Raw genomic sequence first — 57,671 nt, 5'->3', positions numbered from 1 at the left:
TTGATCAGAAGCTTTTATTAAATCATCGAGTTGGCAAAAAATGAACTATTTATCGACATGGTTCGGGCTGGCTACCAGTTTGTCCGGCTCACGTGCAGGGTTATACAGTATCGTTCGATTTATGCGCTTAATGGCAGAATTACACATAACTATGTGATAGTTGGGTGGGGTGTAGGATTCTTTTGTAAGAAATGTAGGTAGTTATTGTGGGAAAGTTCTTTTTTTTCGTTTCTGGGGTTTTCGAATGTTGAGTGATAATGGAAATGCTATTTCTCTCCCGATCTTTAAAGGGTAATCGAACAGCAATCACCACGCTCTAAAAAAAACAGTGGGAGCAGGCTTGCTCGCGATCGCGGTCTGCCAGGCACCTTACTGCCGGGGCCACTTAGCACTGTGGGAGCAAAGCTTGCTCGCGATAGCACTTATGAAAACGCCATCGCGGGCAAGCCTTGCTCACACAAGCCGGCTGCCGGATTTGTGCTCCTGCCCCCCCGTAGGAGCTGCCGAAGGCTCGGACCGCGATCGGACGATCTTTTGATCTGATCTGATCTGATCTGATGTTGATCTGACCCTCAACCCTACCGATTAAACCGCTCAACCAACGAATACTGCGTACTCGCAGTCTTTGTCAGCTCTTCACTCAACAACGCCGAATGCTGCGCCTGCTCCGACGTCTGATCCGCCAGCTGCGAAATATTGCTGATATTGCGACTGATCTCCTCAGCCACAGCGCTCTGCTCCTCAGTCGCCGCCGCAATCTGCGTCGTCATGTCAGTAATATTGGCCACCGCCTCACTGATCCCCACCAACGCCTGATCCGCCTCCAGCACCCGCGCCACACCTTCCTCAGCCTGACGATGCCCGGCTTCCATGGTCTGCACGGCAGTGCTGGCCGTCTGCTGCAGCTTGGCGATCAGCGCATGAATCTGCCCGGTGGACTCGCTGGTCCGCTGCGCCAGTTGCCGCACCTCATCCGCCACCACCGCAAACCCACGACCCATCTCACCGGCACGGGCCGCTTCGATGGCCGCGTTCAACGCCAGCAGGTTGGTCTGGTCGGCGATGCCCTTGATCACGTCCACCACACCACCAATCTCGTCACTGTCCTTGGCCAGTTGGGTCACGGTCATCCCGGTTTCCCCAACCACCACCGACAGGCGCTGAATGGCATCACGGGTTTCCCCGGCAATGGTACGACCACGCCCCGTCAGACGATTGGCTTCCTGGGTGGCATCCGCCGTGCGCTGCACATGGCTGGCCACTTCCTGGGTTGTCGCCGCCATCTGGTTCACCGCAGTCGCCACCTGCTCGGTCTCAACCCGCTGACGCTCAAGGCCAGTCGAACTGTTGTGCGCCAGGGTGTCGGACTGCCTGGCCTGATCGGTCAGATGCTCGGCCGTGTCCTGCAAACGGGTCAGGCAGGTCTTCAGGCGCGCTTCCTGACTCAAAATCGACATCTCCAACCGCGCCTGTGCGCCACGGCTGTCGGTGTACATCTGCGCAATCAACGGATCGGAGGTGGTCTGTTCAGCCAAGCGCAGCAAACGCTTCAACCCACGCTGCTGCCAGCTCAAGCCCATCAGGCCCAACGGCACCGAAAGCCCGGCGGCAAGGGCAAAGCCCCAGTGCGAAGTCAGCGTGGCGCCAATCATGAAACTCAACTGGCTCACCAGAATAAACGGCAACCAATCCTGCACAACCGGCAGCCACTTATCACTGGCAGGAACCGCCGACTTGCCCTGGTTAAGCCGCTGATACAACGCCTCGGCACGACGGATCTGCTCAGCAGTCGGCTTGACCCGCACCGACTCGTAACCGATCACCTGATTGCCTTCGAAGATCGGCGTCACATAGGCGTTAACCCAATAGTGATCACCGCTCTTGCAGCGATTCTTGACGATACCCATCCAGGGCTGACCCTGCTTGAGCGTGCCCCACATATGCGCGAACACCGCCGATGGCACGTCAGGATGACGAACCAGATTGTGCGGCGCACGGATCAGTTCCTCACGCGAAAACCCGCTGATCTCGACAAAGTCGTCGTTACAGTAGGTAATCACGCCCTTGGCATCGGTCGTGGAAATCAACCGCTGCTGAGCCGGGAAGGTCCGCTCGCGTTGAGTGATGGGCTGGTTATTACGCATGGCATATTCAATCCGTGAGGCTTTCACAGGGTTTCGGCGGCGCCAGCAATTTGTTGAATTTTTTTATTGCCCATGGCCCGCAAAGACGGCCTGACAGCCAACCAGATCCGGCCGAATGAAACAGAGCCCCCGTAGGAGCTGCCGAAGGCTGCGATCTTTTGATCTTGATTTTCAAGGGCGAAGATCAAAAGATCGTCCGATCGCGGCCCGAGCCTGCGGCAGCTCCTACATTGACTTCATGATCAATAAGAAAGTTGAGAGTGAAGACCAAGTTTAATCATTGGCTGAATATTTTAGCCTCACGCTTAGCTTGAGCATTTAATACAGCCCGCAAAGCACTGCCTGTGCGAGGAAACTGCAAAAGAAAAAAGTATCAGAAAGTTCTGTAGGAAAACTTAACCGCTGTATGTAGGGATGTTCCTGTTGTCTCCAGCGGCATTGTTTCAAGGGGTGGCGAGTGCCAATCACAGTGTTACTTTAGTCCCCCTCGTTTATTACCCGGTTCTCCAAGTTGCCCTCATTACTGTCGAGGGCGCAATTCCTTACGTGCGTTTCGTTTATTTATATAAGCGTTATCAGCAGCACTATGGCCGCGCCCGTCACCAATCCCGGCGATCAGGACATTATCCGTGATCGCCAGAATCGCTTATTGCAAGAGCAGCGCCAGCGGCTGGAAGAGCTCAAGGCGTTGCCCGGCAGCCCGAGCATGCCAGACGCACCGGCCATGCCCGCTGATTCCCGTTGCTTTGCCATCGACACGATCAACATCGAGGGCGCCCAGCACCTGCCCGCCAGTGCGCGTTCGCGCCTGCTCAAACCCTACCTCGGCCAATGCCTGGACGTGGCCCGGCTCAATGAGCTGCTCAAGGTCATCACCGAGTATTACCTGTCCAGCGGGCTGGTCACCAGTCGCGCCTATTTGCCACAACAGGACCTGTCCAGCGGCCACCTGAGAGTGCTGGTGGTCGAAGGCACGCTTGAAGGCCTGGACCGCGCAGAGGACAGCGGGCTGTCGGCGCGTGAATTGGCCATGGCGTTTCCCGGCGCCGATGGCGAGCTGTTGAACCTGCGTCAGATCGAGCAACTGGTCGACCAGCTCAACCGGTTGCCATCGAACCAGGCCCGCATGGAACTGGCGCCGGGCGCGCAGGTCGGCGGCACCCGGGTCAGGGTGGAGAACACTGCGCAAAAACCCTGGCGCGCCAGCGTGTCGCGCAACAACGACGGGCAAAAATCCACCGGTGAACAGCAATGGGGCACCGCCCTGGAATGGGACAGCCCCCTGGGCCTGGCCGATCAACTGGTGCTGCGCGGTGGCCACGATGCCGTCAGCGATCGGCGCAAGACCTCGCAAAACGCCATGCTCTATTACAGCCTGCCCTGGGGTTGGTGGAACTTCAGCTACAGCTACAGCCAGAGCGATTACCGCTCGCAGGTCCAGGGCAATGGTTTCAACTTCAAGCAGTCCGGCGACAGCCAGCACCACCTGCTGCGCGCAGAACGGGTGATCCATCGCGACGCTTTAAGCAAAACCTCGATGAGCCTCGGTGTCGCGCACCTGCGCACCAACGCCTACATCGAGGACAGCCGCCTGGACCTGAGCAGCAATCGGCTGAGCGAGCTGCAGTGGGGCATCAACCACGGTCGCCGGGTCGCCAGCGCCTTCATCAACTTCGACCTGGGCCTGCAACACGGCATCGGCGCCTTCGATGCGCAAAGCGCAGGTCATCCCGGCCCCGGTGAACCCGAGGCGCGTTTTCGCAAGTACACCGCCACCGCCAGTTACCTGCAGCCTTTCACCCTGGCGGGGGAGTCCCTGAGTTTCACCAGCCTGGTCACCGGCCAGCACACCGACGATGTGTTGTTCAGCGCGCAACGCATCAGCCTCGGCGGCGCGTCCTCGCTGCGCGGTTTCAAGGACCAGCAGCTGAGCGGTGACAGCGGTGCCTACTGGCGCAACGACCTGCGCTGGGCGCGCCCGCTGACCATTGCCTGGTTGCGCCCGGCCTTGGCCGAATACGGCGCCAGCCTGGGCTACGACCAAGGCGTTATTACCCACGAGCGCTACAACGGTGATCAGCACGGGCGGCTCTCCAGCCATTCGCTGGAGCTGTTTGCCCGCGGCCAGCACCTGTCTGCCGGCGTGACCTTCGCCCATTCCCTGAAACGCCCGGCCGCGATGACGGAGCGTGAAGCGCCGATCTACTTTCGCCTGGACTTCTTCCTGTAACCCTATTGCCGACAACGCCCTGTTGCATCGAGATTGATATGCCGACCCGCCCCTTTGCCCACCGTGACCACCAGCCATCTGCCGCCCCAGCAAGCCCTGAACGCTTCTGCGGCCTGCCCAAGCGCGGCCTGGCGCTGATCCTGGCCAATGCGCTGTTCTGGCAGCCGCTGCTGGTGCAGGCCGATGGCATTGTGGTCAGCGGCCCCGGCACCTCACTGGGCCAGGCCGGCAACGGCGTGCCCATCGTCAACATCGCCGCGCCCAATGCCAGTGGCCTGTCGCACAATCAGTTCAACGACTACAACGTCGGCGCCAACGGGGTGATCCTCAACAACGCCACGACGCGCACCCAGGCCACGCAACTGGGCGGGATCATTCTCGGCAACCCGAACCTGCAGGGCTCGGCGGCCAGCACCATTCTCAATGAAGTCAACGGCGGTAACCCGAGCCACCTGCGCGGGTACACCGAAGTCGCGGGGCCATCGGCGCGCGTCATCGTCGCCAACCCCTATGGCATCAGTTGTAACGGCTGCGGCTTCATCAACACCCCACGTGCCACCCTCACCACCGGCACCCCGATCCTGAACAACGGCCGCCTCGATCACTTTCAGGTCGATGGCGGCAGCGTGAGCATCGAGGGGGCGGGGCTGAATGCCGGCAACGTCGACAGCTTTGAGATCATCACCCGCACGGCCAGGCTCAATGCGCAGATCAACGCCCGCAACCTGACCCTGATCGCGGGCCGCAACGACGTTGACGCACAGACCCTCAATGCCACGGCGCGTGCCGACGACGGCAGCGTCAAGCCACAGCTGGCCATTGACTCCACCGCGCTGGGTGGCATGTACGCCGGCGCCATCAAACTGGTGGGCACCGAAGCCGGTGTCGGGGTGCGGTTGGCCGGCAACCTGGCCGCCAGCGGTGGCGATATCCAGATCGATGCCAATGGTCATTTGACCCTGGCCCAGGCGGCGTCCAGCCAAGGCATCAGCGTCAAGGCGGCGAGCCTGGAGGCGCAAGGTCCGGTCTACGCCGGCACCTCCCTGGAAGTTAAAACCAGCGGCGCCTCAAACAACCGGCAAAGCCTGGCTGCCCGTGATCGCATCAGCCTGAGCGCCGGTGGCCAACTGACCAACAGCGGCATCATCGAGGCCGGCGTCAATGCCGACAACAGCCGCAACAGCGTCGGCGATATCAGCCTCAGTGCGCAGAACCTGCGCAACAGCGGTAGCGTGACGGCCAGTCGCAACCTCGACGCGGGCGTCAGCCAAACCCTGGATAACCGTGGCGGCACGCTGAGTGCGCAAAACGGCGTGCAGGTCAGTGCCGCGACGCTGGACAACCGTGAGCAGGGGCGTGTGCTCAGCCACAACAGCCTCGCCCTGCACGCGGACCAAGTGCTCAACCAACAGAGCCTGATCAACAGTCGCGGCCTGCTCCAGGCGCAGGTGGGTCACCTGGATAACAGCGCGGGTGAGTTCTCCAGCGCTGCAGCGGCCGTCCTTAATTTGGCATCCCTCGACAACGTCGCCGGCCTGATCATGGCCGGGCAGGACCTTCGCCTCAGCGCCAGCGGCGCAATCAATAACCGTAACGGTCAATTGGGTGCAAACCAGGCGTTGAGCCTCTCCGGTAGCACCCTGGATAACCGCCAGAATGGACGGGTCAGCGCTACCGGCGATCTTGATCTCAGCGTTACGCACCTGGACAACCAGGGCGGTGAATTGATCGCCCAGGGCAACCTGAACCTGAGCGGCACCACCCTCGATAACCGCCAGAATGGCTTGCTCGGCGCAGCCAACGTGCTGACCGTCCAGGTCGACACTGTGGACAACCGAGGCGGTGAGCTTTCCAGCTCGGCGGCGCTGAACCTGAGCGGCCAGCAACTGGACAACAGTGACGGCGGCAAGGTGCTGGCCGGCACCGACCTGAGCCTTGGCGTCGCGCAATTGCTCAACCAGAACCAGGGCTTGCTGCAGGCCAAGGGCCGTGTCTCATTGGCCGGCCAGACCCTGGACAACGGCGGCGGGGCGGTCAGTGCCTTGTCGGCAGTGGATATCCGCCTCGACGGTGCCCTGACCAACCTCGGCGGTTCGATCAACAGCGAAGGCGCACTGACGGTGAGCGCCGCCAGCCTGAACAATCGCCAGGGCAGCCTGTCCAGTGCAGGTCCACTCAGCCTGACCAGCCTAGGTGTGGTCGACAACCAGGGTGGTCAACTGGTCGCCGATGCCAGCCTCAGCGTGCACAGCGCCAGCCTGGATAATCGCCAGCGCGGCAACATCAGTGGCAAGGGCCCTGTGCGCCTCGACACGGGCGCGTTCGATAACAGCCAGGGCGGGCACCTGACCAGCAGCGATACCCTCGAACTGACGGCCACCCAGGTGACCAACCAGGACACCGGCCGCATCGCCAGCGACCAGGCGTTGAGCGCCAACGTCACCGGCCTGGACCAACAAGGCGGCCTGTTGTTCAGTAACAGCGCGCTGAACCTGAGCCTCAATCGCGGCCAGTTGAACAACCAGAACGGCCTGATCAGCGCACCGCTGCTGATGCTCGGCCACCTCAACGAAGTGAACAACCAGGGCGGGGAAATCTCCAGTGCCCAAGCCTTTACCTTCGCCGCCAACAGCCTGGACAACACAGACGGCAAACTGCTGAGCAACCAGGCACTGACCGTGCGCGTGGAGCAGGCGCTGGGCAACCTCAAAGGCCTGATCGCCGCGTCGGCCCTCGACGTGCGCGCCGCCAGCGTCAACAACCAGGGCGGCACCCTGACCAGCCGTGACACCCTCGACCTGAGCGTCGACGGCCTGCTGGACAACCAGGCTCACGGCCTGATCAACGCCACCCGGCGCCTCAATATCCAGACCGCCGCGCTGAACAACCAGAACGGCGGATCGCTGCTGGGCAGCGCCATCGCCCTGGATTTCGGCGCGGCGGGCGGCGACCTGAACAACGCCGGTGGCCTGATCACCACCGCTGGTGCGCTGGGCATCCACCACCTGCGCGACCTGAACAACCAAGGCGGCGAGATCTCCAGCGAGCAAAGCTTTGCACTCGTCGGCCGCCACCTCGATAACCACGACGGCAAGCTGATCAGCAGCCAGTACCTGACGCTCGACGGCCTTGGCGTGACCAACCAGAACGGCCTTATTTCCGGCTGGGAAGGGCTGGCCGTCAACGCCAGCAGCCTGGACAACCGCAACCACGGCACACTCTCCAGCCGCAACGGTAACCTCGACGTAGCCGTCAAAAACGCCTTGCGCAACAGCGATGCCGGCGCCTTGGTCAGTCAGCACAACCTGACGGTCAACGCCGGCAGCCTCGACAACCGCAACGGCGGAATACTCTCCAGCGCCGCCGCTCAGGCGCTGACCGTCGAAGCTGAGCTGAACAACAGCCAGGGCGGCCAGATCGACAGCGGTGCTGCCCTGACCGTAAAGGCTTCGACCCTCAACAACCGCAGTGGCGCGATCAGTGCCGCGCAGGCCCTGGGCATCACCGCCGACGCGCTGGATAACAGCAGCGGCAGCCTGATCGGCAACAACGCCGTCACCCTCAACCTGCTCGGCGCCCTGACCAATACCCAGGGCAAACTCGCCAGCGCCGGGCTGTTGCGCCTGAGCGCCAGCCAGGTCGATAACCAGGGCGGCCAACTCGCCAGCCAAGGGCTGTTCAGCCTGCTGACGGGTGGCCTGGACAACCGCCAGCGAGGCACAGTCGCCGCCAACGACCTGCTGACGCTGACCGCCACGGGCGTGGTGCAAAACGACGCCGACGGCCTGATCTACAGCCAGCACGGCGATGTGCAGCTGCAAGCCGCACGCCTGAGCAACGGCCAAGGCACCCTGCAAAGCCAGGGCGTGCTGACCCTGGACGTTGCCGGTGATGTCGACAACCAGCAAGGTCGTATCCTCGCCCAGGACGGTGACCTCAACCTCAACGCCGGCAACCTCGATAACCGCGGCGGCGTCCTGGCCAGCCTGCACGCCACACTGACCGCCACCCTCAGCGGTTGGCTGCAAAACGGCATCCACCTGATCAGCCGCCAGGGCGGCACCACCCAGGCCGAGCGCCTGAACCTGACGACGGCCAGTATCGACAACCAGGGCGGGCGCCTTGCCGCTCAATCGGGCGATGTGCTCCTCAACACGGGCCACTTCGATAACCGCAGTGGCGGCCTTTACGCCGCACACCGCATCAGCGTCAACGGCGCCGACCTGGACAACCGCGCAGGGCAGATCGCCGCTCAACAGATCGACTTCAGCCTGGCCGGTGCCCTGAGTAATGCCCAAGGCATCCTCGAGAGCGACAGCACCCTCAACATCGCCGCCGCCCACCTGGACAACCAGGGCGGTCAACTGCGCGCCCTCGGCACCCAAGGCGCCAGCCGTTTCCAAATCGCGGGCCTGCTGGACAACCGCCACGGCACCCTGGAAAGCGCCAACACCGACCTGAGCCTGGGCCTGGGCGGTTTCCTCAACACCGGCGGCACCGTGCTGCACGTCGGCAACGGCACCTTCGACATCGCCACCGCCAACGTCATCAATGCCGGCGGCGACCTCATCACCCGGGGCGGCCTGACCCTCACGGCCGACCAGTGGACCAACAGCAGCGTCATCCAGGCCGGGCGCCTGAGCGTCAACGTCAACGACTTCACCCAGAGCGCCAGCGGCCAATTGCTGGCCGCCAGCAGCCTGATCGGCACCGGCGTGAACTGGCGCAACGACGGCCTGATCGCCAGCGACGGCAGCCTGGACCTGGGCCTGAGCGGCCTCTACACCGGCAAGGGTCGCCTGAGCAGCCGAGGTGACTTAATCCTGAGCACCGGGCAATTGAACCTGCCTGAAGTGGCGAGCATCGCCAGCGGCGGCGACAGCCTGATCACCGTCGCCGGCGTGCTGAACAACTACGGTCGCCTGACCTCCAGCGCCGACCTGATGCTGCACGCAGGCGCCGTGAACAACTACGGCACCCTGGGCAGCGGCCAAGACCTCACCCTCACCACGGCAGCGTTGCTCAATGATCACGGCCTGATCTTCAGTGGCTGGGACATGGGCCTGCGCGTCGCATCGCTCACCAACAGCTACGCCAGCCTCTACAGCCTGGGCGACCTGGACATCGACCGTGACGGCGCCGGTGGTTGGGCCTCCAGCATCATCAACAGCTCCGGCCTGATGCAGAGCGACGGCCGCATGAGCCTGGCCGCCAGCACCATCAAAAACATCCGTGCGCTGCTGACGGTCTCTGACGAGGGCATCTACACCGCCAAAATCGAACAAATCCCCTGCATCGAAGGCGTCAACGCCGGCGACTGCGGCGGCAAGCAAAACCGCGTCTGGGAAATCGTGCAGCGCGAAAAACTGCAAGTCACCGCCGCCAGTGCCGCGTCGAGCATCACCGCCGGTGGCGACCTGATTCTTAACGGCGGCGACCTGCTCAACCACAGCAGCACCCTGGCCACCAGCGGCAACCTGACCGCCACGCTGAACAACCTGACCAACACCGGCGTGCAGACCTCCGATACCGAAACCGTGCGCGTGTTTCGTACCCAACGCGCCAGCAATGGCAGCGGCTGGGTCAACATGGCCCAGGCATTCACCGACCGTTACTGGCTGCACGGCAACGGCTACGACGCCGGCAACCTCGGCGGCCTGGCGGCGGCCATGAGCCAGTTCATCGGCACCACCGAAGCCGAATTGCCGCAGTTTGGTCGCGTGACCCAACTGAGCACCGGTGACCAACGTTACGCCGCGATCATCCAGGCCGGCGGCAACGTCAACATCACCACCCAGAATGACTTCGACAACAGCGTGGTGCGGGCCGGCTTCGAGTACGTCGGCAGTGGCCCGAGCACCAACACCAGCGCCCCGGGCAACGCATTTTCCACCCGAGTGACCCTCAATCAGCAACTGCCCCCGGACCTGGCACAACAGCAAATCAATCCACTGGCGCTGCCAGGGTTTGAATTGCCCGCCGGGCAGAACGGCCTGTTCCGCCTCAGTGGCCAGGGCAATACCCAGGGCCACACCGGCCCGCACAGCTGGAACCTCGGCGAGGCCAGCGTCGGCGCGGCCGAGCGGCAACAAGCCATACCCGGCACCCAAGGGCGCGACTTCAGCGCCGACCCGTCCGGCAACATGGCTGGCGCGGTCAGTGTGGCCAAGGTCCAGGGCCTGCCCGGCAACACCGGGCAATCCCAGCCCCATAAGTACCTGATCGAAACCAACCCGGCACTCACCGACCTCAAGCAATTCATGAGCTCGGACTACCTGCTCAGCCAACTCGGCTACAACCCCGACGACAGCGCCAAGCGCCTGGGCGACGGCTTCTACGAGCAGCAGCTGATCCAGCAAGCCGTGGTCGCCCACACCGGCCAGCGCTATCTCGACGGCTTGACCTCCGACGAAGACATGTTCCGCTACCTGATGGACAACGCCATCGCCAGCAAGGACTCGCTGATGCTGTCGCTGGGCGTCAGCCTCACCGCCGAGCAAGTAGCGGCCCTGACCCACGACATCGTCTGGCTGGAAAACGCGATCGTCGACGGCCAGCAAGTCATGGTTCCGGTGCTGTACCTGGCCCAGTCCAACGACCGCCTGGCTGCCAACGGCGCGCTGATCCAGGGCCAGGACGTCAACCTGATCGCCGGGCACAACCTCGGCAACGCCGGCACCCTCAAGGCCACCGGCAACCTCGCTGGCATGGCCGGCAACCACCTGGTCAACAGTGGCCTGGTGCAGGCCGGCAATCGCCTCGACCTGCTCGCCGGCAACGACCTCACCAACCAGGCCGGCGGCATCATCAAGGGCCGCGACGTCAGCCTGACCAGCCTCACTGGCGACATCAGCAACGAACGCACCGTCACCAGCCACGACAGCAGCAACGGCTTTAACACCCAGCACCGCGACTTCGTCGACAACGCCGCACGCATCGAAGCCGCCAACGACCTGACCATCACCGCAGGCCGCGACTTCAACAACCTCGGCGGCGTCCTGCAAAGCGGCCGCGACACCAGCATCAGCGCCGGCCGCGACGTCACCTTCGGCTCGGCCGCACAACTCGACAGCAACGAACACGGCAGCAAAAACCGCGACCTCGCCATCACCCAACACAGCGCCAGCCTCGAAGCAGGCCGCGACCTGTCCATCAACGCCGGCCACGACCTCGCCATCGTCGCCAGCCAACTGGACACCCAACGCGACCTCGCCCTCAACGCCGGCAATAACCTCACCCTGGCTTCGGCCGCCAACGAAGACCACAGCTACAGCAAAACCCACAAAGTCGAAGCCCAGGAAGACCACGTCAGCCAGGTCGGTACCAGCCTCAACGCCGGCGGCAACGTCACCCTCGGCGCCGGCCAGGACCTCACGCTCATCGCCAGCACCGTCACCGCGGGCCAGGAAGCCTACCTGGTCGCCGGCGGCAACCTGCAACTGCTGGCCGCCCAAGACAGCGACTATTCGCTGTACGACAAGGAAAAGAAGGGCGGTTGGGGCAGCAAGGAAACCCAGCGTGACGAAGTCACCGACATCAAGAACATCGGCAGCCAAATCAACACCGGTGGCGACCTCACGCTGGTCAGCGGCGGGGATCAGTTGTACCAGGGCGCCAAGCTCGATAGCGGAAACGACCTGACCCTGCAAAGTGGCGGCAACATCACCTTCGAAGCCGTCAAGGACATGCACCAGGAGAGCCACGAAAAGAGCAAAGGCGACCTGGCCTGGAACTCCGCCTCAGGCAAAGGCAACACCGATGAAACCCTGCGCCAGAGCCAATTGGTCGCACAAGGGCAGATGGCGATCAATGCCGCGAACGGGTTGAACATCGACCTCAAGGCCATCGACCAGAAGTCGGTAGGCGAGACCATTGATGCCATGGTGCAGGCCGATCCGAACCTGGCCTGGCTCAAGGATGCGGAGCAGCGTGGGGATGTGGATTGGCGTTTGGTCCAGGAAATCCACGACGCCTATCAGTACAGCAACTCGGGACTGGGCGTTGGCGCACAACTGGCGATCGCCATCCTGATGGCTGCCTTTGTCGGCCCTGCTGCCATGTCGGCATTGGGCGGTACCGGCGCAGTGGCCGCAGGTGGGGCAGCCATCGCCACAAGCGCAGCAACCAACGCCACCGTCAGCTTCATCAACAATGGCGGCAACCTGGGCGCCGTGTTCAAAGACGTCACCTCCAGCGATGCCCTCAAGGGCTACGCCATTTCCGGCCTCACGGCCGGCATGACCGCGGGCTACTTCAACGAATGGACCGGTACCACCACGAATCCGGTCACCGGCAAGATCACAACCGATCTCGGGACATGGGGAAACGTCGGCCGATTCGCCGCCAATCAGGGCCTGCAAAACGGCACCTCGCTGGCGCTGAACAAGATCATGGGGCAGGGCGGAGATCTGGGCAGCGCTTTGCAGAGCACGCTGTTCAACACCTTGGCGGCGGCCAGTTTTAATGCGGTAGGGGATTACACCCCGTCGGCCGATGGCAGTCCGTCCAAGGTGATGATTCACGCCATGGTCGGTGGCCTGTTGGCGCAAGTCAGCGGCGGCGACTTCAAGACCGGCGCACTCGCGGCAGGCGCCAACGAAGCCTTGGTCGTCCAGCTCGATAGCTTGGTAGGTGGAAACGAAAACCTGCTGAGCATGACCTCGCAACTGGTGGGTGTGCTGGCGGCGGCCACGCAGCGTGATGCGGATGGCAACAGCCTGCAAACCGGGGCGTGGGTGGCGCAGAACGCTACGCAGTACAACTATCTCAATCATCAAGAAGCTGATGATTTAGTTAAGGACCTGAAGGGCTGTCGAGCGGCGGGGGACCCGGGGGCTTGCCGATCGGATGTCACTTCGAAATACGAGAGCCTCAGCGATAAAAAAACCGGCATCACTCTGTTGCAGTGTGAGGACTTCTCAACGTGCAACGCACTGCGAACAGAAGTCGAGGGCGGGTTAAACGTACTTGATCAGTTCGACCGCAATGGTGGGTTGAGCCTTGAGGAGCAGTCGATTGTTCGGGGTTTTCAAGACAGCAACCAGGACGATTTACGCCTGACCGCGCAAAAAACCACCCAAGCTACGAACGGTGAGATTGCTGGTATCGTTCTTACGGGTGGGTTGGGAGCTGGCGCTAAGGTTGTTGGTGAAGTTGGGGCTGGTGCAAAAGGAGTGTCGGGGTCCGCTCTGACTAGGGACGAACTGATTTCGGGATTGCCTGTAGGCACTAAGATCACCCCAGGAAGTGTGGTTGATATCCGTAGGTTGCCAGATGGCCGAACAGTCTGGCTGGAAAAGGGTACTGATGCTGCCGGATTGCAACACATCTACAAACGACACGAAGCCGACTTTGTCAAAAAAGGCATCTCACGTGATGACATTTCAAATGTTGTAATGAGTGCTCTTGAACGTGGGAAAGTTGTCGGGACCAATGGTTCAGCTAATGTTTATCGCATCACGCACAATGGTGTTGAGCAAAACATCGCAGTTGGGGTTGGCTCAAACGGCTTTGTGGTTCGAGCTAATCCAGTCACTTCTTGGAAACCATTGCCATGATCAGGTTAAGACTAACGAGTGAGTATTTGGCTGGGCCGATATTCTGCCCAGATCCGGATAGAATGGGGCACGTTGATATTGAAGATTTGCCCTGTTCTCCAGAGCTGAGGGTCAAAATCAGCGAGTGGGACGGTGAGTATCAGTCGACGTTCAACAGCGACTACCCGCCCGATTCATGTTTTGCCACGCCTGAGGCAGAGCTTCGGCACAAAGCAGAGGGGGAGGAACTGGCCAAATCGATGCAGCAAGAACTAGGGAACAGTTATATGGTTGAGTATTGCCCATAGTCGATAATTAGTCGGTGCAAAAGGCGTTGAAATACCAGCTTTAGTAAACAAACCGTTGGGCTAGGGTTCGACGGGTAAATCGACGCCTGCTAACTTGCGTGAAAAGGTTGCAATGGAGCAGGCTCTTTCAAATCCTGCTGCTGGTCGCCCAGTGAAGGTTCCGATGACTGATTCCCTATGGCCGGCAACTGATGGCTGGGTGAAATCGGCGCAAAATATCAATTGAATCGAAATTCACTATGTAAGAAACTCCATTACTGGAGCAACTGACGACTTCAAATTAAAGTGAGTGAAAATATGCTAGCCTTATGCCAGGCTAATCTCGGTAGCGCTATCCCAACAAAGGAGCGCTATTTGGGTGAGGTTGATCGAACTAGCTATTCTCCTTTGAATGTCGGAGATTGTTACGTGGTGTATGCCATGATGTTTATTTCTGATCGGGTAGATTATTTAGTGCGAACTCCTGAGCAGCCACCTTTCTGGGTTCCTAGCAGTCTTTTTCGCTTAGTTGATGCTAGAATTCCAGCCGGCTGGGAGTTTTCTATTACGCAGATGCGCCCTGACTATAAGTGTCTTTTTGATGCGTTTAAAATTAGTTGTTTGGTGGGTTATCCGCTGCTAGTTAATGAGTATTTACACTATGTAGGGGTTGTTGAGGGTGACCCAGTAGAAGTGCTTCGATTTATGGAGGAGGAACAGCATCACATATGAGACTAACTTTAAGATGAGGTCAAGTGACTGGCATGTCCAACCGAATTCCTAAGAGACGTACCATTTGTATTTATAAAAGATGGCAGGCACCGTTCGGCTAGTAACAGGGGTTCCAGCAAAAAGATGAATGTATTTTTTGAAAATGATGTGGTGCGCCTCCAGAAAAGCGTTAAAGCGGATGTTATCGGTGGGGATGAGGTTTTTATATCTGAAGGAACAGTTGGGATCGTAGTGGTGGTTTATGGTGGATATGATTACCCTAAGGCCTATGAGGTAGAGTTTTTCATCCTAGAGCATAATAAATTCGCTCTGGCTACGGTTGATGCTGGGGCCGTAATTAAAGCCTGATAGCTTTGTTCAATGAAAAAAATGCTGTTCGCTTTGCTTGTAGTGGATATTGATTTTCGTAAGAAAATACCTTGTGAAGCTCGTGAATAACATGTACAGAGCTGCGCAATCGATGGCTGGTAGGTTAAAGTCGCTAGCGATGGAAACACCTTAGTTAGTCAGGGTGGTTTAAGGCAATATAGGCCGCCTACTTACTTACAAGCCATATCAATAGCTGACTCAAGCTAATTTTGAGTATAGATTTCCTGTGCAAGAAACGAAGCAGTGGCAATCCAATAGTCATTTGGATATCACGTACTAAATTATGAACGCGAAATTAAAACGGCTGCATAGCCCTGACATTGACAATCTTGAATATTACCAGCCGGAATGCGCTAGCAGCTTTTGCTTTCTTTTTCGGGCTATGATCGGCCCCGAAGGTGAAGAAGGCGAAGAATCATATGATATAGAGGTTTGTACTCCGGCATGGATTGAAGAAAATCTCGGGTTGGACCAAGCTCTTGTTGGGCAACATTACCTTATTGTTCGTGACTACAATTATCAAAAAATTATTCTTTTCATCGAAAATTTTCTACAAGGTTGTTCGGGTGAAAATTGGAATGAAATTTCAAGAAAGGTATCAACGTTAGGTTTGTGGGAGTTCGAGGGGTACAAAGATGGTGTTTGAGATTGCGCCATGGGACTGATTACACTTGAAGTATCCGTACATGGTTTACCTATTACTCCTACAATGCTATGGAGTGGCACTCCTTTGTTTAATGTTGACGATGGGCTTAGGTTGGTCGATTACTGCAAAAATAACGATATAGCAGTTCTTGGTATCGATGGTTTTAAAATCAAGGGGGGCAAAAGGATCCCAGACATAGATTGTATCGTTGACTTTTCCGCGTCATTAAATGAAACAAATTTTGCTGTAAAGTCGATAGAAGCGAGTAAAACAATTATTGAAGGTATGAGTGGTGATGATGTTTTTATGGAGTTTGTGCTCGTTAGAGTTTAGATGGTGCAAAAGGCAACAGGTAGGCAGGGAAATGCCTTGTTGATTTGTCGTATACGGGAATTGTCAGATCCTTAGGATAAGTCAGTGCAGCTTTCACTCGCTGACCGAGCACCCAAGAAACATGAAAACCCTGAAGGTATTGCGTTCGCTAGCGTCAAAGGCGATCCTTCCGAAATGAACGCTCAAGGTCAAAAATTGCTGATGAAATTCAGAGCAATAATTCCCGGTAACTCAGCAATTTTAAGCTTTATTGAAAGTGGAGATCTGCTATGAGTCTTACTATCTTGGAGTTTGCAAGATCGTATGTAGCGGGAAGGCTGACAGGCAAGATTTTTTCCGAGGCGTACATTGAACTTTGGAAAATTGAGAGAGATAGGAATGTCCTTCAGCTCGATGAACCTTCGTTGAGCGAGTGTTTGTCCAGTATTTGTTGTGCTGCGGATATGTACGAGCCAGATGAATCAAGGGAGGAGTATGAACTTGACGATGAAATGCTAAAATCTAAAGTCGCGAGCCTGGTGCAACAAATAGTCACTGATTAGTTGGCACAACAAGATTAGAGATTGCGTCGGGCAAATCCGCTAATCTGCTCGGCTGTGCCGTTAGTAACTCCCAACCTGCCTATAAAAAGGTGGTCTTGACTTGAGAGTAAATGACGTGGGTGTAAGGAAAAAAATAGTTGAGTCTCAAGCTCAGAGTATTCTGCGCGGAGATATTATTAGGGTGAGCGGCAAATACCCATATGAACATAACGTAGACTTTATGATGTTTGAAACTAATTCTGAGGACAGCCCTTATGGCCTTATCGTTACATCTGGATACAAGGCGGGTTTAATTTTGGTCTATTTGCCTAAAGAAAGTAATTCTGACGAAGGTGGGCTGAGTAAAGCTTGGTTAGTGTCTAACTGGAAAAAGTGGGTTTATCCAGACTGCGATATTTCGGATGGGTATTTGATTGGCGGGTACGAGGCCGCGTGAGAGCGTTACAGTTAATGGGGGAGTATCGTGCGGCTGTACACCTGCGACCTTTAGTGAAAAGCTTGCAATGGAACAGGCTGTTGAAATAATGTTGCTGACCGCCCACTGGCGGTTCTGATGACTGATCACCGATGGCCGGCAACTAATGGCTGGTTGAAATCGGCGCACAAAATAATGGTGGGCGATGAATAATAAAATGCGTAAAGAACTTGAGCGGACAAATTTGGATGGAAAAGAAACACCACCTGAACTGCTCGTTCTTCTTGATGCTGGTTTTGTTGCGCAGGATGGATGTTTTTTCATAAGGTCTCTCAAGGAATTATGCTTGAGTGTATCTGTTGATGATTTTTCGGATAAAACTGGCTTTGAGTGTTTTGTGAATTCAGTTCATATTGACGATTATGTTGATTCTGATTATCTGGCGAGTGCTTTATTGTTTGCGCAGGCGTGCTTTGATGTGTGGAGAAATAATAATAAAAGCTATAAGTTGGCGGGGGTCATTTTGAGTGATGAATTTGGGGTGGTTGTTAAATTTCATTGTTTGAGAGAGTCGGAGTCTTGGCTTGGTGAGTGTCTCGAAAAGTATGAAGAGGCAGTTTTGTTTACTGATTCATCTGTGTTTAGCCTGAGTGTTAAGTGAAAAATTTAAAATTGATGGCGGATTATCATTGTCATCCGCTTTGGGACATGTCTCTTGGTGGATATGGGGACATAGATCCTTGCGAGCTTCCGATCTCTAAAAAGCTGCAAATACGTTTGGCAAAATGGGCTGCTACGTACGATGAAACACTGGATGCTGAATACCCACCAAATTCTGGTTTTAAAAGCGATGAATTAGAGCGCGAATTTAAGCTGGAGGGAGAGCGATTAGCTGCAAGTCTAATGAGTGAACTAGGCCCTAGTATTTCTGTTCTATTTAAATTTTAGTAAAAGGAAGTGGTAAGATACACGATTGCACCTGAAGGTCGAGGTCTACGTTGTAGCGCCGAGGGAAGATTTATTGGCCTATTGGAGCCACCAAACTATGACTCGTTTGTTTTCTATGATAACTAGCCCGTCAGATCGAGAGAATTTAGTATTCGAGATATGGTCGGGGTCTAACCAGCTAGCCGAAGTATCGCATGAGCCTGGTAAACCTGTTGAAATTGAAATATATCCGCCTGTTGACGGGGGGAAGTGGAATTTTGAAATCGAAGAGTTAATGTCTCTTTTGCAACAAGCAGTTAAAAATTTAGACAATAAGAATTAAATTGGGAGAAAGCAATTTAAGCCAAGGCGTTATTTTTCGCTGAGCTATCTGCCAATGGTGTGAAGTTTTCTCGGGGGGGAAATGTTGGTTGTTGCCAAACCTATTGCCGCTCGTTTAGCTCTCTGTCTGCAGTTGTAATTGTGATTTGCATGGTTTGAATACTGACGGTATCCCGGCACGTGGGGGCGTATCCTCCGTTGGTCGAAATGAAGTTGTTTGTAAAAAATACCTGAATTGCTCAGATGAGCCTTTCATTTAATGTTTAACTAAAAAGGACGATTCACATGATCAAGTTAATCTCAAAAACTACAGCTGTTGTATCGATCGCACTGCTCTACGGCTGTGCTTCTGCCCCATCAATGGAGGCGATGCAAGCGGAAGTAGCCCAGTACTCTTTACCTAAAGCACCTGTTGCGGACAAGGGCTTGGTCTATGTAGTCCGGCCGAGCAATGCCGGGATGATGGTACGCTTCAATGTCTTCCTTGACGACCAGGAAGCAGATTCGGAAATGGGTTACAACCGAGGCAACCAGTACATTTACTTTTATGTAACCCCCGGAACGCACGTGATCAGCTCCAAAGCTGAAAATTGAGCGGAAGTTACGGTAACTGCCAAGGCTGGTGAAGTCATTTATCTGAAGCAGGAAGTGGAGGTGGGTGTGGTGATGGCACGGAACAGCCTGAAAGTATTGAACGACGTTGAAGGTCGTTATCTGGTGAAGGCTGCTGCGCTTGGTACTATAGCAAAAGAGAGTAAATAACCGTTTGAAACGGTGAAAAAGGTGCAGCAATACTCCTGAAGTGATGGGCTTTAATCCAGGTGTCAAAAAACACCTGAATGGTCTGAAGGCTTGACCCAACTAGAATTCGGCGGCGCTGCCCAGTTCCCCAAACTCATATCTCTTGAAGTCGCTGTAGTTACGGCTGCGTCCGTAATCCATCGATAATTATCTTCGGCTTCTTTTAATTAAGAATAAAATCGTTTAACGAAAATTTCGTAAAGTTTTAGGATTGCCCATGTTTAAAAGTTTCTCAAAACTCACAGCCATAATCGCCATCCTAACAATGAGCGGCTGTGTTTCTTTCAATGTTACCGGCCCAATCGGGGTTCCCACAAATCCCGCCCCGATTACCAGCCCGCGTACCGCACAACTCGCCGACGTGAAGGTCTCGGTCCCGGACATGGACGCTGCTACACGTAACTCCATCAGTCGTTCGCTAACGACGCAGATCAAGCAGTACGTGGATAAAGGGGGCTACTTCAAGCAAATCACCGAATACCCCACCCGTTTAGGTGAAAACGATGTGGTGCTCAACTTCAATATGACTTCGCTCAAAGGTCGTCGAGCTCCGCATCCCGCCTATTTCCCCGGTGCCTTGCTCACACTGACGCTGTGGATCTGGGTGAATGGGCCCATCGACGTAGACAGCTTCGACTTGGCGGGTGATCTGCAGATCGTAGACCGAGACGGAGAAACGCTGGCGACTTCCACGGAACAGGTCAAGTTCGAGCGCAATGTCGGCATTTACGGACGCGAACACTGGGCACCTACCATGGGTGCCAAACAATTGAGCGAACTGGTTTCAAAGCTGCTTGATACCGCGACTGCGCGCTTGGCAAAACAGTAACTAAAAGGAGAACCACATGGTTGGATACATCAAACACGCCTTCATCCTGTCAGTCATTCTGATGTCAGGTTGCGCATCGTACTCGATGCATGAACTGCCGCCCTTACAGGCCTGGCCACTCACAGCAGATGCTGCACAGCAAAAGCCGACGACGTTCGTGCGCACCACCGCGTTTTATCAGGCCAACGGCGGGGAGGGGCGGACGGTTGCCGGCGCGCCAGCTGCCCTGTGGGAATCGGCAATTGTGGATGCGTTCCGAGAGTCGGGGCGCTTTTCGCGGGTGACTACCGACAAGGTTGACTCTGACATCTACGCCGAAGCCACTCTGTACAACAATGAACAGTTCAGCGTTGCCTCCGCCGTTGTGACCGGTTTGACCATGTTCATCATTCCCAGTACGGCGAAGAACACGTTTACCCTGGAAACGGTGTTCAAGGACAAGGACGGTAAAGAACTTGGGCGCATTCGCAAAAGCGAGTCGGTGCGTACCTGGATGCAGTTGGTGTTGATCGTTGCCCTGCCTTTCCAGCAAGACACTCGCGAAGTGGTGCAAACGCTTGCCCGCAGCACGCTGGAAGAAGCGGTGCAACGTCAGTTGCTGTAGAGCAAGCCGCTTGGGAAGCGGTCCTGGCTAAGCATCTTGAACTTGCTCTGGTATCAGGATTGGCTGAAAGGCTGTCTGAATGCCTGGCAACGGTTCAGGACGCGACCCCCGACGAGAGTTCGCGGACAAGTCCATGCATCCCGAGCCCACAGGGGGCTGCTGGAATTAGGCTTGCCCGCGAAGGCGTCAGTCGAGACGCCTCAACTACCCGGGTTAATCACGCCACCAAAACAGCCTGAGGTTGCGGTCGCAATCGACGCTCAACCACCTCCAGCACATCACAGCCATCGCGCAACGAAATGGCGCAGAGCAGGGCGAAGTCACTGAGGATGAACGACTCACACTCGATCGTGCCGCGCATGGCCAGGTTTTCTAGCACCTGGGTGACGGCCTCGATTCGGTACTTGGCCGCGCCGATCAATACATCGAGTGGAGCTTGGGTGTCGACGAACAATGTAGGCATGTCGTCGCAGTTGCTGGTGAGCGGCTTGAAGCGGTTTTCGGGGTAGGGGGGTGGTTTTTTGTAGGGTGGATCCGGAGTCAGTTTTTTCATTTGTTCAATCTCATGAGCATGAATATGAACTGCCAACAGCCTTCCTACGGGCTAGGGTGGCAGCCGTGCGCAGGATGTAGGAAACCGAGTGCTCATGAAACCTCGGTCACGCCGAAGCGTGTCCCACGCACAGCCGCCGCGAACGATCTTACGGACACTATTTAAGTGCCGCAATCAAACGACAGCGCTGATGCGTCATGAGCATGTAAGGGTTCCTACGCCCTACCACTGCATCCACAGTGGCAGCGAAAGGATATCCAATCAGCCCAATTCGCACCAGTTCATGCCGGTCGACACAGCTTGAAGGAAATTTCCGGAATTTTTGTACGAAATTTCCGAATCACCGCTCGAAGGCGTTGGCGACTGTGAGAGAGGCGAGTCAGGAAAAACATCAGAAAAGGACGAGTTACCGATTCGAGGGGGCGCTGAACAGCGACGGTATAGCAGGCAATGACTCGCGATAATTCCATGGACACAGAACCAAAGCGGGAGCTAGCCTGCTTACGAACGCAACGCCCCGGTCAAAAACAACCGACTGACACATCGCAATTCGCCGCAACCCAGCTCCCACTCAAAGGGCACTCAATATGCCCAGTCAACCAGCGTCCTACGACTCAACCACCAGCGCTTTCTTCAGCCTGGCATTTTGATAACCTCGCAGAACCAGAACAACCACCATCCCGCACAGAACCCCTGTGGCATTAGCCACCATATCTCCCCAGGAAGCCGTACGCAGCGGCATCAAGCTCTGCTCCAGCTCGATCAGCATCGATCCCAGCAACGGCCAAAATAGCAGCCAGCCCAGCCGCGTGCCGGGGAACGCCAGGTAGGCGCTCACCGTCAAGCAGGCGAAGCCGGCCCAGTGATGCAGCTTGTCCTGATTCTCGAATACCTGCGGCACCGGCTCGCCGCGCATGCCGGCGAAACACAGCACCAGCAGGATCACGAAAAACGCCAGTTTGGGCAGGACACGCAGAATCCGCTGCTTCATTCGGTAACCTTGTAGAAGTTGTTGTGGAACAGGTCGATGTTGCGACGCTCGGTCAGGGAATACAGCGAGTAGCTGCGTGCCAGGGCAGCGCCACCGTCTCGAGTCAATGGTGTCCACGCAAGGTTAGCCCGGCGAGTGGTCGAACTGGCCATCAATTCGTCGAACGGTATCGAGAAATAGATACCCTTGCCGAAACTACCCTCACCGTACTCCTCTTTCGTTGCGTTGGTGATCGTTACCCAACCACCGAACCGCACTCCGTTGGAGAACTCGCGGGACAAGTCCAAAGTAGCGCCGTAGTCTTTGGCCAAATAACGCCCGACGCTGAGTGCCCCCAGAATGTCCTGGAACGAACTCCGATAGTAAAGCGTAGCGTTGCCGGTGATGGTGCTGTAGTCACGCAGACCCAAGCCCTGATCGAAATCACGCTGCTTGACCCAGTTCATGTCCCCACCAACCGCCCAGCGCTCGCCCATGGGACGGTACAGTGCTTCACCGCCGACGCCGGCGAACATCGATTCCAGATAGCCGCCGTACACCATGCCGTAGAGGTCTTCGTCCAGCTGCTTGACTTTATTCAACTGGAAGGTGGGCATCGTCACTTCCGACGTGGTCATGTACTGCCGCAGGTCGGTACGCACCCGTGGCAAGCCGCTGGGTGCGTCGTACTTGAACTTGTCGAAATTGTTGATCAGGTTCGCGCTCAACAGGCCGCTCCACTACAGATCAGGCTGGAACCGGTACTCGGCACTCAAATCGGCACTGAATTGGTACAACAGGAAGCCGTCAGGACCGCCGACGTTCTGTTTGTACCCGAGGCCCAGGCCGTAGGTGAACTTGTCCGGCGTTTTCGCGTACAGGGTTTTTTCATGATGCGGTACCGGAACATTCTGCTCGGTTACCCGGCGCAGGTCTTCCAGCGGACGATCTTCCTGCACCACTTCGCGGAAAGTATCCCGGGGCAGGCTGACTTCCTGGACTGGCAAGCTGTAACGGGTGTCGACCATGGTGAACCAGTCGATCTGATCGTTAACGCTGTTGTCGAGGATGCGCGAGCGCGGCCGACGGCTTTCGGGGTGTGGAAGTAGCGCTCAAAGGATCAGATGCTCACAAAACTTGGGCCTGCACCGACGCAGGGCCGCGTTATGCCCACTATCACCGGGCCACCAAGTCTGCGATCGTTGCCCCGAACATTCTTGATCTTCGCTTTAATCCAAGCCGGCCAGATACGCTTTGGGCAGATTCACTATCGGGGGGGACACCTATTCAACACAAAAAAACAGCTATCCTCACAAATGTCGGTCTGTTCTAGACCAGTAGCGTACTGATGGAGTTCTTATGAAAAGAGCCAATCTTACCGCTGTTGTCTCCACCCTGTTTGCGGCAACCTTCCCAACAGTTTCTAGCGCTATATCTCCTTCAGATCCAGTTTTTGCCGTAGGCTTTCTGGGAAGCTATAGCGTTCTCGAATTCACAGGGCACAGAAGCACGAACACCGAACACATTCCGGAAGGAGGGTTATTTCTAAACTTTGGTAACGAAATGACGGCTCAAACCGGTTTTATCTATCATGCGGAGATAACGGGTCAGTACTCCGAAGAAAAGAATCAGGCAGTAACGGATGGCCAGGTCGACGTGGATCTTGGCTGGCGGACTGATTTGAACGCGCGTAACTTTTTAGATCTGTCGCTGGGCGGAGGATACAAATGGAATCGATTTCAACCAGAGTCTAGCAAGTACGACATCGATCTCACCAGCCGCACTTCTTTCGCTAAAGTTGCTGCTGGCTACAATCATCGGTTCAACACAACAACCTTGCGTTTTGAAGCGGGAATTCGAAGAGTAATAAATGGTGATTCACAGCTAAAACTCCATGGAATAAACAGCGAGAGTCTGGATTTAAAAGCTACCAACAATCCTTTCGCCGAGCTGAGTATTCTATTGAATCGAGGATCGATTCCGATCTTAGCGTCCCTATACTACAACCGCTTCAATTATGACCTCGATGGTCAATTTGCAGTGACTGACGTCGACAAACAATCCCGGGAGGAATATGGCGTGAAATTGGGCTTGGTTTTTTAACCCAACGGTGGATCTTTTCTATGGTTAACGACCCTACCTGACCAAAAAAGATCCTTTTTTATACGCGTTGGCACCTCGAAGCTCTTCTGTCATCTTGCCCACGCCATTCGGCTCGAATAGACCCATTTAACCTAAAGCCGAACTACGCTCACTTAGATCCCCTGCTACTTTTGGCTATCTCGTTATCAGCTTCCCAAGCTGATATTAGGGATCGACTCCCTTCATTCGCTCCACTATGTTCAAGGCCTATAGCCGTGTCGATTTTTTTCGCATCCGGCGGGGGGCCGTATTGGGGGCGACAGAAATCGGGACGGATTTAGCTTTGTCCTCAACTCCTGCGCACGAACCGCCGATGCTAAGCTGTCTCCATAAACACTGAGGTAAGCAGTATGTGCACGGCGGCCAATACACCGCTGATCGATTTGTCCGTTGCCACTCCGCCTCGAACCACTTGCCGCCTGCGCTGTTCGAGCAACAGGGCGGGTTAATACTCCTACGGAATAGATTAAAAAAAACTGAACCACTACGGCTCGCTCGCGATGGACGTACACGATCGCTGCCGACCTGACGCCCTGCGAAACATGTAAGAACCCGCCTAACTATCAAGTCCATGAAAGCCGGTCAGCTTCAAACACCAGGCAACGGAAAGTCCACGATACGATCACCGCAAAACCGTTAAGACTCATCCTGAGCCCGAACAACAACCAAAAAACCGGTAAAGTTCGTGGGCAACCCCGCGCATTCCAAGCCCACACAGGTGGTGGCAGGAGCGAGGCTTGCCCGCGAAGGCGCCTGTTGAGACGCCTCAACTACCAGGGTTAATCACGCCACCAAAACAGCCTGAGGTTGTGGTCGCAATCGTCGCTCAACCACCTCCAGCACATCACAGCCATCGCGCAACGAAATGGCGCAGAGCAGGGCGAAGTCACTGAGGATGAACGACTCGCACTCGATCGTGCCCCGCATGGCCAGGTTTTCGAGCACCTGGGTGACGGCCTCGATTCGGTACTTGGCAGCGCCGATCAATACATCGAGTGGGGCTTGGGTGTCGACGAACAATGTAGGCATGTCGTCGCAGTTGCTGGTAAGCGGTTTGAAGCGGTTTTCAGGGTAGGGGGGTGGTTTTTTGTAGGGTGGGTCGGGGTGAAGTGCTCTCATTTTTTGCCCTTGGTGAATTCATTTGAACTACCACCGGCCTTTCCTACGGGCTTGGGTGGCAGCCGTACGCGGGAGTAGGAAACTGAGGATTCACCAAACTCAGCCACGCCGAGGCGTGTCCCGCGCACAGCCGCCGCGAACGATTTTACGGACACAGGTTATGTGCCGCAATCAAACGACTGACGCGCGGTGAATCTCCAAGGGTTCCTACGCCCTACCACTGCATCCACAGTGGCCGCGAAATATTATTCCATTAGCCCACTTCGCACCAGTTCATGAACGCCTACACGACTCGAAGGAATCTTCCGAAGACCTTGTAGGAATATTCCATATTTGCGCTCAACAGCGCGGGCGACTTTGAGAGAGACGAGTCAGGAAAGACATCAGAAAAGGACGAGTTACCGATTGGAGGGGCGCTCACTAGCGACGGTATAGCGATGAGCAGGCAATAACTCACGATGATTCCATGCACGCAGACAACGCCTCCGCAAGACGAAGCTGCTCAGCAGTCGGCTCGATTCTTGACGATGCCCATCCAGGGCTAGCCCTGCTTTAGCGTGCCCAACATCTGCGCAAACACCGCCAATGGCATGTTGTAGCGACGAACCAGATTGTGCGGCGCATGGATAAATTCCTCGCGAGAAAGCCCGCTGATCTCGACAAAGTCGTCGTTACAGTAGGGAATCACGCCCTTGGCATCGATCGTGGAAATCAACCGCTGCTGAGCCGGGAAGGTCCGTTCGCGTTGAGTGATGGGCTGGCTATTACGCATGGCATATTCAATCCGTGAGGTTTTCACAGGGTTTAGGTCATGAAGAGGTTTGATTGAATATATTGTTCGCCGGGCGTCAGGCGTGGATCGAGGCGGGAATGCGACGATGGGTCGTAATGTAAAGGTTTGTAAGGGTTCCCCTCGTGAGGCGCTCAGCGTATGATTTCGCGCCCCCTGGCGCTGGTGCCTTTAGTGGCTCACCGCTTGGAGCGGCACTGGTGTCAAAGCCGGGTAGAAAGTACTCCTAATAATAAATACAAAGTCGCTGCCCAACTGAATTTAGCGAGTTTCTCAACGTTATGTCGGACCCACGAGGGCGTTCGACGCACCCATCGCACGAAGCGATGGCGGTACGGTTGAGAATATAAAATGGTGGATAAGAATCATGCGTAAAAAAGTTGCAATTATTGGGGCTTCGTTCCGTTTTCCCGGCTCCACTTCCGCAACTTTTTGGCAGAACCTGCTGGAGGGGCACGACTTCATCACTCAGGTCGACCCGTCCCGCTGGTCCCGCGATGCGTTTTTCCACCCCGACAAGGCCAATCCTGGCACCACCTACACTTTGGCGGCTGGTACGCTGGGTGATATCTCCACTTTCGATGCCGGATTCTTCAGCATTTCTCCCCGCGAAGCGGCGATCATGGATCCCCAGCAGCGCCTGTTGCTTGAGCTGGGATGGGAAGTATTCGAAAATGCCGGGGTAAAACCGTCGAGCGTGCGCGGAAGCAATTGCGGTGTCTATCTGGGCATTGCCAGCACCGACTATGCCTATCGCCTGTCCCATGACCTGTCGCTGGTGGATGCCTCGACGGCCACGGGCAACACCTTCAGCATTGCGGCCAATCGCCTGTCTTACTTTTATGACCTGCACGGTCCGAGCATGGCGGTCGATACCGCGTGTTCCTCGTCGCTGGTGGCGTTTCACCAGGCCTGCCAGGCCATTCAAAGCGGCGATATCGACCAGGCACTGGCCGGCGGTATCAGCCTGCACCTGCACCCGTTCGGCTTTTTGATCTTCTCCAAGGCATCGATGTTGTCGCGCAAAGGGCGCTGCAACGTCTTCGACGAAGCTGGTGACGGTTATGTGCGTTCCGAAGGGGCAGGGCTGTTCTACCTCAAGGATTACGACAAGGCACTGGCCGACGGTAACCAGATCCTCGCTGTCGTCGCCGGCAGCGCGGTCAATACCGACGGGCGCAAGTCCGGCCTGACAGTGCCCAGTGCCGATGCGCAGGCGGCGTTGATGACCCAGGCCTACGCCAGCGCCGGGATCTCGCCGACCGACATCGATTACCTGGAAGCCCACGGTACGGGTACACCCGTTGGCGATCCCATCGAAAGCCGGGCCATCGGTCTGGCATTGGGCCAGGCACGCGGGGCGGACAGACCGTTGTTGATTGGCTCGGTCAAGAGCAACATCGGTCACCTGGAGGCCGCTTCGGGCGTGGCCGGGTTGATGAAGGCGCTGTACTGCGTCACTGAGCGCCAGGTGCCGGCCACCATCGGCATCAAGAACCTAAACCCGCGTATTCCGTTCGCCGACCTCAACCTCAACGTCGCTACCCGCAACCACGCCCTCAAACCGAGCGGCACGCTGGTAGTGGGTGTCAACTCGTTCGGTTTCGGCGGCGCCAACGCTCACGTCATCCTGCAAAGTCACACGCCGCAGGCCGTATTGCTGGTCGACCAGGCAGGGGTAGTGCCGTTGATGGTCACGGCAAAGGACAGCGTCGGGTTGGCGGCAATGGCCGAAAGCATTGCCGAGTACCTGGGCGATCACCCGAAAGCCGGCCTGTATGACGTGGCGTACCAAGCAATGATGCGTCGCGATCTGCATCCGCAGCGTTTGGTGGTGTTCGAGGCCGATCAACAGCAAAGCGCCCAGGCGCTGCTGGATTTCGCCCTTGACCCGGCTGTCTCGGCCTTGAGCTCGGTGGTCGAAAGCGGTCGCGCATTGGATCAGGCCAAGGGGCCGGTGTTCGTGTACTCCGGCAATGGCTCGCAGTGGCAGGGCATGGGAAAGGCGTTGCTCGCGGATGCGGTGTTTCATGCTGCGGTGACCGAACTCGACGCACTGTTCCAGCCACTGGCGGGCTATTCGCTGATTGCCGAACTGGCGGGCGAGTACGGCCAGGAGCGTTATCACCTGACCGAACTCGCCCAGCCGGCGCTGTTCGCGCTGCAAGTGGGCGTGACGCGCATGCTGGCCAGCCAAGGTGTGGTGCCGCAGGTGGTGATGGGCCACAGTGTTGGCGAAGTGGCAGCCGCCTGGGCCTGTGGCTCGCTGACACTGGCCGACGCGACGCGTGTGATTTACCACCGCAGTCGCCTGCAGGGGCTGACTGCAGGCTCCGGGCAGATGTCCGCCGTGGGACTGTCGGGCAGTGATATCGCGAACCTGTTGCTGGAGTTGGGCTTGGACGACGTGGTCGTCGCCGGCGAAAACAGCTTCAAGGGTGCCACCGTGGCCGGTTCCGTGGCAGGACTTGAGCGCCTGGAACAAGCGCTGACCGAGCGCCAGGTGTTCGTCCGTCGCCTTGGCCTGGATTACGCCTTCCACTCGCCGGCAATGAATGTGATCGCCGAACAGGTGGTTGAGGCGCTTCGCGACATCGCGCCGCTTGCCAGCAACATCCCGATGTATTCCACGGTCACCGGTGGCTTGCTTGATGGCGAACGCCTGGACGCTGAGTACTGGTGGCAGAACATCCGTTTCCCGGTGCTGTTCCAGTCCGCCAGCGAGACGCTGTGCGAGCATGGCTATAACGTCTTCGTCGAAGTCGGCCCGCATCCGATCCTGCGCAGCTACGTCACCGATGCCCTGGCGGCACGCGAGCAACAGGGCGTGGTGATCGCCACTCTCAAGCGCCATGAGGATGCAGCGTCAATGGTCACCCGAGCGGTCGCCAAGGTGTTGATCAGTGGTGTAGACACCGACCTGGCGTGCCTGTTTCCGAGCACCGGCCGCTTCGTGCGCTTGCCCAACTATGCCTGGCAGCGAGAGCGGCACTGGCATGCCGATACGCCGGAGTCGGCGCGCACGCTGTACCTCGCCCGCCTGCATCCGCTGCTGGGCCATGCAGTACCCGGTCACGAGCTGACCTGGGACAATCGCCTGGACACGCAACTGTTTCCGTCCCTGGAAGACCACAAGGTCGGCGACGCCGTGCTATTCCCCGGCGCCGGTTTCACCGAATTGGTGCTGGCGGCAGCGCAGTGCTACCAGCCGGGTGAGTTCGTCGATATCGAAGAGCTGGAAATTCACAGCCCGCTAGTGCTGCACGCCGAGTCGAGCAAGCGCGTGCGTGTGCAGATCGACAGTAGCGATGGCACCGTATCGATCGTTTCGCGCAGCACTTCCCAGGAAGAACCCTGGGCCCGCCACGTAGTTGCCCGCCTGCCCGGCGAGGCCCGTGGTGTCCTGTTAAACGAAACGGCGCCAGCGTTGCCAACCCGCGCTGCGGATTTCACTCGTGCCGAACATTTGCAACTGACCTCTGCGGTCGGACTGAACTACGGCCCGGCATACCAGGCCATCGAAGCCGGCTGGATCGATGGTGACCAAGTGCTGGCACAGCTGAGCCCGCCGAGCGTTATCGTTTCCGAACTGGCGGCCTTGCACCTGCACCCGGCGTTGCTGGACAGCGCATTCCAGTTGATAACCCAGTTGCTCAGTCGCGATCCGAAAGCGCGTAACGGGTTGGCGTTCATCCCGGTGAAACTGGGGCGTATCAACTTCGCCGTGGGCAGTCTGCCGCCAACCCTGGCCAAGGTTTGCCTGATGCGTCGTTCGGAGCACTCGCTGCTGGCTGATTTCACCTTGTACGACGCCCAAGGGCGCGCTGTGGTGTGCATCAAGGGCGCGCGTTTCCGTGCCGTCAAGTTGCACAAGGACCGCAGTGGCGATCTGAAACTGGCGGATTTCGCTGGCATTGCCAAACCTTGGCCGCTGGCCGCGCGTGTGTTGCCGCAACCGGCCTCGCCATTGCGCAGCGTCTTGGCGCAAAGCCTGGCGTCGGTGATCGATGAGCCGACCTTGGTGCGTTACAGCCAGGAAGTCGATCCATTGCTGGACAGCCTGTGCGCCAGCTTCGTGCTGGAGGCCATCGAATCCCTCGGCGGACAGCTCAGTGCGGCGCAACGGGTGACGTGGCAGGCAGTGGCGCAAGGTTTCTCGGGCTACCTCGATCATCTGTTGCAACAAGCGTTGGACGACGGCAGCCTGATCGCCAGCGGTGACGGCTGGCAGTTGGTCGATCAGGGCGAACGGCCAAGTGCCCAAGACATCTGGCAGGAACTGTTCCGCAGTTATCCCGAGCACTTCCAGATCATTCACTCGGTGGGCCGTATCGGCATCCACCTGCTGGACCTGCTCAGCGGAGCAGTGCAGATCGAAACGCTGCTGCCTCGTGAAACCTCGCCGGCACAACTTGCACGTCAGGTGCTGGGTGCCAGCGGCTATCACGCTTTGCTGGACGCGATCAAACACCACATCGAACAACGCCTGGCCGTGATGCCAGCGGGCCAGCGACTGCGCATACTCGAGCTCGGCTTCGGCGGTTCGCCCTTCGCCGCGCAACTTTGTGCGCAGCTGGACTTCGATCGTGTCGACTACCAGTACAGTGCCGACGACCTGGACCCGGCCAGCATGCTGCAAGCCGACTTCCCGGACTTGCGTCTGCTCAGCCTGAGCGACGCCGCTCAACTGCCGGCCGTGCCCGCCCAGGGTTTTGACCTGGTGCTGGTCGCCACCGACCTGGCACCGTTGCAAGCCATCAGCGAAGGCCTGCGCCATGGCGCAGGGAGGTTGTCGGCCGGTGGCCAGTTGATGCTATTGGCGCAGCATCCGGCCCGTTGGGCAGATTTCGTCTTCGGCGCGCAACCTTCGTGGTGGCTTGCCGGACAGGGGCAGGGCAGCCTGTCGGTGCAGCAGCGCCCGGGTTTCTGGCAACAGGAACTGCGCCGTCACGGCCTGAGCGTTGGCGATGCGCTGGAATTGAGCCCGGCCATGTCCAGCGGCAGCTACGTGCTGGTGGGTGCAGCCGTAGCGGCGGCGGCATTCGATCCCCTGCCATTGCCTGCCCAGCGCTGGTTGCTGGTTGCCGATGAGCAGGGCGCGGAACAGGCCTTCGCCCAACAACTGGCCACAGCCCTGCGCGAGCAGGGGCAAAGCGTTGACTGGCTGGCGCCGGCATCGGCCCAGGATCTGGCCGTACAACTGCGCGCAACGCCGGCGCCGCAGCACCTGCTGTTGCTCAGTGGTCTGTTCGGCAACCAGGGCCTGGATGACCAGGCGCGGCGCTGCATGCTGGCCGCGGCAATGACCCAGGCGTGCGAACAGGCGGGCATGAGTCCCGATTGCTGGCTGTTGACCCGTGGTGCGGCGTTGCAGTTGCTGCCGGCCGCGGCACAGGTCGCTGGTGACCTGCCATCCCTCGCCGATGCGGCGTTGTGGGGTTTTGGTCGCACCCTCGCCAACGAAGCAGTGGGTTGCCGCGTGCGCCTGCTGGATCTGGCCGAGGGGGCCGGGGTCGAAGCGTTGCTGCCGGCCTTGCTCAATTGCGATGACGAAACCGAACTGGCCATCAGTGCCGAGGGCGATCGTTACGTGGCCCGCCTGCGGGTGCGCCCTGATCAGTTGGATGTTGAAGTCGGGCAACAGTCCGCGACCCAGGTCAGCCTTGGTTTCGAACTGCCGGGCCAGTTGCGCAACCTGCGCTGGGAGGCCCACGAGCCGTTGCTGCCAGCGGGCGACGAACTGGACATCGAGGTCCAGGCCACCGGCCTCAACTTCCGCGATGTCATGTATGCCCTCGGACTGTTGTCGGACGAGGCCATCGAGAACGGCTTCTCCGGCCCGACCCTGGGCTTCGAATTCGCCGGTGTCGTACGCGCCAAGGGCGATCATGTGGAAGGTGACTTCCAACCAGGTGATCGGGTTGTCGGCTTTGGCCCGTCCAGCTTCGCCAACCGCCTGATCACCAATGCCAATGCGGTGGCACGGATTCCCGAGGGCATGTCCTTCGAGGCGGCGGCGACCATCCCGAGCACCTTCTTTACCGTGTACTACGCGCTGCACCACTTGGCACGCCTGGAACCGGGCGAGAAAATTCTCATCCACGGCGCTGCAGGCGGTGTCGGCATCGCCGCGATTCAGATCGCCAAATGGTGCGGGGCCGAGATCTACGCCACCGCCGGCAGCGATGAAAAACGCGACTTCCTGCGCTTGCTCGGAGTCGAGCATGTGTTCGATTCACGCTCGCTGGCGTTTGCCGACGAGATCCTGGCGATCACCGCCGGCCGTGGCGTCGACGTGGTACTCAATTCCCTGGCGGGCGAGGCGATCAACCGCAACCTGCAAGTACTCAAGCCATTCGGCCGTTTCCTGGAACTGGGCAAGCGTGACTTCTACCAGAACACCAAGATCGGCCTGCGACCGTTCCGCAACAACATCAGTTATTTCGGCATCGACGCCGACCAGTTGATGAGCGAACGTCCGGACCTGACCCGCCGCCTGTTTGGCGACATGATGCAACTGTTCCGCGACGGCATCCTCAGCCCGTTGCCGTACCGCGAGTTCGACGCCAACGACGTCGTCGAGTCGTTCCGCTACATGCAGCAGGCGCGGCAGATCGGCAAGATCGTCGTCACCTACCGCACGCCGATCCAGCAGGTATTCCGCGCGCCGCTGGTACAGACGCCGGCCTTGCAGCTGGCGGCCGACGGCACCTATCTGGTGACCGGCGGGCTCAGCGGTTTCGGGCTGCGCACCGCACAATGGCTTGTGGACAAGGGTGCTCGTCGCCTGGTGTTGCTGGGCCGGCGTGGCGCCGCCACCGAAGAAGCGCAACCGGCGCTGGCGACCTGGCGCGAGCAAGGCATCGAAGTGCAGGCGCTGGCGTGCGACATCACCGACAGCGCCCAGTTGCGCAGCGTGCTGGCCAGCATCGAAGCTTCCAGGACGCCGCTGCGTGGCGTGGTGCATGCGGCCACCGTGTTCGAAGACGGGCTGATCCGCAATCTGACCCAAGCGCAATTGCAACGGGTGCTCGAACCCAAGGCCAAGGGCGCGCAGTACCTGCACGAACTGACCGCGCACCTGGCCCTGGATTTCTTCGTGCTGTTCTCCTCGGCGACCACGCTATTCGGCAACCCGGGGCAGGCCAACTACGTGGCGGCCAACCATTGGCTCGAAGCCCTGGCCCGTCATCGCCTGCTGCAAGGCCTGCCGGCCACGGCGGTGCTGTGGGGGGCCATCGACGATGCCGGTTTCCTCGCTCGCAATCAGGACGTGAAGGACGCCCTGCAAAGTCGCATGGGTGGTGCGGCCTTGCAGTCGCAAACCGCACTCGACACCCTGGAACGCCTGCTGCTGCAACAGCGTTCGGGCCTTGGTGTGCTGGAGCTCGACTGGAAAGCCCTATCTCGCTTCCTGCCGGCCGCTGGTTCGCCGAAGTTCAGTGAACTGGCGCGGCTGCACAGTGGCGAGCAGGAGGAAGAGAGCAACGTCGATGACATCCAGCGCCTGTTGGCCGAGATGAACGATCAGGAACTCACCGAACTGTTCGCCGAGATGCTGAAGCAGGAAATCAGCGAGATCCTGCGCATGCCGACCAGCAAGCTCGACAGCAGCCGACCGCTGCAGGAACTGGGGCTGGACTCGTTGATGAGTGTGGAGCTGGTGGTGGCGGTCGAGGAGCGCTTCGGCATTCGCTTGCCGGTGATGGAGTTGAGCGAAACCTCAAGCATTGCCAAACTGACCGTGCGCATTCTTGAACTGCTGCGCGGCAACCAGGACGCCCCCGTTGCCGAAGACAACTTGCAGGCGCTGACACTGGCACGACATGGTGCCGAACTGTCCGAGGCTGAACTGGCCCAGGTCCGTCAGGGTGCGCACGAGCCAGATTCCCAACTATCCCGTTTGATCAATTGACTATGACCTCTAAAAGTTCAGCAGGGCTTGGCGCTTCGATGAAAGACAAGCTGATCCAGCAAGCCCTGGAACGACGCCTGCGGCAGACCGGCGACGGTGCGCCGCCGGCTTCGATGGCGGACGTCAGCCGCAGTTTCCGGTCGGTGCCGGAGCAGTTCTACCGCTTCGATCAGCATCCGGGTTACCAGCAACTGCGGATCATGCATGACAGCGCGGCGCGCTTTGGCCTGGCCAACCCGTTCTTCAAGCTGCATGAAAGCCTGGCCGGAGCGGAAACGACGATCCAGGGCCAGCGCTTCGTCAATTTCGCCAGCTACAACTACCTGGGTTACTCCGGTCATCCGGTAGTTGTCGAGGCGGCCAAGGCTGCCATCGATCACTACGGCACTTCGGTGTCGGCCAGTCGCCTGGTGTCCGGCGACCGACCGATCCATCGCGAGCTGGAAGCCGAGCTGGCGCGGCTTTACGAAGTGGATGACGCCGTGACCTTTGTCAGTGGGCATGCCACCAACGTCACCACCATTGGCTACCTGTTCGGCCCGCGGGACCTGGTGATCCACGACGAACTTATCCACAACAGCGTGCTGCAAGGCATTCAGTTGTCCGGCGCGCGCCGCTTGAGTTTTGCCCACAACGACTATGAGGCCCTCGACCGTCTGCTGGGCGATCAGCGCCAGCACTTCGAACGGGTGCTGGTCGTGCTTGAAGGCATCTACAGCATGGACGGCGACTACCCTGACCTGCCGCGCTTCGTCGAGCTAAAGAACAAGCACAAGGTGTTTTTGATGGTCGACGAGGCCCACTCGCTGGGTGTCATGGGCGCCAACGGCAAGGGCATTCGCGAACACTTCGGCCTGGCGGGTTCTGACGTCGACATCTGGATGGGTACCCTGAGCAAGACCCTAGCCAGTTGTGGTGGCTACATTGCCGGTGAGTCGGCCCTGGTCGAGCACCTGAAGTTCATGGCGCCGGGCTTTCTCTACAGCGTCGGCATGCCGGCCTCGGTGGCGGCGGCGGCACTGGCCGCTGTGCGCTGCATGGCCCACGACGCCGAGCGGGTGGCCACCTTGCAGGCACGCGGTCAACAGTTTCTCGCCCTGGCCCGCGAGGCGGGGCTGGACACAGGCACCAGTACCGGGCTTGCGGTAATCCCGGTGATTACCGGCAGTTCACTCAAGGCCACCCAATTGTCCGGCGCCTTGGCCAAACGCGGGATCAACGCCCAACCGATCCTGCACCCGGCCGTCCCGGAAAAAGCTGCCCGCGTGCGCTTCTTCGTCTCGTGCCTGCACACCCCCGAACAAATCGCCGAGACCGTGGCCATCGTTGCGCAGGAACTGCAAAAGCTGTAACGCAGATGCCCTATCCGCATCGCAGCAATGGCGGCCGGACAGCCGACCAGTCATGCGGGAGCCAGCTTGCTGCGTGCGGCGTTCCGGCGATGGACCCAGTGGTTGTTGCATAAGGCTGGTGCCTTCGCCGGCAAGCCTTCAGAACATCCCTGTGAGGTACCGCCGAATCTGTCGATAACGTGCACAGCTCTCGAGCAAGCCAGCTTTGGGGCGACTTTTTTGCGCCTGGGCTTGTTGCGGGCTGCAGGGTAGGCCGCGGATTTGTGCCAGGGTTTGTTCATTGCCGCACGGCAATTCCAGCGCATCCCGGCGGATACGCCACAGTGGCACGCCATGGGCGTTGGCACGGGCTTGCAGGTCGTTCGATTCACAGGCCTGCCACACCAGCAGCTTGCCGGCTTCGCGTGCCACTGCTGGGATCAATTCCGCGTTATCGTGAGCAAACGTCAACTCACCCCAGCGGCTGTTGAGTAACCTGCGCATCGCTGGCCGCTCGCGCCGAGGCACGCCGATTACCGTCACGCTGCCGGCAAACTGGCTGTCCTGCTGTTTTTGCCGGACCAATTGCCGGGCCACAGTCATTACGTCGCAGCGCTGGTCGGTCAACGGGTCGACATAACGGCAATAGCGGATATACGCCGCCGCCACCAATTGCTCAAGCGTAGGGCGTGCCTGGCGCCGGGGAATGGCCAGGCGATCATCGGTCAAGCCCCAGCCGGCATAGAACGGCAAGCCAAAACAAGTCACCGGGATGCCCTGGATCAAGGCCTCAAGCCCGGCCTGGCTGGTGCCTACATACACCCTCTGGGCCCGCCGCGCCAGCGAAGCCCAGGACACATGACGACTCTCCAGCACCACACCGCGGGCGCGTGCGGCATCGAGCAGACAGCTTTTCTTGTGGCCGTTGATGCAGTCCGGGTGAATCCGCACCCGCACATCCGCCTCGGGATTTTCCGCCAGTGCGGCATCCAGCATGCGGATAAAGTCCGCTTCACACAGCCCGCCACCGGGAATCGAAAAGTCGCCGTAGGTCTGATCCACCACCAGCACCAAGGGCCGTTCACGTCCCAGCGGATCCTCATTGATCAAGTCCGGCGCATTGTTGTACTTGCCGATACCGCTGCTGCGGATCAGGGCAATCAATTCCTGGGCTGTGGCCAGTTCTGCAGCGCTCAGGGTGTGCGGCACCTGAAGGATGTTTTCCAGCAGCGACGGTCGATCGGCCAGGTAGTGAATGCCGATCGGATCGACCACCATCGACATCGGCGTATCGCCTTCCACCCCCAGCGATGAGGAACGCAAAAAGCCGTCCTCCAGCGCCACATAGGGAATACCCCAGCGCTTGCACAGCATCCGGGCATGATCGGACGAGCTTTTGTAGCCGATCCCGGAAATCGCCTTCAACCCTGCCGGCCGCTGTTGACCGCGTCGCCACAACCATTTTGGCGTCCCTTCGGGGTCGAGAAACTCACCCAGGTGAAAGACTTTCCACATCACCCATTGCGACATGATGCCCACCCAGCCGGGACCTTCCACCAGTGACTCAAGAGGGCGATTCATTGGCGGGGCGCTCGTGGCGGCAATGTGTGGCGCAGGTTGACGACGGTGGGAATGAGTAAAAGACGGCCGAGCCAGCTCAGGCCAAGGGTGCGAATTGCTGTAAAGCCGTGCCTGTCGTATAGCGCGCGAGCTGAGAGATTATTCACCTGCACTTCCAGCTCGATTTTTTGATAGTCATTGCATCGGGCCCGATCAAATGAGGACAGCAGCAAAGCACTGCCAACACCCTGGCGCTGCGCGCTTTTGCGCACGCGCAAACCATACAGGTAAAACCCGTAATACCATTCGCGCCACTCGCTGATCACGAACATGCCGTAGCGCAGCGCACCATAGAAGCTGCCGAACTCAGCAAAGAATGGCCGGATGCCAGGTGAAAAAGGCCCGCGTCGACTGTGTTTGAACGCCGCATATCCGACCGGAGTAGTGTCGTGATAGGCAATCAACACCCGATCCCAATTGATTCCGTTCGCCAACAAGCGGTGACGGCACGCCTTGTCCCCAAGAATGCACTTCAGCGAGCTGCGCCCTGAGGTGATCCACCCGGCAATCATCGCGCGGTCACGCTCCAGGGCTTCGGAGGCGAGGAGAACTGGCACGGGTCGGAGAGAGGTTTTAATCATCCTGTACACATGCCATGCGATCGATAAAGGTCTTGGCCAAGTGCTCGACACCCGTGTCTGCAGGGGCACTGGCGCTGCGCGCAGTATTGGACCAGATGAAGTACTCGGTATCACCATCCGGCTCACCCAGGGCGCCATAGACGTCGGGCAGGATCGGCACGTGGTCACCAAAGAAACACAACCCGGTCGGCGTGCCGCGCGCGAGCAAGTGCTCGCGCAACTGGCCGAGCATGCGGTCGGCGTTGCCCAAGTGGCGTACGTAAGGCGCCAGGTCGCGCAGTTCTTCAGGCAGCGGGCGGTCGAACCATTGCGCGAGATCGGCCGCCTCGACGCTTTCCAGGTGTAGCGGCCCATGGTTCTCCATGGTGATGGCATGGATGTACAGCGGCTGGGTGCGCCCCGGGGCATCGAGCAGTTCGCTGATCTTGTCGGCCACGGCACAGTCACCGATAAACGGACCGGCCTTCTGCTGCTTGGTGAAGCTGCGCACGTCTATGAATTCATCGAAGCCCAACGCAGGCAAAACCTCGTTGCGACCGTAGAAACTGCCGATATAAGGATGCACGCACACCGTGCGGTAGCCACGGCGCTTGAGTTCCAGGGCGACACTGGCAACGCCCTGGCGCGCCAGGTGGCGATAGGGGTTGAATCGGTGAACACCGAGTTGGTCCACCTTGATGCCGGTCAGGAAGGCGAACTCTGTCCTTACCGTGTTGGCGCCCCAGGCCGCCACCTGCAAGCGGCCTTGAGCCAGCGCTTCACCGCGCAAGGTGTCGAAATGGTGGAGGACCTGCCCACGAACGCCTGGCCACAGACGACGCGCATCGAAAAACGATTCGCTCTGTACCGACACCAGGTCCGCCAGGGTGGCATTGGCCATAGGGCGTGCGTCCTCGTCAAGGAACGGCGAGTTCAATGACGCCAGTGCAACGGGTTGCCGGGCAGCAAAAAAGTACGTCCACAAACTGGCCGCCAGGCCCCAGCGACCCAGATCGAGGCCAGCGTCGAAGGTCGGTTGCAAGGGGTTCCGCCCGCCAAGCCAGAGCAGTGCGAAGCCAACCAGCAAAGTGCCCGTCGCCACGGCGCCGGCATTGGCGCCGACCGGCTCGAAATACAGGCCGCAGCCCAGGTAGACGACAAACAGCAAGGCGAGGCCGATGGCTTTGCCAATGCCGAAGAACGGCAGGTAGAGGCGCGGATAGCGCACGGCATCGCTGAAGTATTCGAAGTCGGCGCAGACAAAGGGTTCGCGCAGCGAATGGTATTTGGCGTTGCTCACCAGCACTATCAATAGCCATAACGCTAGAACGTTCACTGCGCTGAACCAGGCGCGGCCGGTGATCAGGTAGAGCAAGCCGACGGCGAACGCCCAGGCACCGGCGTGCAGCAGCCAGGCACGCAGCGGGCGACGCCAGCCGGGGCAGGGGACCAGTAGTTTTTCGAAGGCGCACGACAGAAGGAAACCGAGCGCAACCACCAGGCCAAAAGCACTACTCAAGAAATCAGGCACCGTAATCCAGCCACCGCAAAATGATCGACGACAGCCGTGGCGGAATGACGCTCAGGGCCCAACATCCAAGGTTCAGCGGGAACGGGAAACTGATCCGCGCCTGGTTCGCCGCCAGGCCCTTCTGAATTCTTCGCGCGGCTTTGTCCGGCGCCCACAGCAAGGGTTTGGGGCCCGGCATTTCAAAGCACATTTTCGATTCGACGTAGCCCGGCATGATCACGTTGATCTTCACCCCGTCCACCGCTACCAGATCGCGCATGGCTTCGCCGTAGGCCTTGATCGCCGCCTTGCTGGCGCTGTAGCTCGGGGTAGCGGGCAGCCCCCGCCAGCCGGCCAGCGAACTGAACAGGGCGATCTGCCCGGACTTGCGCGCACGCATGAACGGCAAGGCGGCCTGCACCGTGGCCAGGGCCGCCAACACATTGATCTCGATCAGCGCCTGGGACAGTTCCCAGATTTCACCCTCGCCATTCTCGCCGGTGGAGGTATTGACCCCAGCACCGACGATGATCAGGTCCGGGGCCTCGCTCACACTGATCTCGCCAATCCAGCGTCGCAAGGCTTCCAGGTCCTGGACGTCGAGCGGCTGCAGCAACACCCGGGCACCAATGGCGCGGCATTGCCCGGCCATTTCTTCCAGGCGGTCCAGGCGACGGCCTTGCAGGATCAAGGTCACCCCCGGTGCCGCATAGGCAGGCGCCAGGGCACCACCTATGCCGCCTGTGGCACCGGTGATGAGAATGCAGCGTGGAGACTTGTGCAACGTCATAGGTACTGTTCGATCTTTGAGGTTTTGGCCATCAACACTTCCAGGGAGTTGTTCACCGCCATGTCGATGCCACAGCGGGTATAGAAGCCGCCGTTGACCTGCGTGGTGTGAATGACCGTGCTGCGAAAGCGTTGAAAAAGCGTGGAGTCAGGTGGTTCCGGGTGGTCCCAGAACTCGTCGAGGCCGCCCTGGTGGGTCAGCCCCTTGAGGTTGTAGATCGGGTCGCTGAGGGTGATGGTCGGCACGTTATGCATCAGCGACGAACCGCCCACGGTACTGTTGACCGTGACCACGCCAGCGACGTGAGACAGCAAGGTCGGCATGTGGCCGCTCTCGAGGAAGTCCACGCGGTCGGCGATGCCCAGCTTGTGGGCAATGCGCCGAGTAATGCGCTGGTAATTGACGATGCCAGGCGTCAGCGGATGGTTCTTCACCACCAGCCGCGCATTGCTGCCGGCATGACGGGCGAACGAACCCATCACGTGCTTGAGCACATCTTTCATGTGCCGGAACGGCGAGTGATCGCGGATCTGCGAATCGCTGTCCAATTGCAGGGGCAGCAGAAAGGTGCGGTGCCGATTGCGCGCCACCTCGCTGATTACCTCGGAATCGCGACCCTTGGCATTCAGCAGGCGAATGCCCTGGCGAATGTAGCCCGCATACTCCACCGCCGCGTTGAACGGCGCGTGGGTCTTGTAATTGGGGAAGACGACTTTGTTCAGCGCGCCACCGACGTGATACATGACGTCGTGCAGCGCCCGCGAGGCAAAGGACAGGCGAAACTCGTTACCGTTGTGATAACGCGGAATGTACTTGCCCACTTCCCGATACCACTCCGGATCACGGGGCAGTAGCGAGTGATTGTTCACGCCGTTGCGCTCAAGAGTAATCCAATATGGGCGGAAGTAACCTTCCTCGAACACGTGCACGCGAATGCCCAGCGTCTTGGCCAGCGCCACCGCCGGTTGATGCACCGGACGGCAGTCGCCGAACAGCACTACGTCGGTGATGTGCTCCGCCTTGAAGCAGTGACTGTAGAAATCCGACAGTTGCTCGGGGCGCGCCGAATAAAACACCCGCGCACCGCTGCCATACAGGGTATCGCCCATGTTGAAACTGACGGACTTGACCCGCTGTCCCTCGTCCCGCAGAGCTTGCGCCATGCGCGAAAAAAACGGCGAACTGACGCCCTGCAAGAACAGGAACGAGTTGCGCGGCTTCACCGGCACCTGGCGCAGGGAGCGCTGACGGGGAACTAGGATTTTCTGAGGCGTGGTTTCAAAACCATAAGGAGCAAGCGCTGAATCATCTCTCGCCATGTTGGAGTTCTTCCTTGCGTTGGTACTTCATCCCAGTTCTGGATCTCGATAAGCGTGCGTTCAGGAGTGGTGAATTTTCGGGTGGTGCGGCTGACATAAGTCGGGTAGCGGATCAGAGTCGCCGCCACCAGTTCGTCCAGGGTCAGGCGCCGGGTGCGGCGCGCCTGGACGTCCGGGCTCAAATCGTGATCCTGGGTCAACCCCCAACCGGCATAGAACGGCTGGCCGTAAGTAGTCACCGGCACGCCACGCAACAAAGCTTCGAAACCCGATTGCGAAGTCAGCACATGCACCTCGTCGACCTCGGACAACAGTGAGTGGAAAGGCACATCGCCCACTACCTGGTTGCACCAGTCACTGGTGCGTTCTTCGTCTTCGCCGGCTTCGCGTGTGCCGGCCAGTACTTCGGGGTGCGGCTTGTACAACAGCCACGCCAACGGATGACGCTCGCGCACCGCCTTGAGCAAATCCAGGTTGCGGCGGATCCGGTGCGCGCCATAACGAATCGACGCGTCGGACTCCACCTGGCCCGGTACCAGAATTACTCGCTCGATCCCGGCGGGGCGTTTCCACGCGGGGCCAGGCAGGTTGTACTTGGTCACGCCTGCCTCGCAGATCGCTTCGCGCAAGGCCGCTGCCCGCTGCAACAAGCCCGGTGCGCACGGATCGTTCTGCAAGATGTGTTCCAGGCGCGAAGGGCGTGTGGCGTCGTAGTAAATGCCCAGGTCGTCGAACACCCAGGACAACGGACGGGTTTTTTTTGCACCCAGGCCGACGGAGCGCAGGAAGCCGTCTTCGACGCGGCCGAGGTGGCTGGTGTTGTTCTGTTGGGCAACGACCGAGTCGTGCTGGCAGCCCCAGGTCACCACCGCTGCTGGGGTCTTCGAAGATTTGGAAGGTTGTGCAAACAGAGCGGATGAGCCGTTGAAAAAGTCCTGCACCAGCGGATGCTTCCACTTGCTGAAACCGACCATGTGCAGGTTTTCAGGCAACCGACTGCGCATCCGTCTCTGCAAACCCAACCATGCAAGCACAGTCTCGACCTGACACGCCGCACCCGTCTCCGGGTCGACGTAACGCGGGTATTCCACCAGCGCGGCATGCAACAACTGTTCGAGACTGACCAGCTGGCGGCGCTCAGGGGGGGGCAGCGCATCAACGGTCAACCCCCAGCCGGCATAGAATGGCATGCCAAAAGTGTGCACCGGCACGTTCCACAACAGGGCATCGAAACCCAGTTGCGAGGTCATCACGTACACCGCCTGCGCGGCCGATAGCAGCTCGGCGGGGTGCACGTTATCGCTGATCACCTGCACCCGCTGATGCTTGCGCAACGCCGGTAGGTCGAAGTGCCCCTGCTTGCGCCCGGCCACCACGTCCGGGTGCACCTTCACCACCACCGTGCTCTGCGGATGCTCGGCCAGCGCAGCGTCAAGCATGCGCTGGAAATCGGCAGTGCTGGCGCCTTGCAGTGAGGCATCGCCACAAGTCTGATCTGCGACCAACACGCAAGGCTGCGGCAATGCACAGGCTTCAATCCGGGCGCCGTTGTATTTCGACACACGCTCTTCGCACCAGCTCGCCTGCAAGGTACGAGCACGCAAGATCTGTGCTTGGGTCAGCGGCAGGGAAATCAGTTGTTCCAGGCGAGAAGGGCCGCTGGCGTCGTAGTAGATGCCCAGTGGATCGACGATCAGCGACAGCGGCGGGTCTTCAGAGCCCAAGCCCACCGAGCGCAAAAAGCCGTCTTCGACAGTGATTAGCGGCAGTCCGGCAGCGTCGGCAGCCGCTTGCGCGCGCAGCGCGCTGGGTTTGCGTCCCCATGCCAATACGTCATCGGCCTTGGCAATGTCGCCCACTGTTCCACACAGCAGCCGATACTCGGGCAGCAAGGCGGGGAGGGTAGGGATCTGTTGCGCACCTTTAGACAGAATCAGCAAAGAGCGACGCGGCGGAGCAGCATTGTCCATAAAAAACAGCGGATATCCATGTCGGGCGCACTCTTCGGTCAGGCACGAATTATTGCGTGTGCCTGGAGGAAATGCTCAATGAAATTTGCCGCGGATGATAATACAAATGGCTGGCAGCCATTCAAAAAAAGTAGGAAAAATCTTACAGTTTTTTCACATAAATCGAGATGTTCTAAAACACCTTAGGCCCGGCAACCCAGCGCCCCGATGAGCGGCATCCGCGGATCTCGCGGCGCGATTGACAACGGCAAAAAGCTGGCTCAATGCAGCTGACTCGATACGAGTACATCCACCCATCCTTGTATGAGCTCGCTTGCCAGCGAAGGCGTCCTCACCTCAAAACAAGGAACGTCTGTATCGACTCGCCTAACAGCCCGAAATCAACGGCTGCGCCAACAAGTACTCATACTTCTCATGCAACAGATCTAGATTGCCCCGTCGCTGATGATCGGCAATGGTCTTGGGTCGCAGGAAATGCCAGAGGGAATTCTGAAGGAAAAAGTAATTCAGATTGCGCAGCACCTGTTGTCGGTCGAACCGAGGGTCCAGTTTCTCCAGATAGGTCACGAGAAACTCGTCACGCGTTATCATAAAGCGTTCCATGTCGCTACGCCTGAACACCGCGCTCAGGTAGGAACCCCCGTCAAATCCGATACGTCCCACCTTGAACTCACTCCAGTCGATCATTTGCAAACCTTGGGGCGACAGGAAAAAATTCTTGCGCAAGTAATCCATGTGGCAAAAACAGCGCGGGCTCTTTTTTGCCCCATTGGCCTCATGGCGCAACATCGGCCGCAACGCGCGAAGTCGGCGGGGCAGGTCGGCGAAACGGTCATCGTCTCGGGCCAGTTCTTCAAGGGAGTGTAAATAGCGCTCGTAATTGAAGCGCGACCGCAGCAAATACCAGGGCCGAAAGAAATCCATGGTCCAGAACTTGGGAGCCTGCCACCAGGCAGCGAGTCCGAGATGATGATTGGTCACCGTCTCGATTTCGGCGATACCCGGCGCCACAGTCTTGGCGATAGCTGACATGCGTGGTGGGCGGCCTTGTACGTAGCCGGTAAAAATAAGGCTTTCCCACGGCGTTTCAATCACACCCAAGAAAGGTGGGTGCTTGAAGTGAACGCTTGCGCCCAGGACATTGCGCTCCCGATAGAAGCGTGACTCCAGGCTGGTGATAAAGATCGTTTTGCGAATCGATTTCTCGATCACATCCAGCGTGGTACCGGTTGATAGATCGGTCAGTCGGTGATGGCGCACATAATTGACGAACGAGGCATTGGACGCCAGGTCGGCGGTGGTGATGCTGAAACTATCAGCTCGATACGCTGGCAGGAGAAAGCTCAAGCGTTTTTCCAGCGTTGAGCGGCTTAGCCAGAAAGCATTGCTGCTGGCAAGTGTTGTGGTGTTTGATTCGGTACCCATGCGTTCCAACTGTAAGCAACCATCCATTTTCTGCCTGACACACCCGTGAAGGCCTCGCGATCCTTGCCCACTTTCCGTAACAGTTGACCAGAAGGGGCGGGATAGTACGTACTCCATCCACTGATTGCCAATTAAGTGGTGCGCAGTCGGCTAGGTTTTGGGAAATTTCCTACAGACGGAAGGACATCTTCGTTTCATCACTGCCATTGAGCCGTTACCATACGCGCCTTCAAAATCAAGGAACGATAAGGTCCCTCATGAATCATCTTTCAATTGCCAAAGAAGCCCTCTGCGCCCAAGCGCAAGCCATCAGTCAACTGGCCGAGCGCCTGGATGGCGAATTCCAGCGTGCAGTCGAACTGATCCTCGGCTGCAAAGGTCGCACGGTCGTGTGCGGCATGGGTAAATCCGGTCTGATCGGGCAAAAGATGGTGGCGACCTTCGCCTCCACCGGCACCCCAAGTTTCTTCCTGCATCCAGCTGAAGCTTTCCACGGCGACCTGGGCATGCTCAAGCCGAGCGACGTGCTGATTCTGATCAGCTACAGCGGCGAGACAGAAGAACTGATCAAGCTGATCCCGAGCCTGAAATCCTTCGGCAACAAAATCATCGCCATGACCGGCAGCGGAAAGTCGACCCTGGCCAAGCACGCGGATATCTGGCTGGACATCTCCGTCGAACGAGAAGTGTGCCCAAACAACTTGGCTCCTACTACTTCCACCCTGGCGACCATGGCCATGGGCGACGCGCTTGCGGTAGCCTTGATCGAAGCGATTCAATTCAAGCCAATGGACTTCGCCCGCTACCACCCCGGTGGCAGCCTAGGCCGTAAACTGCTGACCCGCGTCAGCGATGTCATGCACTCGCCAGCACCCATCGTTACGCCGACCACCAGTTTCCACGACTGCCTGCTGGTAATGACTCAAAGCCGCATGGGATTAACCGTGGTCCTGGAGGAGGGCGTTTTGGTGGGTATCGTCACCGACGGCGATCTGCGTCGCGCGCTCCTGGAAAATCAAGGCGTCATCCACACGACAGTCGACCACTTCATGACCGCCAACCCCCACACCATCAAGGATGATGCCCAGTTGTCCGAAGCAGAAGCCTACATGCTCGACAACAAGATCCGTGCGCTGGCCGTCACCAACAGCGATAACACTGTCGTTGGGGTCGTCGAAATTTTCGACTGAAACACACGATCTCTGCAGGAGCTGGCTTGCCAGCGAAAGCCCCCTCAAGGGTGCCTTTCTCATCCGGATGTTCCCACTAACCAAGCGTGGGAACACTACGCTCGGCCAAAGCCAAAAAATCGATCTGCAGAAACGATAACGGGGCCAATTTCGGCCCCGTTTCTCTCTGCAATGAACGACTTTTCGGCTTACTGCGCCATTTTCGCCATTACCTGCGCATAACCTGCCGCAGTGCCCAGCACCGCATCCTTACCTTGAGCAAACAAAATGCTGTCCGCCACTTCACGGAACGCACCGGTACCGCCCGCAGCATTCAAAACATGGGTGGCGGCTGCTTTGACGTACACCGGCGCATCCGCAACGGCAAAAGACAATGCGCACGCCGCAAAAGCCGGCAGGTCGATGCAGTCGTCACCGATGCACGCTGTTTGCGAGGCGCTGACACCGGCTTCAGCCATCAATTGGTTGCAGGCCGCCTGCTTTTCCTTCACGCCGAACTGGCAAAGGCTGATACCCAAATCCGCCACGCGCTTGCGCAGCGTTGCCGAATCACGCCCCGACAAGACCGCCACCCGCACACCGTTTTCCTCAAGCAACCGCATGCCCATGCCATCACGCACATGGAAGCGCTTAAGGCATTCGCCAGTGGCGTCGTAATAGATGCCGCCGTCGGTGAGCACGCCATCCACATCGGTGATTACCAGCCGAATGTCATTGAGTGTCGGTTGCCGGGCAGGGGTTTGGCCGCTCATCAATGCCCGCACTTGCTCCAGGCACTCCGGTGTATCCACGCCCGGGCCGGTCGGCTCGACCTGGTATGCCCTAATGCAATATCCCGCCGCCATCAGCCGCAGTTGCTCCAGCTTCTCCGCGTGTTCCAGCATAGGTTGTGGCAGGCTGCTGTAGTCGGCCAACACATCGCGACGATAACCATACACACCGACATGCTTGAGGTAGTGAGCGACTTCGCCATCCCGTGGGTAGGGGATCGGCGAGCGGCTGAAGTACAGTGCGTTACCGTTATTGGCCAGCACCACTTTCACGGTGTTGGGATTCCCGGCTTCATGCGTTTCTATCGTGTGGCACAAAGTGCCGACCTTCACGTTCGCATCAGCGAGCATGCCTGCAGCCAGCGCCTCTATGTCCGCTGGGCGCACCAGCGGCTCATCACCTTGCAGATTGATGTAGATGTCAGCTTCGATCTGCTCCATGACTTCAGCCAGGCGGTCGGTACCTGAAGGGTGATCCGGCGAAGTCATGATGCAAACGCCACCGAACGCCCGTACTGCCTGCGCAACACGCTCGTCGTCCGTCGCGATCACCACAACATCAGCATTGGCAACTTGCAGGGCGCGTTCGTAAACGTGTTGCACCATTGGCTTGCCAGCGATATCGGCCAGCGGCTTGCCTGGCAGGCGAGTGGAGCCGTAACGGGCCGGAATGACAATCGCGACCCGTTGTTCTATATTTGCCATGTTCACAATCCTTGATTCAACAGATTTGGGTTCAGGCAATGTTCAGTGGTGGGAACGACTTGACCAGATCATCCAGTGCCTTGATCTGCGCCAGGAAAGGCTCCAGTTGATCCAGTGGCAAGGCACTTGGGCCGTCGCACTTCGCTTGATCTGGATTTGGATGAGCTTCCAGGAACAGGCCGGCAAGGCCAACACCCATGCCCGCACGAGCCAATTCAACGACTTGCTCACGGCGTCCGCCTGATGCAGCGCCCGAGGGATCTCGTTGTTGCAGGGCATGAGTAACATCGAAGATGATCGGCAGGTTTGCGCATGTGCGCTTCATTACGCCGAAGCCCAGCATGTCGACCACCAGATTGTCATAACCCAGGCACGTGCCGCGGTCGCAAAGGATCAGTTGGTCGTTACCGGCTTCTTTGAACTTGTGCACTATATTCTGCACTTGTGACGGGCTCAGGAACTGCGGTTTCTTGATGTTTACTGGTTTGCCGGTTTTAGCCAGTGCGATCACCAGGTCGGTCTGGCGAGCCAGGAACGCAGGCAGTTGCAGTACATCGACCACTTCGGCAACCGGAGCAGCCTGGTAGATTTCGTGTACGTCGGTAATTACGGGGACGCCAAACTCAGCCTTTACCGCTTCGAAAATACGCAGGCCTTCTTCCATGCCCGGGCCACGGTAGGAGTGGATGGACGAACGGTTGGCTTTGTCGAAGCTGGCTTTGAAAACATAAGGAATGCCGAGTTTCTCGGTGATACGGACGTACTCGGCGCAGGCGGTCAGGGCTAGATCCAAGGATTCGAGGACATTGACGCCGCCAAAGAGGACGAAGGGGGTGGTGTTGGAGCATTCGATGGTTGAGGTGACTTTCAAAATCTTTAGTCCGTTTCGGAAAATGTGTGATGAGTTGATTCATTCAGCAATTGATTTTAAATCCTTTTGAGTATGGGGTCCATTTGATAAATCGTATGAGTCTTTGTGGCTAATCGATTATAAAATATATTCTTCTTCTTCTTCTTGTTGTTTTTTTGCTTGGTTTGATGTGATTCATCATGTTTTCTGGAGTACTAGGTTTTCGTGTCCGTGTCTTTGGCGAAGTAAAGATGATGTTGTGTTGGACTTCAAAAGGTGCCGCCGATAAACTATCCGGTAAATCAGCGAGCGGAACCGAAATTTTGATGAAAGGATGAAGTTTCGACTGAGTTGGAAGAAAATGTGGAGGACAACAAAATTGTTACCAGCCATTCAGAGTTGATTAACGTCGCGAGGATTGTTCGCATTGATTGGAGTAAAAATAAGTAAAATTGGTGATCGATTTCCCGATCTTTATGAATAAAGAATTTTAGGTGTTGTGAAAAAAGATTGTCCCGGTTGTCCTGATGATGTGCTTTGTTTAGTGGGTCTAGCTACCACTTACTAATCAAGAGTTGGCCGTATTACGCAACTGCGCAATGTCATTCTTTATCTTATCAGGAGATTAAAATCCTAAGAATATGGTTTTGTGGGTGAGCACTCCATAAACCGGCATTCGCAGTGTTTTCTTGATATTGAATGCTGTTCAATGGTCTCCCTATCGAGCTCGTTCGCCATAATGCGTGACGATGTGACAGTCGAAAAAAATATATCTGCCTCCGCCTTTGGTCGACTTACTAACATTTCTCGGATTCTCCTCCACTGTTCGAGCAAATGCTTGCGTACATGTAGTTGCGGGCAGGTCTTATTGAGGAAAAAAGCTCGCTGCCGTGCCAATCTCTATTCGGCCGTAAGTCCGAACAAAAAACTGTTCGGCAGCACTTCACTTACACTGCTTCTGTCATCAACTTGTGGCAAGTGGCCTGTTTTCCCAGAACTTCGAATTCGCAGAGCTTGATGCCTGTATCTGCCACACGCTGGTGTAGTGCTTTGGAGTAACGGCTAGAGAGAACTTCATAGCATTGCCGGGGCGGTGGGCTAATTACTTTAGGAATGCGAAAATAGACGCGATTGATAAGTTTGTCAGTCGCGTCGTAAAATTTTGCCAGCGGTGAGCTCGAATTCTAGATATGTAATGATTGAACGAACTGCGTTCAGTGAGGAGGTATCCAAACCATCAGTGCCCTTTCCTGGCAGCCTTGCCGTCAATGAGCCAAACTGGAATATTTATTCCATTACGTCGCTCCAATAGCTTGTACTGTCATTTCTTATTATTTCATTTACTAGGGGTAGCGTTGTTGATTTTAGAATAAGCTCGCGTAAATGTTGAATCAGATCTCTTGGGTCTTCTGATTCTGATTTTATTTTGGATATAAGTATTCGTGCTTCTTTAAATGTTCGCCTCGAAAATTTTAGTAATATTTCTTCGTCTGCATAAAGATTTTCCGGAGTCAACTTTAAGATCTCGGTCTTTAATTCACTGACATCAACGAAATCTTCTAGCGTTTTTTTAGTGATTTCGCGATTTGTTAGACTTTGAGGGTGTCTTATCCAGCTGTATAAGTGTTCGCAAATAATTTCAATGTGCGGGGAGTTTTTGTAAGCGTTTAAAAGGAATATGTGGTCTTCGCCGTTGTGAATGTTTTCCGGGAAGAGTGCATTTCTACTTTCGATCGATTTTCGTTTATATGCTTTGCCCCAAGAAAGTCTCGGAATGTCACCATAAACAAGCGCAAAAAATCGATCATTAGAAGAAATGAAGTTTTCCAGATTTGTTCCTGATATTACTGTGCCGTTTGTATCTATCGATTGATACATGCACTCGATGATATCGGCATTAGTTTCAAGAGCTTTTTCGTGGAAACGATATGTATACTCTTTTGAAATTCTATCATCAGCATCTATGAAAAGAATATAATCGCCATCCGACTTGTTAATTCCTAAATTTCTGGCCGCTCCTGGTCCTATTCTGTCAGACTCCCATACATGATAGGGAAATGAAAAACCATCGTTTAGAACTGCTAAGGAGTCGTCCGAGCTTTGATCAGAGACAAAATGAACGGTGAAATTTTTGTGAGTTTGGCTCTCCAAATCAGCGCAAATATTTGGAAGATGTAGTGCTGCGTCTTTAAATGGAATGATAATGTCAATTTTCATGTTAATTAAATTCCTCTGTGTTTTCTTTGAGGAGAACTTCTTCTAGATGGATTTTTTCACTTGACCAATTGTGGATGGTATTAAGCCCTACTTTTCTTCCATTCGCATAAGAAGTTGCCACGCCATGAGCCTGATCTGTCAAAGAGAATCCAAACAAGCTTTTTTTGGGGATTGCTCCATTTATTGCGTAGAGCCAAGTCAGAAACTTTAAGCCACTGCTAGGGGATGCGTATATTTTTTGAGTGAGTTGTAAGTCCACTTTTCTAGGTATTAAGCAGATTTTATCCGTGAACTGTAATAAGTCATTGATTTTGTAATAAAGATCTTTCGTGGAGAATAGATTCCCATCAGAAATTATCACGAAATCCAGATCGAATTTTTTGTTTCTTTGGGTTTCATAGTATCGCGGGTTGATTATTAAAATGTTTGTTTTTTTTCCATAATCTAGACTGTAAGGGTAGTCAGTGATGGCGCTGTTAAATCGCAAAACTTTATTATAGGAATCTATCGTTTCACCCTTCCTTTTGGATACTTCAACAGGAGAGTTACCAACTACTGCGAGACTTCTGGCATTCTCTATCAGGTAGTTTTCAAATTCCCATTCATTTCTACTAAGTGTAAGGTAGAGGTCGTGATCTAATTTGATCTCGAGTTCGGCGCTCTGCCCGTTAGAGTAAAGAAGGTGGGATAGTCCAAGGTACCTATATTTAATCCAAGCATTGACATCATTCTTTTTTGCAATGCTTGCAGTTTCAAGTGCGCGCTTAAAATCGCCGCTTTCGGTAAAAAAAGCAGCGAGCAGCATTATGAAATCTACTGGGAATTGTTCTTTCTTTATTAAAATAAATAGTTTGTTTGCAATTGGCTCTAATTTTTGATCGGTTCCAAGTACGCGGTATATTTTCTTGAATGTGAAAGCGATATCTCTAGTTGGCAAATTATTTTGTGATGAGAGCAGATTTATAGCTTTCTCTATAATATTTTCTTCGTAAATTCCGGCATTTAGCGCGTACTTTACCTGAGATTGCTCATTGCGTTCTGGGCGATTTTCGTAGTATCTATATAGTAAGTTGAAATCACTAATAGACTTCATGTGTTCGATATTTATTTGATGTAATAAATCGAGAAAGATAGAGTCATTTTTATGTTGGTTGGGCTCGAAGGTTTCTTTTGGAGTCGCTAGAAAAAAACCCTTTACAAGAGTGCTTTTTTCAATCGGCGAGCTGAGTTCGGCTGTGTATATTTTTCCAGATATATCAAGCACAATATCGCTTTGGGCGAAGCGAAATTCGCCTATATGAACATTTGCGTGATTTTTAAGGATATTGATTGCGTGGCTATATAGTTTGTCGTTGCTGGTAAAATTAGAATTTAAGTAGAGTTTATATTTGAGCTTTTGTTTTTGCTGCGGTTTTTTTGGGCTTGTAGTGGTTGGCTGTGTCGTTGCCTCGATTTTACGTTTGCGATCAATAAAAAATTTCCGCGGTTGCGTAATTAGCTTTTTGGTTTTTCTGATAAAAGGTCCCATTTAAATTTCCTCTACGCAGTCGATTCCGTTTACATGGGAGGTGTTCAGCGAAGCTCTATCCCAAATAATGTCTTCTTTTATTACTCGTGCTGGGCTGCCCGCAGCAATACAGTTTTCAGGTATTTCGCAGCTTACTATCGACCCTATACCGATCGCGGAGCCGCTGTTAATAATGCTACCTTTTAGTATGGTCACGTTGTTGGCTAACCAAACTCGATCTTTAATAATTACATCTTTAGAGTAATTTAATCTTTTTCCAGTAGAAGCTGAGAAAATTGGGTGGTAGTCGTGGTTGTAAATATTTACATTTATTCCAAGCATGCAGTCGTTGCCTATGTGGATGCTTTTCCCTTCAGATAGATGAATTTTTAATCCGCCGGTCGAAGTTAGCCGTTCACCTATTCTAAGTGTGCAGCCTTTTCCTACTTTTATCACTCCAGTTAGCTTCGATTTGTCCCCGATAACGAATGTGTTGTTTCCGCCATAGTCGGTTATCGATAAGTTATCAACTTTGCATGTTGGGGCGAATTTGAAATTTGTGCCTTGACCTTTGAGCTCTATCGAGGTCGACTTCCAAGAGGCAGGCTTTCCTTCAACCACTCCCCCGGATTTTTCAACCAGATTTACAAAGTCTTCAAATGTCATTGTGGTTCGCCTCTGCTGCTTCTGTGCGTTGAAAATTAGCTACTAGTGATGACTGTTTTGTATAGTGGTGAATCGTTATATCTATAACTGAATTAGTTAGTCATGATGCCGGTGCTTCGGCCTAAGATAAGGGTCTGAACGATCGGGGAGATAACTTTTTGCCATTCATATACAGCTGCATTAGTTACATAGATGGTGTCATCTGGCTTTACAATTATTTGTCGCGCGTAGAATATCGCGGCCGGATCGCGCATGTTCAGGCGCATGACTGTAGGCTTTTCTGCTCCCTCCGCCATACGGAACACAAAGACTCCTTCCGCATTTGCGTTGTTCTCACGAAGGCCGCCAACGCTTCCAAGGGCATCTAGTAAGGTGGCATTCTGAGATGGCAGGTCTTTGAGCCCTGGTTCCTGTACTGCACCCATTGCGACGAAGCGCTGGCGAGCACGTTCAAGCACAACTTCGGAGTTTGGGAAAAGCACTATATTGTTTCCCGCTAGTACATCTTCATAGTTGAACTGTTGAACCTGACTGCCAGTGCGCACCGTGACCTTAACCAGATGCGGCTCCATCACTGGGCCTCCTGCTTGGTTGATGGCATCCAGCAGTGTTAACGGCCCTTGAATAGTGCTAAATCGTCCAGGCGCTTTGACCGCGCCAGCTACGAGCACCGAACCTGACAGGTCACCTACGAGTTCGACATGAGTCTGCACATCGGTGGTTACGCCTTTTAATTGTTTGCGGATCATGTTTTCTACATCGTTGATCGTCATACCTGCCACAAACTGCCGTCCGACATAGGGCAATGAGATCATGCCTTGGTCATCAACCCGAGTCTTGAGTTGAGTGCCTCCACTCGACAAAGGCGCGAAAAGTGCCGAGCCTTCCGGAGCGTTATCGGTGATGAGAACGCTGAGCGTATCGCCGGCCATTAATCGAGCGGAAGGCGAGACCGGTTTTGCAATGCGCGATTGAATTACTCGCTGCGTGCTCCGCATATATGGAGCGATAGTATTAGCGTTGATTTCTACTAAATTGTACATATCGTTTTTTGTTTCGATTGTTCCTTTGTACGGGCCAGCACCGGATAGGGTTCCGCCACAACCTACCAGTGTCATCATTATGAAACCCGTGATAGCGCTGTTCCGTATGCTCAATTTCAGGGGACGGAAGGGCAGGCTAGAAATTGATTTAATCACGATGATCCTCGATCGATGCAATAAGGAAGCGGGTGATGCCGTAAAGCAACATCAATGCCAGGAAGATGGTTGCCAGGTTGTAGAGGCGCTCTGGGTAGATGGCCATCTGCGGTGTGTTCGGGCTGACCACGGTAACCAGGGTGCGAATCTTCTTGCTGGCGTCGATACGGGCGTTGTCGAGTGCGGCGACGGCAGTCTTGTAGGTTTCTTCAGCGATGCCGGCGTCCAGGGTCAATTGCTGGAAGCTCGAGGCAACGACGTTCAGTTGGTCGCCATCGGGCGCGGATACTAGCAGGCGTTTTTCGGCATTCAGTTGTTCGCGAATGGCGCTCACGCGTTGTTGCTGCTGCTTGACCTGCGGTGAGTCAGCACGAAGCTTGTAGAGCATCTGGGTGAGCACTGCGCGCTCTTTGGAGTGCTCGCCTTCCAGGGTGTCGATGATGCTGGCGCGGCCTATGGCAGAACTCTTGCCGTCCAATACCTTATTGGTATTCTGGAAGCTCAACAGTTGTTCTTTGCGTTGGGTGTAGTTCTTCTTTGCCCCTTCCAGTTCAACTTGAGCGAAGCGCATCTGCTCGCGGGCGATGCTGTGGGAGACTTCGTTCACGAAGTGTTCGCTGGCTTCGAGGATGACCTTTACCATTTTCTCGGCAAGTTCCGGGCTAAAGGCTTGTACTTCAACTTTGAGCAGGCCGGTGGTTTCGTCATAGTGCGCGGTGACCATGCGCTGGTAGTACTTGAGCAGGTCTTCGCGCTCGGTGTCGGTGCTCAGCCAGAAGAACGGGTCGTTGCGTTGCTCGCTGTATTGCTCGACCCAGTGCAGGCGGTCCTCCAGCAGCTGCATCATGTCCATCGACATGATGTACTCGCGCAGGTACAGGGTTTCTTCTCTAGAAGCCGGATTGGTACCGCTGAGCAGCATTGCCAGGCCGGGCAGTTGAGCGCCAGGGTTGCTGCCTTCTTGGCGCACCACTACTTGCGCTGAGCTGACATAACGATCCACAGCAAAAAAGCTGTAGTAGACGATGGCCAGTACCATTGGTACTACAATCAGCCCCAGTGTCAGGCGCCAGCCCTTGAATTTACCCGTACTGCTCATATGCACACGCATCCTTGAAATAAAACAATCACGCCACGGTCAGGGCGATCAGGTGTTGTAGGCCTTGATGCCTTCGGCGACATCGTCATAGATCTGCACCCCGCCGTCGCGCACCAGCAGTACGACGTCGCAGAGTTTTTGAATTTCATTCATGTTGTGCGAAACCAGTACGACCTTGGATTTCTGCAGGCGCTCTTCGAAGACGTCAGCGCACTTGCGTTTGAAGTGCGCGTCACCCACCGACATCACTTCGTCGATCAGGTAGTAGTCGAAGTCGAAGGCCATGCTCAGGCCGAAGGCCAGGCGCGAACGCATGCCTGAGGAGTAAGTCTTCACGGGTTCGTCGATCCAGCTGCCGATCTCGGCGAAATCTTCGACGTAGGCGACCTTTGCCCGCATGGCGTCACCGACCGCACCGTAGACGCGACTCACGAACTTGATGTTCTCGCGGCCGGTCATGCTGCCCTGGAAGCCGCCGGACAAACCTACGGGCCAAGAAATGCTCTTGTTGGTGGCAATGGTGCCCGAGTCTGGAACATCGGCGGCGCCCAACAGGCGAACCAGGGTCGATTTACCCGCGCCATTACGGCCGATGAGGCCAATGTTTTTTTCGGCGGGAATTTTCAGTGACAAGTCACGAAAAACATGCCGACGCCCTTTGGGGGTCAGGTACGACTTTGTGATATTTCTGAGCTCGAACACGGTAAGCCTGCGGTTAGCCGTTCTTGGTGGAGATCAAATGCAGTCGACGGACTCGGTAGGTGCCGAGCGAAACGAACAACAAAACCAGGGTGACAGCGATCACGTACTCAAGGGAAACGCCATCAACAGGCACGTAGTAAGGGAAAATCTCGGCGCGGATCAGTTCCAGTAAATGCAGGAACGGGTTGAGCAGTAGCAGCGGAAGCATGGCGTGTGGCAGGTAGGATGCAGGAATTAACACACCTGAAATGAAATACAGAGGGAAGAACATCATCCGAATGAATATTTTGCTGCCGGGAATCGCATGAGCGATCAACGCCATTAGCATGCCCAGCCCGAACGCAAACAGTAGGCCAAGCAGGATAGTCAGTACCCACTGGATAGGTGCCTTGATCGACATGTCAAAGCCATACCAGGCGAAGCCGAACACCAAGATCGCGTAGACCATTGCGGAAATGCTGAATTCGACAAGAGCCCGGGCGATGAAGGTGTCGAGGGGCTTGATTTGCTTGTAGGCGAACAGCGAACGGTTTTCCTTGGGGCTGTCCATCAAGCGCAACGCAGTGTTGCGAAAGAGCAGGAAAGGCGCCAGCCCGACCAAAACAAAGACTGGAAACTCGAGGCCCGCTACTGTTCTGCCACGAATTAACGCAAAAAGGACGCTCAAGATCAGCAGGTGAGCAATCGGTTCCAGCAGCGTCCACACCGCACCCAAACGGCTAGCGCCTATGCGCGCGCGCGCTTCGCGCAACACCAGGGCAAAGATGACCGATTTTTTGATTTGCAGAGAGGAACGAGGCTTCAAGATGGTTTACCGCACAGCACAACACCGCGATAAACGCGTTGCTTGAATTCATTTTCAGAGGACTATTTGTCGATGTAGGACAAATCGCTTCCATTCGTGGGGCGGGAGGTTAAACGCTGTGCCTGACAGGAGTCAAGTTGCTTAGTTCCCCGCTGATCCGATGTTGTTTTGGCCAGGCTGGATGGCATTTTGGTCGAAGCTGACAGCTTGATCAGGAATGTCTGGCGAGTTAAACCCCACGGTCAACCCGCGAGCATCGGGTAGGTAAACAAACTGAAATGCACCAGATTCAAGCCGAAGTGCGTGGCGATGGCTGCGGCCAGCCCGCCGTACCGGTAGGCCAGACCGTAGCCAATGCCGGCGATGGTTGCCAGGAGTATCCATTGCCATCCCGCGCCCCAGTGGGCAAGGCCGAATAGCAGGGTCGCGAGTAGCAGCGCGAAGTGTTCGCCGTAGGGCAGGTGTTTGAGTCGTTGGCTCAGGCCGCCCTGTATATAGCCGCGGAACAGGGCTTCTTCTACCAGGGTGACTAATAGCAGGTTGTTGAGGACCCAGATGCGCGCGACGTCGGGCCATTTGGGGGCCCATTCGATGATGCCCAGCAGCCAGGCGCAGGTGAAGGTGGCGACTGCGGTGAGTGTCAGGGCGATGGCGCTGGTTTTCAGGGTTGGGCTGAAGGCGCGTTGGGCGATGAGCCGGGGGCAGGCGAGCAGCAGCCAGAAGCCGAGCAGGGGTTTGTCGAGGTTGAGGTACATCGAGAAGGGGACGGCGTTTTCGCGCAGGCGTTGGGGCTCGATGACCTGGGCGTTGTGGAAGCCGGGCAGGTAGTGGAGGGCCAGGGCGATTGCTGTGAGAACGAACAGGCTGTGGCCTAGGTAGCGGGCGTAGCGGTGGTTTTGTGGCTGGACGGCGAAGCCGGCTAGCAGGAGCAGGGTGATGGGGATGCTGGCCTGGAGGGACAGTTGACCGTAGGTGAGCGCCAGGACGTAGCCGGCGGTGAGGAGTGTCAGGTATGGCCAGGGCATTACGAGCATGAACATTTCCTTGTTTCAGGTTAGCTCGCTTTAGTGTGGGGCATTTAGGCAGATAGGGTCGTGGCTCCTGCATTTCAAAATTGAAGACGACACCGAGTACTAGCTGCGGTTTGACCCAAGCACCGGTGCTTTTAATAGCGCGAATACTGAGCACAGGGATATATCGTTAACCTCCA

At 56.6% G+C, this 57,671-nt stretch carries 40 protein-coding genes and 3 pseudogenes; 19 read left to right on the top strand and 24 right to left on the bottom strand.

Annotated elements, in window-relative coordinates; all coding sequences use genetic code 11:
- Positions 1–578: 578 nt before the first annotated feature.
- Complete coding sequence (locus tag H7698_RS02555) at positions 579–2,144, bottom strand: methyl-accepting chemotaxis protein (protein ID WP_194690481.1); 1,566 nt, start codon at positions 2,142–2,144, stop codon at positions 579–581.
- 23 nt (positions 2,145–2,167) lie between these two features.
- Positions 2,168–2,332, bottom strand: a complete 165-nt coding sequence (locus H7698_RS02550) for a hypothetical protein (RefSeq protein ID WP_194690480.1) — start codon at positions 2,330–2,332, stop codon at positions 2,168–2,170.
- Positions 2,333–2,730: 398 nt separating this feature from the next.
- On the opposite strand from H7698_RS02550, the gene H7698_RS02545 reads away from it, so the two are divergent.
- From H7698_RS02545 to H7698_RS02475, 15 genes and pseudogenes are all read left to right on the top strand, one after another.
- The gene (locus H7698_RS02545) at positions 2,731–4,374 is read left to right on the top strand and encodes a ShlB/FhaC/HecB family hemolysin secretion/activation protein (RefSeq protein WP_194690479.1); all 1,644 of its coding nucleotides are present in this window, start codon (positions 2,731–2,733) and stop codon (positions 4,372–4,374) included.
- A 38-nt stretch (positions 4,375–4,412) separates the two neighbouring features.
- Positions 4,413–13,931 (top strand): two-partner secretion domain-containing protein, encoded by a 9,519-nt coding sequence (locus H7698_RS02540; RefSeq protein ID WP_194690478.1) that lies wholly within the window; start codon positions 4,413–4,415, stop codon positions 13,929–13,931.
- Positions 13,932–14,572: 641 nt separating this feature from the next.
- Positions 14,573–14,929 (top strand): hypothetical protein, encoded by a 357-nt coding sequence (locus H7698_RS02535; protein WP_194690477.1) that lies wholly within the window; start codon positions 14,573–14,575, stop codon positions 14,927–14,929.
- Between the two features lie 123 nt (positions 14,930–15,052).
- On the top strand, positions 15,053–15,277 hold the full coding sequence (locus H7698_RS02530; protein ID WP_194690476.1) for a hypothetical protein: 225 nt from the start codon (positions 15,053–15,055) through the stop codon (positions 15,275–15,277).
- 304 nt (positions 15,278–15,581) lie between these two features.
- Complete coding sequence (locus H7698_RS02525; protein ID WP_194690475.1) at positions 15,582–15,944, top strand: immunity 8 family protein; 363 nt, start codon at positions 15,582–15,584, stop codon at positions 15,942–15,944.
- Positions 15,945–15,953: 9 nt separating this feature from the next.
- A complete protein-coding gene (locus H7698_RS02520; protein WP_194690474.1) occupies positions 15,954–16,277 on the top strand; it encodes a hypothetical protein in 324 nt (107 codons plus the stop codon).
- 84 nt (positions 16,278–16,361) lie between these two features.
- A complete protein-coding gene (locus H7698_RS02515; RefSeq protein ID WP_194690473.1) occupies positions 16,362–16,550 on the top strand; it encodes a hypothetical protein in 189 nt (62 codons plus the stop codon).
- A complete protein-coding gene (locus tag H7698_RS02510) occupies positions 16,547–16,819 on the top strand; it encodes a colicin immunity domain-containing protein (RefSeq protein ID WP_194690472.1) in 273 nt (90 codons plus the stop codon). The genes H7698_RS02515 and H7698_RS02510 overlap by 4 nt, the downstream gene beginning before the upstream one ends.
- 100 nt (positions 16,820–16,919) lie before the next feature.
- Positions 16,920–17,255, top strand: a complete 336-nt coding sequence (imm45, locus tag H7698_RS02505) for an Imm45 family immunity protein (RefSeq protein ID WP_208525564.1) — start codon at positions 16,920–16,922, stop codon at positions 17,253–17,255.
- A 196-nt stretch (positions 17,256–17,451) separates the two neighbouring features.
- The gene (locus H7698_RS02500) at positions 17,452–17,895 is read left to right on the top strand and encodes a hypothetical protein (protein WP_194690471.1); all 444 of its coding nucleotides are present in this window, start codon (positions 17,452–17,454) and stop codon (positions 17,893–17,895) included.
- The gene (locus H7698_RS02495) at positions 17,892–18,182 is read left to right on the top strand and encodes a hypothetical protein (RefSeq protein WP_328803713.1); all 291 of its coding nucleotides are present in this window, start codon (positions 17,892–17,894) and stop codon (positions 18,180–18,182) included. Before H7698_RS02500 ends, H7698_RS02495 begins: the two co-directional genes overlap by 4 nt.
- A gap of 97 nt (positions 18,183–18,279) precedes the next feature.
- On the top strand, positions 18,280–18,504 hold the full coding sequence (locus H7698_RS02490; protein WP_208525563.1) for a hypothetical protein: 225 nt from the start codon (positions 18,280–18,282) through the stop codon (positions 18,502–18,504).
- Between the two features lie 368 nt (positions 18,505–18,872).
- A pseudogene (locus H7698_RS02485) lies at positions 18,873–19,265 on the top strand (DUF2846 domain-containing protein).
- A gap of 256 nt (positions 19,266–19,521) precedes the next feature.
- The gene (locus H7698_RS02480; RefSeq protein ID WP_194690470.1) at positions 19,522–20,133 is read left to right on the top strand and encodes a hypothetical protein; all 612 of its coding nucleotides are present in this window, start codon (positions 19,522–19,524) and stop codon (positions 20,131–20,133) included.
- Between the two features lie 16 nt (positions 20,134–20,149).
- Entirely contained in the window at positions 20,150–20,737 is a 588-nt protein-coding gene (locus H7698_RS02475; RefSeq protein ID WP_045062883.1) for a hypothetical protein, read from the top strand.
- 217 nt (positions 20,738–20,954) lie between these two features.
- Here the strand turns inward: H7698_RS02475 and H7698_RS02470 are convergent, their stop codons facing one another.
- The 3 genes and pseudogenes from H7698_RS02470 to H7698_RS02460 form a co-directional block, all read right to left on the bottom strand.
- A complete protein-coding gene (locus H7698_RS02470) occupies positions 20,955–21,290 on the bottom strand; it encodes a hypothetical protein (protein ID WP_194690469.1) in 336 nt (111 codons plus the stop codon).
- A 607-nt stretch (positions 21,291–21,897) separates the two neighbouring features.
- Entirely contained in the window at positions 21,898–22,281 is a 384-nt protein-coding gene (locus H7698_RS02465; RefSeq protein WP_194690468.1) for a teicoplanin resistance protein VanZ, read from the bottom strand.
- Positions 22,278–23,374, bottom strand: a pseudogene (locus H7698_RS02460) (YjbH domain-containing protein); the annotation flags it as partial. The gene H7698_RS02465 and the pseudogene H7698_RS02460, both read right to left, overlap by 4 nt.
- A gap of 245 nt (positions 23,375–23,619) precedes the next feature.
- Between H7698_RS02460 and H7698_RS02455 the strand changes: the two are divergent.
- Positions 23,620–24,363, top strand: a complete 744-nt coding sequence (locus H7698_RS02455) for a hypothetical protein (RefSeq protein ID WP_194690467.1) — start codon at positions 23,620–23,622, stop codon at positions 24,361–24,363.
- 822 nt (positions 24,364–25,185) lie between these two features.
- Here H7698_RS02455 and H7698_RS02450 read toward each other — a convergent pair.
- Positions 25,186–25,521: a hypothetical protein gene (locus tag H7698_RS02450; protein WP_194690466.1), complete on the bottom strand. Its 336-nt coding sequence runs from the start codon at positions 25,519–25,521 to the stop codon at positions 25,186–25,188.
- Positions 25,522–26,065: 544 nt separating this feature from the next.
- Positions 26,066–26,293: pseudogene (locus tag H7698_RS02445) on the bottom strand (chemotaxis protein); the annotation flags it as partial.
- 385 nt (positions 26,294–26,678) lie between these two features.
- On the opposite strand from H7698_RS02445, the gene H7698_RS02440 reads away from it, so the two are divergent.
- Together H7698_RS02440 and H7698_RS02435 are read left to right on the top strand one after the other, a co-directional pair.
- Entirely contained in the window at positions 26,679–34,226 is a 7,548-nt protein-coding gene (locus tag H7698_RS02440; RefSeq protein ID WP_194690465.1) for a type I polyketide synthase, read from the top strand.
- 2 nt (positions 34,227–34,228) lie between these two features.
- On the top strand, positions 34,229–35,578 hold the full coding sequence (locus H7698_RS02435; protein ID WP_194690464.1) for an aminotransferase class I/II-fold pyridoxal phosphate-dependent enzyme: 1,350 nt from the start codon (positions 34,229–34,231) through the stop codon (positions 35,576–35,578).
- A gap of 138 nt (positions 35,579–35,716) precedes the next feature.
- Here the strand turns inward: H7698_RS02435 and H7698_RS02430 are convergent, their stop codons facing one another.
- From H7698_RS02430 to H7698_RS02400, 7 genes are all read right to left on the bottom strand, one after another.
- Positions 35,717–37,138, bottom strand: a complete 1,422-nt coding sequence (locus H7698_RS02430; RefSeq protein ID WP_194690463.1) for a capsular polysaccharide export protein, LipB/KpsS family — start codon at positions 37,136–37,138, stop codon at positions 35,717–35,719.
- The gene (locus H7698_RS02425; protein WP_194690462.1) at positions 37,135–37,758 is read right to left on the bottom strand and encodes a GNAT family N-acetyltransferase; all 624 of its coding nucleotides are present in this window, start codon (positions 37,756–37,758) and stop codon (positions 37,135–37,137) included. Before H7698_RS02425 ends, H7698_RS02430 begins: the two co-directional genes overlap by 4 nt.
- Positions 37,751–39,256: an LTA synthase family protein gene (locus H7698_RS02420; protein WP_194690461.1), complete on the bottom strand. Its 1,506-nt coding sequence runs from the start codon at positions 39,254–39,256 to the stop codon at positions 37,751–37,753. The genes H7698_RS02425 and H7698_RS02420 overlap by 8 nt, the downstream gene beginning before the upstream one ends.
- 4 nt (positions 39,257–39,260) lie before the next feature.
- On the bottom strand, positions 39,261–40,037 hold the full coding sequence (locus H7698_RS02415; RefSeq protein ID WP_194690460.1) for an SDR family NAD(P)-dependent oxidoreductase: 777 nt from the start codon (positions 40,035–40,037) through the stop codon (positions 39,261–39,263).
- A complete protein-coding gene (locus tag H7698_RS02410) occupies positions 40,034–41,200 on the bottom strand; it encodes a capsule biosynthesis protein (protein ID WP_328803719.1) in 1,167 nt (388 codons plus the stop codon). The genes H7698_RS02415 and H7698_RS02410 overlap by 4 nt, the downstream gene beginning before the upstream one ends.
- Positions 41,201–41,292: 92 nt before the next feature.
- A complete protein-coding gene (locus H7698_RS02405) occupies positions 41,293–43,326 on the bottom strand; it encodes a capsular polysaccharide biosynthesis protein (protein ID WP_194690459.1) in 2,034 nt (677 codons plus the stop codon).
- A 366-nt stretch (positions 43,327–43,692) separates the two neighbouring features.
- Complete coding sequence (locus H7698_RS02400) at positions 43,693–44,751, bottom strand: phosphotransferase family protein (RefSeq protein ID WP_194690458.1); 1,059 nt, start codon at positions 44,749–44,751, stop codon at positions 43,693–43,695.
- Between the two features lie 257 nt (positions 44,752–45,008).
- On the opposite strand from H7698_RS02400, the gene H7698_RS02395 reads away from it, so the two are divergent.
- Positions 45,009–45,941, top strand: a complete 933-nt coding sequence (locus H7698_RS02395) for a KpsF/GutQ family sugar-phosphate isomerase (RefSeq protein WP_194690457.1) — start codon at positions 45,009–45,011, stop codon at positions 45,939–45,941.
- A 188-nt stretch (positions 45,942–46,129) separates the two neighbouring features.
- On the opposite strand, the gene kdsB is transcribed toward H7698_RS02395, so the two are convergent.
- The 10 genes from kdsB to H7698_RS02345 form a co-directional block, all read right to left on the bottom strand.
- Positions 46,130–47,416 carry a 3-deoxy-manno-octulosonate cytidylyltransferase gene (gene kdsB, locus H7698_RS02390; protein WP_194690456.1) on the bottom strand — a complete coding sequence of 429 codons (1,287 nt, stop codon included), beginning with the start codon at positions 47,414–47,416 and terminating at the stop codon, positions 46,130–46,132.
- Positions 47,417–47,447: 31 nt separating this feature from the next.
- Positions 47,448–48,290 (bottom strand): 3-deoxy-8-phosphooctulonate synthase, encoded by an 843-nt coding sequence (gene kdsA / locus H7698_RS02385; RefSeq protein WP_194690770.1) that lies wholly within the window; start codon positions 48,288–48,290, stop codon positions 47,448–47,450.
- 1,263 nt (positions 48,291–49,553) lie between these two features.
- The gene (locus tag H7698_RS02380; protein WP_194690455.1) at positions 49,554–50,483 is read right to left on the bottom strand and encodes a glycosyltransferase family 2 protein; all 930 of its coding nucleotides are present in this window, start codon (positions 50,481–50,483) and stop codon (positions 49,554–49,556) included.
- Between the two features lies 1 nt (position 50,484).
- A complete protein-coding gene (locus H7698_RS02375; protein ID WP_194690454.1) occupies positions 50,485–52,011 on the bottom strand; it encodes a glycosyltransferase family 29 protein in 1,527 nt (508 codons plus the stop codon).
- A complete protein-coding gene (locus H7698_RS02370) occupies positions 52,012–52,656 on the bottom strand; it encodes an acyltransferase (protein ID WP_194690453.1) in 645 nt (214 codons plus the stop codon).
- A 92-nt stretch (positions 52,657–52,748) separates the two neighbouring features.
- Positions 52,749–53,777 (bottom strand): polysaccharide biosynthesis/export family protein, encoded by a 1,029-nt coding sequence (locus H7698_RS02365; RefSeq protein ID WP_194690452.1) that lies wholly within the window; start codon positions 53,775–53,777, stop codon positions 52,749–52,751.
- Between the two features lie 70 nt (positions 53,778–53,847).
- On the bottom strand, positions 53,848–54,954 hold the full coding sequence (locus H7698_RS02360) for an ABC transporter permease (RefSeq protein ID WP_194690451.1): 1,107 nt from the start codon (positions 54,952–54,954) through the stop codon (positions 53,848–53,850).
- Positions 54,955–55,002: 48 nt separating this feature from the next.
- Positions 55,003–55,587, bottom strand: coding sequence for an ABC transporter ATP-binding protein (locus H7698_RS02355; protein WP_235992674.1), 585 nt, complete (start codon positions 55,585–55,587; stop codon positions 55,003–55,005).
- Between the two features lie 82 nt (positions 55,588–55,669).
- Positions 55,670–56,410, bottom strand: a complete 741-nt coding sequence (locus H7698_RS02350) for an ABC transporter permease (protein WP_328803712.1) — start codon at positions 56,408–56,410, stop codon at positions 55,670–55,672.
- 293 nt (positions 56,411–56,703) lie between these two features.
- Entirely contained in the window at positions 56,704–57,495 is a 792-nt protein-coding gene (locus tag H7698_RS02345) for a CPBP family intramembrane glutamic endopeptidase (RefSeq protein WP_194690449.1), read from the bottom strand.
- Positions 57,496–57,671 lie beyond the last annotated feature (176 nt).

The sequence above is a fragment of the Pseudomonas sp. p50(2008) genome (assembly GCF_015351605.1).
In the GTDB taxonomy this organism is placed as follows: Bacteria; Pseudomonadota; Gammaproteobacteria; order Pseudomonadales; family Pseudomonadaceae; genus Aquipseudomonas.
The sequence above is the reverse complement of the archived record's forward strand: the minus strand, read 5'-3'. Positions and strand labels throughout refer to the sequence as shown.

Excerpts from the sequence above, each read along its gene's own strand:
- H7698_RS02555 (WP_194690481.1), bottom strand. The coding sequence starts at position 2,144 with ATGCGTAATAACCAGCCCATCACTCAACGCGAGCGGACCTTCCCGGCT.
- H7698_RS02545 (WP_194690479.1), top strand. The coding sequence starts at position 2,731 with ATGGCCGCGCCCGTCACCAATCCCGGCGATCAGGACATTATCCGTGAT.
- H7698_RS02540 (WP_194690478.1), top strand. The coding sequence starts at position 4,413 with ATGCCGACCCGCCCCTTTGCCCACCGTGACCACCAGCCATCTGCCGCC.
- H7698_RS02530 (WP_194690476.1), top strand. The coding sequence starts at position 15,053 with ATGAATGTATTTTTTGAAAATGATGTGGTGCGCCTCCAGAAAAGCGTT.
- H7698_RS02525 (WP_194690475.1), top strand. The coding sequence starts at position 15,582 with ATGAACGCGAAATTAAAACGGCTGCATAGCCCTGACATTGACAATCTT.
- H7698_RS02520 (WP_194690474.1), top strand. The coding sequence starts at position 15,954 with ATGGGACTGATTACACTTGAAGTATCCGTACATGGTTTACCTATTACT.
- H7698_RS02510 (WP_194690472.1), top strand. The coding sequence starts at position 16,547 with ATGAGTCTTACTATCTTGGAGTTTGCAAGATCGTATGTAGCGGGAAGG.
- H7698_RS02500 (WP_194690471.1), top strand. The coding sequence starts at position 17,452 with ATGCGTAAAGAACTTGAGCGGACAAATTTGGATGGAAAAGAAACACCA.
- H7698_RS02490 (WP_208525563.1), top strand. The coding sequence starts at position 18,280 with ATGACTCGTTTGTTTTCTATGATAACTAGCCCGTCAGATCGAGAGAAT.
- H7698_RS02480 (WP_194690470.1), top strand. The coding sequence starts at position 19,522 with ATGTTTAAAAGTTTCTCAAAACTCACAGCCATAATCGCCATCCTAACA.
- H7698_RS02475 (WP_045062883.1), top strand. The coding sequence starts at position 20,150 with ATGGTTGGATACATCAAACACGCCTTCATCCTGTCAGTCATTCTGATG.
- H7698_RS02470 (WP_194690469.1), bottom strand. The coding sequence starts at position 21,290 with ATGAAAAAACTGACTCCGGATCCACCCTACAAAAAACCACCCCCCTAC.
- H7698_RS02465 (WP_194690468.1), bottom strand. The coding sequence starts at position 22,281 with ATGAAGCAGCGGATTCTGCGTGTCCTGCCCAAACTGGCGTTTTTCGTG.
- H7698_RS02455 (WP_194690467.1), top strand. The coding sequence starts at position 23,620 with ATGAAAAGAGCCAATCTTACCGCTGTTGTCTCCACCCTGTTTGCGGCA.
- H7698_RS02450 (WP_194690466.1), bottom strand. The coding sequence starts at position 25,521 with ATGAGAGCACTTCACCCCGACCCACCCTACAAAAAACCACCCCCCTAC.
- H7698_RS02440 (WP_194690465.1), top strand. The coding sequence starts at position 26,679 with ATGCGTAAAAAAGTTGCAATTATTGGGGCTTCGTTCCGTTTTCCCGGC.
- H7698_RS02435 (WP_194690464.1), top strand. The coding sequence starts at position 34,229 with ATGACCTCTAAAAGTTCAGCAGGGCTTGGCGCTTCGATGAAAGACAAG.
- H7698_RS02430 (WP_194690463.1), bottom strand. The coding sequence starts at position 37,138 with ATGAATCGCCCTCTTGAGTCACTGGTGGAAGGTCCCGGCTGGGTGGGC.
- H7698_RS02425 (WP_194690462.1), bottom strand. The coding sequence starts at position 37,758 with ATGATTAAAACCTCTCTCCGACCCGTGCCAGTTCTCCTCGCCTCCGAA.
- H7698_RS02415 (WP_194690460.1), bottom strand. The coding sequence starts at position 40,037 with ATGACGTTGCACAAGTCTCCACGCTGCATTCTCATCACCGGTGCCACA.
- H7698_RS02410 (WP_328803719.1), bottom strand. The coding sequence starts at position 41,200 with ATGGCGCAAGCTCTGCGGGACGAGGGACAGCGGGTCAAGTCCGTCAGT.
- H7698_RS02405 (WP_194690459.1), bottom strand. The coding sequence starts at position 43,326 with ATGGACAATGCTGCTCCGCCGCGTCGCTCTTTGCTGATTCTGTCTAAA.
- H7698_RS02400 (WP_194690458.1), bottom strand. The coding sequence starts at position 44,751 with ATGGGTACCGAATCAAACACCACAACACTTGCCAGCAGCAATGCTTTC.
- H7698_RS02395 (WP_194690457.1), top strand. The coding sequence starts at position 45,009 with ATGAATCATCTTTCAATTGCCAAAGAAGCCCTCTGCGCCCAAGCGCAA.
- kdsB (WP_194690456.1), bottom strand. The coding sequence starts at position 47,416 with ATGGCAAATATAGAACAACGGGTCGCGATTGTCATTCCGGCCCGTTAC.
- H7698_RS02380 (WP_194690455.1), bottom strand. The coding sequence starts at position 50,483 with ATGAAAATTGACATTATCATTCCATTTAAAGACGCAGCACTACATCTT.
- H7698_RS02375 (WP_194690454.1), bottom strand. The coding sequence starts at position 52,011 with ATGGGACCTTTTATCAGAAAAACCAAAAAGCTAATTACGCAACCGCGG.
- H7698_RS02370 (WP_194690453.1), bottom strand. The coding sequence starts at position 52,656 with ATGACATTTGAAGACTTTGTAAATCTGGTTGAAAAATCCGGGGGAGTG.
- H7698_RS02365 (WP_194690452.1), bottom strand. The coding sequence starts at position 53,777 with ATGATGACACTGGTAGGTTGTGGCGGAACCCTATCCGGTGCTGGCCCG.
- H7698_RS02360 (WP_194690451.1), bottom strand. The coding sequence starts at position 54,954 with ATGAGCAGTACGGGTAAATTCAAGGGCTGGCGCCTGACACTGGGGCTG.
- H7698_RS02345 (WP_194690449.1), bottom strand. The coding sequence starts at position 57,495 with ATGCTCGTAATGCCCTGGCCATACCTGACACTCCTCACCGCCGGCTAC.